52 protein-coding genes and 1 tRNA gene (1 of these 53 running past the window's edge) are annotated in these 57671 nt (G+C 46.3%); 28 read left to right on the plus strand and 25 right to left on the minus strand.

What is annotated here, in order from left to right:
* The first annotated feature begins 104 nt into the window (after positions 1-104).
* A tRNA-Arg gene (locus AZI86_RS01645) sits at positions 105-181 on the plus strand.
* Between the two features lie 64 nt (positions 182-245).
* Here AZI86_RS01645 and AZI86_RS01650 read toward each other — a convergent pair.
* From AZI86_RS01650 to AZI86_RS01675, 6 genes are all read right to left on the minus strand, one after another.
* The gene (locus AZI86_RS01650) at positions 246-917 is read right to left on the minus strand and encodes a DUF4304 domain-containing protein (RefSeq protein ID WP_061833346.1); all 672 of its coding nucleotides are present in this window, start codon (positions 915-917) and stop codon (positions 246-248) included.
* A 176-nt stretch (positions 918-1093) separates the two neighbouring features.
* Positions 1094-1603 (minus strand): hypothetical protein, encoded by a 510-nt coding sequence (locus AZI86_RS01655; protein WP_061833347.1) that lies wholly within the window; start codon positions 1601-1603, stop codon positions 1094-1096.
* 217 nt (positions 1604-1820) lie between these two features.
* Positions 1821-3092, minus strand: coding sequence for a hypothetical protein (locus AZI86_RS01660; protein WP_061833348.1), 1272 nt, complete (start codon positions 3090-3092; stop codon positions 1821-1823).
* 84 nt (positions 3093-3176) lie between these two features.
* Positions 3177-3590 carry a hypothetical protein gene (locus AZI86_RS01665; RefSeq protein ID WP_061833349.1) on the minus strand — a complete coding sequence of 138 codons (414 nt, stop codon included), beginning with the start codon at positions 3588-3590 and terminating at the stop codon, positions 3177-3179.
* Between the two features lie 109 nt (positions 3591-3699).
* A complete protein-coding gene (locus tag AZI86_RS01670; protein WP_061833350.1) occupies positions 3700-4059 on the minus strand; it encodes a hypothetical protein in 360 nt (119 codons plus the stop codon).
* Positions 4060-4184: 125 nt separating this feature from the next.
* Positions 4185-4604, minus strand: coding sequence for a DM13 domain-containing protein (locus AZI86_RS01675; RefSeq protein ID WP_061833351.1), 420 nt, complete (start codon positions 4602-4604; stop codon positions 4185-4187).
* A gap of 236 nt (positions 4605-4840) precedes the next feature.
* Here AZI86_RS01675 and AZI86_RS01680 point away from each other — a divergent pair, with 236 nt between their 5' ends.
* From AZI86_RS01680 to AZI86_RS01700, 5 genes are all read left to right on the plus strand, one after another.
* Positions 4841-5749, plus strand: a complete 909-nt coding sequence (locus AZI86_RS01680; protein ID WP_172797990.1) for a LysR family transcriptional regulator — start codon at positions 4841-4843, stop codon at positions 5747-5749.
* A gap of 123 nt (positions 5750-5872) precedes the next feature.
* Positions 5873-6652: a TIGR02147 family protein gene (locus AZI86_RS01685; protein ID WP_061833353.1), complete on the plus strand. Its 780-nt coding sequence runs from the start codon at positions 5873-5875 to the stop codon at positions 6650-6652.
* A complete protein-coding gene (locus AZI86_RS01690) occupies positions 6652-7323 on the plus strand; it encodes a hypothetical protein (RefSeq protein ID WP_061833354.1) in 672 nt (223 codons plus the stop codon). Before AZI86_RS01685 ends, AZI86_RS01690 begins: the two co-directional genes overlap by 1 nt.
* A gap of 3 nt (positions 7324-7326) precedes the next feature.
* The gene (locus AZI86_RS01695) at positions 7327-7797 is read left to right on the plus strand and encodes a hypothetical protein (RefSeq protein ID WP_061833355.1); all 471 of its coding nucleotides are present in this window, start codon (positions 7327-7329) and stop codon (positions 7795-7797) included.
* A 202-nt stretch (positions 7798-7999) separates the two neighbouring features.
* Positions 8000-8608, plus strand: a complete 609-nt coding sequence (locus AZI86_RS01700; RefSeq protein WP_157684600.1) for a winged helix-turn-helix domain-containing protein — start codon at positions 8000-8002, stop codon at positions 8606-8608.
* A gap of 9 nt (positions 8609-8617) precedes the next feature.
* On the opposite strand, the gene AZI86_RS01705 is transcribed toward AZI86_RS01700, so the two are convergent.
* From AZI86_RS01705 to AZI86_RS01735, 7 genes are all read right to left on the minus strand, one after another.
* A complete protein-coding gene (locus AZI86_RS01705; RefSeq protein WP_061833357.1) occupies positions 8618-8941 on the minus strand; it encodes a KH domain-containing protein in 324 nt (107 codons plus the stop codon).
* Between the two features lie 116 nt (positions 8942-9057).
* The gene (locus AZI86_RS01710) at positions 9058-9492 is read right to left on the minus strand and encodes a hypothetical protein (protein ID WP_061833358.1); all 435 of its coding nucleotides are present in this window, start codon (positions 9490-9492) and stop codon (positions 9058-9060) included.
* Complete coding sequence (locus tag AZI86_RS01715) at positions 9482-10090, minus strand: hypothetical protein (RefSeq protein ID WP_061833359.1); 609 nt, start codon at positions 10088-10090, stop codon at positions 9482-9484. The genes AZI86_RS01710 and AZI86_RS01715 overlap by 11 nt, the downstream gene beginning before the upstream one ends.
* Positions 10087-11817, minus strand: coding sequence for a hypothetical protein (locus AZI86_RS01720; protein WP_061833360.1), 1731 nt, complete (start codon positions 11815-11817; stop codon positions 10087-10089). The genes AZI86_RS01715 and AZI86_RS01720 overlap by 4 nt, the downstream gene beginning before the upstream one ends.
* Complete coding sequence (locus tag AZI86_RS01725; RefSeq protein ID WP_081111747.1) at positions 11814-12413, minus strand: PEGA domain-containing protein; 600 nt, start codon at positions 12411-12413, stop codon at positions 11814-11816. The genes AZI86_RS01720 and AZI86_RS01725 overlap by 4 nt, the downstream gene beginning before the upstream one ends.
* Positions 12414-12416: 3 nt before the next feature.
* Complete coding sequence (locus tag AZI86_RS01730; RefSeq protein ID WP_061833362.1) at positions 12417-13154, minus strand: OmpA/MotB family protein; 738 nt, start codon at positions 13152-13154, stop codon at positions 12417-12419.
* 2 nt (positions 13155-13156) lie between these two features.
* Positions 13157-13942, minus strand: coding sequence for a motility protein A (locus tag AZI86_RS01735; protein ID WP_061833363.1), 786 nt, complete (start codon positions 13940-13942; stop codon positions 13157-13159).
* A gap of 193 nt (positions 13943-14135) precedes the next feature.
* Here AZI86_RS01735 and AZI86_RS01740 point away from each other — a divergent pair, with 193 nt between their 5' ends.
* The 6 genes from AZI86_RS01740 (at position 14136) to AZI86_RS01765 (ending at position 26808) form a co-directional block, all read left to right on the plus strand.
* On the plus strand, positions 14136-18446 hold the full coding sequence (locus AZI86_RS01740) for a fibronectin type III domain-containing protein (protein WP_157684601.1): 4311 nt from the start codon (positions 14136-14138) through the stop codon (positions 18444-18446).
* Positions 18447-18468: 22 nt separating this feature from the next.
* Positions 18469-20271: a DUF1592 domain-containing protein gene (locus AZI86_RS01745; protein ID WP_061833365.1), complete on the plus strand. Its 1803-nt coding sequence runs from the start codon at positions 18469-18471 to the stop codon at positions 20269-20271.
* 9 nt (positions 20272-20280) lie between these two features.
* Positions 20281-21801, plus strand: a complete 1521-nt coding sequence (locus AZI86_RS01750) for a DUF1552 domain-containing protein (protein WP_061833366.1) — start codon at positions 20281-20283, stop codon at positions 21799-21801.
* Between the two features lie 46 nt (positions 21802-21847).
* Positions 21848-22834 carry a hypothetical protein gene (locus AZI86_RS01755; protein WP_157684602.1) on the plus strand — a complete coding sequence of 329 codons (987 nt, stop codon included), beginning with the start codon at positions 21848-21850 and terminating at the stop codon, positions 22832-22834.
* A gap of 643 nt (positions 22835-23477) precedes the next feature.
* Complete coding sequence (locus tag AZI86_RS01760; RefSeq protein ID WP_061833368.1) at positions 23478-25415, plus strand: tail fiber domain-containing protein; 1938 nt, start codon at positions 23478-23480, stop codon at positions 25413-25415.
* Between the two features lies 1 nt (position 25416).
* The gene (locus AZI86_RS01765; RefSeq protein ID WP_061833369.1) at positions 25417-26808 is read left to right on the plus strand and encodes an LCCL domain-containing protein; all 1392 of its coding nucleotides are present in this window, start codon (positions 25417-25419) and stop codon (positions 26806-26808) included.
* Here the strand turns inward: AZI86_RS01765 and AZI86_RS01770 are convergent.
* Positions 26805-27137, minus strand: coding sequence for a KH domain-containing protein (locus AZI86_RS01770; protein WP_061833370.1), 333 nt, complete (start codon positions 27135-27137; stop codon positions 26805-26807). The two genes, AZI86_RS01765 and AZI86_RS01770, sit on opposite strands and share 4 nt — an antisense overlap.
* A gap of 217 nt (positions 27138-27354) precedes the next feature.
* On the opposite strand from AZI86_RS01770, the gene AZI86_RS01775 reads away from it, so the two are divergent.
* The 4 genes from AZI86_RS01775 (at position 27355) to AZI86_RS01790 (ending at position 31945) form a co-directional block, all read left to right on the plus strand.
* Positions 27355-27696 (plus strand): hypothetical protein, encoded by a 342-nt coding sequence (locus AZI86_RS01775; protein WP_061833371.1) that lies wholly within the window; start codon positions 27355-27357, stop codon positions 27694-27696.
* A 136-nt stretch (positions 27697-27832) separates the two neighbouring features.
* On the plus strand, positions 27833-29566 hold the full coding sequence (locus AZI86_RS01780; protein ID WP_061833372.1) for a hypothetical protein: 1734 nt from the start codon (positions 27833-27835) through the stop codon (positions 29564-29566).
* Positions 29567-29631: 65 nt separating this feature from the next.
* A complete protein-coding gene (locus AZI86_RS01785) occupies positions 29632-30909 on the plus strand; it encodes a C1 family peptidase (RefSeq protein WP_157684603.1) in 1278 nt (425 codons plus the stop codon).
* Positions 30910-31045: 136 nt separating this feature from the next.
* Positions 31046-31945: a murein L,D-transpeptidase catalytic domain family protein gene (locus AZI86_RS01790; protein WP_081111750.1), complete on the plus strand. Its 900-nt coding sequence runs from the start codon at positions 31046-31048 to the stop codon at positions 31943-31945.
* 5 nt (positions 31946-31950) lie between these two features.
* Here AZI86_RS01790 and AZI86_RS01795 read toward each other — a convergent pair whose 3' ends face one another.
* Positions 31951-32145: a hypothetical protein gene (locus AZI86_RS01795; protein WP_061833374.1), complete on the minus strand. Its 195-nt coding sequence runs from the start codon at positions 32143-32145 to the stop codon at positions 31951-31953.
* 191 nt (positions 32146-32336) lie between these two features.
* On the opposite strand from AZI86_RS01795, the gene AZI86_RS01800 reads away from it, so the two are divergent.
* Positions 32337-32864 carry a hypothetical protein gene (locus tag AZI86_RS01800; protein WP_061833375.1) on the plus strand — a complete coding sequence of 176 codons (528 nt, stop codon included), beginning with the start codon at positions 32337-32339 and terminating at the stop codon, positions 32862-32864.
* A gap of 4 nt (positions 32865-32868) precedes the next feature.
* Here the strand turns inward: AZI86_RS01800 and AZI86_RS01805 are convergent, their stop codons facing one another.
* From AZI86_RS01805 to AZI86_RS01815, 3 genes are all read right to left on the minus strand, one after another.
* Positions 32869-34881 carry a hybrid sensor histidine kinase/response regulator gene (locus tag AZI86_RS01805; protein ID WP_061833376.1) on the minus strand — a complete coding sequence of 671 codons (2013 nt, stop codon included), beginning with the start codon at positions 34879-34881 and terminating at the stop codon, positions 32869-32871.
* A gap of 72 nt (positions 34882-34953) precedes the next feature.
* Entirely contained in the window at positions 34954-35781 is an 828-nt protein-coding gene (locus AZI86_RS01810) for a PLP-dependent lyase/thiolase (protein WP_061833377.1), read from the minus strand.
* A complete protein-coding gene (locus AZI86_RS01815; protein ID WP_061833378.1) occupies positions 35781-36623 on the minus strand; it encodes a ThiF family adenylyltransferase in 843 nt (280 codons plus the stop codon). Before AZI86_RS01815 ends, AZI86_RS01810 begins: the two co-directional genes overlap by 1 nt.
* A gap of 91 nt (positions 36624-36714) precedes the next feature.
* Here AZI86_RS01815 and AZI86_RS01820 point away from each other — a divergent pair, with 91 nt between their 5' ends.
* On the plus strand, positions 36715-37464 hold the full coding sequence (locus tag AZI86_RS01820; RefSeq protein WP_061833379.1) for a hypothetical protein: 750 nt from the start codon (positions 36715-36717) through the stop codon (positions 37462-37464).
* Here AZI86_RS01820 and AZI86_RS01825 read toward each other — a convergent pair.
* The 3 genes from AZI86_RS01825 to AZI86_RS19150 all read right to left on the minus strand — a co-directional run bounded on the left by AZI86_RS01825 (position 37437) and on the right by AZI86_RS19150 (position 41869).
* A complete protein-coding gene (locus AZI86_RS01825) occupies positions 37437-38306 on the minus strand; it encodes a hypothetical protein (protein WP_061833380.1) in 870 nt (289 codons plus the stop codon). The two genes, AZI86_RS01820 and AZI86_RS01825, sit on opposite strands and share 28 nt — an antisense overlap.
* Before the next feature lie 130 nt (positions 38307-38436).
* On the minus strand, positions 38437-41556 hold the full coding sequence (locus AZI86_RS01830; protein ID WP_061833381.1) for an efflux RND transporter permease subunit: 3120 nt from the start codon (positions 41554-41556) through the stop codon (positions 38437-38439).
* Between the two features lie 142 nt (positions 41557-41698).
* The gene (locus tag AZI86_RS19150; protein WP_157684604.1) at positions 41699-41869 is read right to left on the minus strand and encodes a hypothetical protein; all 171 of its coding nucleotides are present in this window, start codon (positions 41867-41869) and stop codon (positions 41699-41701) included.
* Between the two features lie 177 nt (positions 41870-42046).
* On the opposite strand from AZI86_RS19150, the gene AZI86_RS01835 reads away from it, so the two are divergent.
* Both AZI86_RS01835 and AZI86_RS01840 read left to right on the plus strand, forming a co-directional pair.
* Positions 42047-42457: a hypothetical protein gene (locus AZI86_RS01835; protein ID WP_061833382.1), complete on the plus strand. Its 411-nt coding sequence runs from the start codon at positions 42047-42049 to the stop codon at positions 42455-42457.
* 50 nt (positions 42458-42507) lie between these two features.
* Complete coding sequence (locus tag AZI86_RS01840) at positions 42508-43038, plus strand: DUF4383 domain-containing protein (RefSeq protein ID WP_061833383.1); 531 nt, start codon at positions 42508-42510, stop codon at positions 43036-43038.
* Here the strand turns inward: AZI86_RS01840 and AZI86_RS01845 are convergent.
* Positions 43035-43928, minus strand: a complete 894-nt coding sequence (locus AZI86_RS01845; protein WP_253715575.1) for a S1 family peptidase — start codon at positions 43926-43928, stop codon at positions 43035-43037. The genes AZI86_RS01840 and AZI86_RS01845 overlap by 4 nt on opposite strands.
* Positions 43929-44052: 124 nt before the next feature.
* On the opposite strand from AZI86_RS01845, the gene AZI86_RS01850 reads away from it, so the two are divergent.
* From AZI86_RS01850 to AZI86_RS01860, 3 genes are all read left to right on the plus strand, one after another.
* Positions 44053-45600, plus strand: coding sequence for an acyl-CoA dehydrogenase family protein (locus tag AZI86_RS01850; protein ID WP_061833385.1), 1548 nt, complete (start codon positions 44053-44055; stop codon positions 45598-45600).
* A gap of 108 nt (positions 45601-45708) precedes the next feature.
* The gene (locus AZI86_RS01855; RefSeq protein WP_061835014.1) at positions 45709-45996 is read left to right on the plus strand and encodes a hypothetical protein; all 288 of its coding nucleotides are present in this window, start codon (positions 45709-45711) and stop codon (positions 45994-45996) included.
* Positions 45993-46388 (plus strand): hypothetical protein, encoded by a 396-nt coding sequence (locus AZI86_RS01860; protein ID WP_061833386.1) that lies wholly within the window; start codon positions 45993-45995, stop codon positions 46386-46388. The genes AZI86_RS01855 and AZI86_RS01860 overlap by 4 nt, the downstream gene beginning before the upstream one ends.
* Here AZI86_RS01860 and AZI86_RS01865 read toward each other — a convergent pair.
* Positions 46376-47755 carry a mannose-1-phosphate guanylyltransferase/mannose-6-phosphate isomerase gene (locus AZI86_RS01865; RefSeq protein WP_061833387.1) on the minus strand — a complete coding sequence of 460 codons (1380 nt, stop codon included), beginning with the start codon at positions 47753-47755 and terminating at the stop codon, positions 46376-46378. The two genes, AZI86_RS01860 and AZI86_RS01865, sit on opposite strands and share 13 nt — an antisense overlap.
* Positions 47756-47996: 241 nt before the next feature.
* On the opposite strand from AZI86_RS01865, the gene AZI86_RS01870 reads away from it, so the two are divergent.
* From AZI86_RS01870 to AZI86_RS01880, 3 genes are read left to right on the plus strand one after another with little or no spacing between them, the layout of a single operon-like run.
* Complete coding sequence (locus tag AZI86_RS01870; protein WP_061833388.1) at positions 47997-49106, plus strand: DegT/DnrJ/EryC1/StrS family aminotransferase; 1110 nt, start codon at positions 47997-47999, stop codon at positions 49104-49106.
* Positions 49107-49117: 11 nt separating this feature from the next.
* Positions 49118-49969, plus strand: coding sequence for a 3-deoxy-8-phosphooctulonate synthase (gene kdsA, locus AZI86_RS01875; protein ID WP_081111752.1), 852 nt, complete (start codon positions 49118-49120; stop codon positions 49967-49969).
* Positions 49969-50967 (plus strand): lysylphosphatidylglycerol synthase transmembrane domain-containing protein, encoded by a 999-nt coding sequence (locus AZI86_RS01880; RefSeq protein WP_061833389.1) that lies wholly within the window; start codon positions 49969-49971, stop codon positions 50965-50967. The genes kdsA and AZI86_RS01880 overlap by 1 nt, the downstream gene beginning before the upstream one ends.
* A 16-nt stretch (positions 50968-50983) precedes the next feature.
* Here the strand turns inward: AZI86_RS01880 and AZI86_RS01885 are convergent, their stop codons facing one another.
* Together AZI86_RS01885 and AZI86_RS01890 are read right to left on the minus strand one after the other, a co-directional pair.
* The gene (locus tag AZI86_RS01885; RefSeq protein WP_061833390.1) at positions 50984-54922 is read right to left on the minus strand and encodes a Fic family protein; all 3939 of its coding nucleotides are present in this window, start codon (positions 54920-54922) and stop codon (positions 50984-50986) included.
* Between the two features lie 152 nt (positions 54923-55074).
* Positions 55075-56016, minus strand: a complete 942-nt coding sequence (locus AZI86_RS01890; protein ID WP_061833391.1) for a D-glycero-alpha-D-manno-heptose-1,7-bisphosphate 7-phosphatase — start codon at positions 56014-56016, stop codon at positions 55075-55077.
* Positions 56017-56147: 131 nt separating this feature from the next.
* Between AZI86_RS01890 and AZI86_RS01895 the strand changes: the two genes are divergently transcribed.
* Positions 56148-56672 (plus strand): TIGR03546 family protein, encoded by a 525-nt coding sequence (locus AZI86_RS01895; protein WP_061833392.1) that lies wholly within the window; start codon positions 56148-56150, stop codon positions 56670-56672.
* Positions 56673-56684: 12 nt separating this feature from the next.
* Positions 56685-57671 carry the 5' portion of a TIGR03545 family protein gene (locus AZI86_RS01900; protein ID WP_061833393.1) on the plus strand. Its footprint extends 963 nt past the window's final position, so 987 of the gene's 1950 nt are visible here — the first part of the coding sequence; it begins with the start codon at positions 56685-56687; its stop codon lies off the right edge, out of view.

A 57671-nucleotide genomic window follows, 5' to 3' on the forward strand; every position in this document is an offset into this window, starting at 1 on the left:
TTAAGCCTTTTCAAGTCCCCCGACCTAGGCAAATCTCTTTGGATTTGCTAGTTTGTGCCTCCTTAGATATTTTATCTAAAGCTGCAATTCATTTTGCCGCACGTGGTTCCGTAGCTCAGCTGGATAGAGCATCTCCCTTCTAAGGAGAGGGTCGTACGTTCGAGTCGTACCGGAATCACCATTTTTCCAAATGTGTCAGAGATGAATATTAAGACGCTCTATCATTGGGCGAACTCAAATTAGAATCACATCTGCCTAATCTTTTCAATTTCAGAAATCGCCGACTGCAACTTGTCGATCGACTCTTTAAATCGCCAAGCGTTTGGCTCTTTTTGAAAATACTCGATCCCGCCTCGCAGGAACTTCACCGCAAGATCTAGATTGCCTAAGTGAAAATGAACCTGTGCCATGAGCGGAGGTATATTGGTATTGAAAATTCCGAAGTCTTCTATCTTGCTGTATGCATTGATAGCTGTTTCAAAATAGCAATTGCTTAACTTCGAGAGACTATCCGCGCGTTGGAATATAGGCTCACCGTTCTCAGAGTATGCTTGGACAAGACGCTTTACGGATTCTTTGGCCTGGCTATCATCACCTTTCCCATAGCTCCAGCTATCTGATCCTGATTTACTTTTTAATCTGAAATGAATCGGGCAATCAGCAAAGGTGATCTTTTTAGCGTCCGAGATTTTCTTGTCCTCCCAGGGCGTATCGAGAAACATAAGGGGAAATATCCCCATTTCGACGTAGCACACGCCGTCCCATTTCGAACCCTCAATCTCTAGAAACTCAACGACTTCTTCCTTTATTCTTTTATATTTTTGCCCCTTCCCCTCAAAGCCAAGACGCTTAAGAATGGGGTGAAAGTCGTTCGAAAGTATTTCTAGGAATAGAGTTCGCGGATTAACTTCAGCCATCTAATAACTTTCCCTTATAATTCAGTCTCCGGTCACCGAAGGAATCCTTCCGGAGCACCGCGGGATCAGCCCACTTGAGCCTTCCTGATCTGAAAGATGAAGAAACTGAAGATCGAAACGCGGACAAACCTGTTAGCGATCCACCGCTTCGTTAGGATGCGATAAGAAACCAAGTGCTATTGTTCGATAGTAAGAATATTGCCGAAAGCTATATCAAGTGATTCTCTGCTAAAAATAGTTCCAACTTGGTTAAAGCAATTAAACTGTCGATCCTGATGCTCTCTACCAACATGAAAATTGTCATGGTGAACAGTAAAATTGAGTTGGAGCAACTTGAGGGAGGGCATAGATGCGGCGTCTACTTTTACGACTTCGAGCCTACTCTCGGCAGAAAACGGGAAATAACCATTTTGATAGACCTTGATGCCCGTGAAAGAGCAAATAACCGCTGTCCCACTAGCTTCAGCCACTTTTAGTGCCTGTATTTTGCCATCTGCCAAAACAAGCTGCTCATCTGCAGGCGGTGATTGTTTCTCTTCGAAAAGTTTGTTTGCTTCAACAATACTCAAGATTTTGATTTGTTTTCCTTGTAAAGAGTTGTAATCGATCGGAGCAGAAGCATCTGCGTGAGCTATGCAAATGGACGTTAGAAACAAGCTGAGTGCAGTTAGTACAGTTTTCTTCATGATGCCTCCAAGTATATCACTTGATTGTTAACCCGCCCAACTCCAATCAGCAAGCTGCGTTTTCAAAAACTGAATCCATTTGGAACAGGTAGCCGTCAGCCCCGGTAAGCTTTGTTGACTATACAGCGCCCTAAAAACCATGAAGTCGGTAAGAACGTAAATCTTCCCTTCAAATAATTTTTTCGAAGATTTTTTAGCTTTTTCTGTTGAGCTTAAGTCAGAGCCTCTTCACCGTAAAATTCGACGTTCCTTTGATCAACTTCCAACCGGGAGCGAGTTTGAGCTCCCAACCAATGCCCTGAGCGGCATTTTCGCTAAAAGCAGACGGAGGGCTGACAGCGATGGACGCTCGATTGTCGTGAAACTTAAAGAGAGTTCCCTCTTTAACTATCAAAGAGCCCCATTCGTCTCTAACTTCGTAAGTCTCATAGATGACGGTGTTCGCATCAATCGACAAAATGCCATACGGATTAAACACTGCTTGCGGACTATTCAAAACAATTTCCAATTTTCCTGGCTTTTCGATCTGTGATAGATATCTGGCGATTTTATCTTTAGTTTCCTGCGCTCTCTGAGTTTCAAACTTAACGATTTCTACGCGGCCGTAGTTTTTTAAAACTGCAATCGAAACCGGGCCTGGTTCTATTTTAAAAACCTGTTCCGTGATTTTTCCGAAACTTCTCATCTTGAGTGCCATGAATTTCCATTGTGGCCCCTTCGTGTCTAATAAAAGTCCGTAAAGCGGCCCCGAATAATAGGCTGAAGAACGAGTAAGGCTGGAAATTTCAGGAACGGCCTCAATCTTTTTGCGTAGCGCTTCGACAGTTTGCTCTGGTGTCGAACCGCAAAGTTTCATGCCCGTGTATTCAGCGACACCTTCACTCATCTCCATGGATTCTTCATTCTTCTCTGCTTCTGGATACTTCTTGAAGCGAAGTTTTCGCATTTGTAGGGCGACGCCAACATGATCCCTACGATGGGCAGAATCCTCAAGAGCTTTCAAAAGAGCATTCCATTCGAGGCGAAGCAATATACGGGCTTCTTCTTGATCGAGATGGGTGTTAAGGGCGTTGTTCATTGGAAATCCAACATCTTCTTGAATCGAATGGAAGGCCTCATGGAACATTAAGCCTGTTCTTCGAATCTGATCTTCGGGTAAGGGCCAAACAACCATCGACCAGTTGCGACCGCCCCATTTTACGGAGGTGTTCGCATAATGGGGCCCGCCACTATAAGTTCCCCGATAGACATTCGAGAACTTTTCAAAACGACCTTCTGGATCGGGCTCCGTCGATACGGCTTTTAGATTGTTCGGGTCAACAATAACCATCGGCACACAAAGACTGTGCTTCCACGTGACTCCGTCTTCTTTGATACAGGCATCTTTGTATTGTCGTAGGTATTCGGCAGCTTGCATTTCAAAATCAGAAGCTTTTGGGATAGAGGCGCAACCAGCAATGACGATGAGAAACGGTATCAATTTTTTCATACGAGGAGATTCTTTTAATAAATCAAGATAGTCCAGGAGAAATCCATCAACGGCTCCCTACTCTGCGATCAATAAGGGAATGTTTTAATTAACTGCGCCCGATGACTTAACACCTGAAGCCTTCGTGACACACGAATTCTTGCCATCATCCAAGCCACGGAAGTAAGCACGGGATAATTCGGCGCTCTTCATCGCGGCAGCTCCACAAGAGAATCGACAATCAACATCGCTTTTAGATTTATGTCCCAATCTCTCAGAACATAACGATGAGCATTTTTCTAGGAACGAATCACGCCACTGTTTATGCCCATCCCTGCTATCAACGACAGCATCGCAATTTGCGATTTCTTTTACGGCTTTGCGTATCGATTGTGACGCAGGCCCAGAATAACTAAGTTCATTTGCTGGATCGAAATCACAGGCCACCGAACCCGCCAAAGAAGGAAGGCAAGAGAACAAGCTGTAACCTAGGACAGCTGCGACGATAAAGTTTTTCATTTCTTAATGATAAAATTCAAGGAGTGCGAATACAAACCTCCAGATAACAACTGGACGGAAATCCAATCCTTGCCTTGCCCTGCACCGCAAAATCACGCTTGCTGAGGGGCTATTGGCATGTCACCTCGCCGGGATACCAAGTGCAACCTAGGCTTTGATACTTCAGACAGCGGTGTGCCCCGATGGTGCCTGCGATATTGCAGACATTATCAAAGGAAGCATTTCCGCCTTCATTCACACAGCGACCTGGATGCTGAATCGCCGTGCTTTGAATCCAATTGCAACCCAGTGAATAATACCGACTGCAGCCTTGGGCGCCTGCAAGTTCACCCGCAACCTGGCAGGCGCGGTCATTCATTCGGTCACCGCTGTCATTGCGGCAAACTGAAATACACTGATTCTGAGCGAATGCCGTGAAGCCCGTGAGCGAAGCGGTTACAAAAAGCACTGACATTAAAAGAAATTTCATACTGGTCTCCTGAAAAAATGATCCGTTGAAGCCCTAGCAAGCGGCGTGCCGACTAGCTTGGGCCCATAATGGCTCCATCTAACGACTTCGGATCAGTATTTATTTACTTCTAAACTTTTTTGCGATCATTTGATTTTAGCAATACCGAAATCGACGTGGAATTGAGCGCAGTAAATAACCACCTGGTCGAATTTCGTAAGCTCCTCAGCCGATACAGGAAGCATGTACTCTTGCTCTCCCTTAAATGCTTTTAAAGTTTCAACTACAATCATCGGTGTCACTCCGCTAGAATCCCGCAGAACTACGCGAAGGTCAGGTCCGTGTTGAGTTTCAAAATTTCTCGCGAATTTTAGATTAATTTTTCCCATCTTCTGGTCGATGGATAAATCACCGGTCGTGCGTTTTGCCCCGACGGGCATGAACGAGCCGACATAGTTTTCATCGGAGATAGGACAGTTTTCCAGCCAGTCCTGATCGCAGGCCGGAGCCGCATAGGCCCCATTGCTTAGACAAACCCCTAAAATCAAAATTCCAAGTCGATTCATTCCATCCTCCTTTTTGCGCTTAAATACGCAAGTTGTTTATGGCTCGAAGATATTCTTGCTGAAAGCCTTCGTCTTCATTAAATATGCTTACTTATCCGTTAAGATTTTCTAAATTATGTAAGCTTAACCGTTGGATAAGAGAGCCTTGACTGGAAAACTGTCCTAAAGGCGTTCATGCTTACGCGATGGAAACTTTAGTTTGTTGCGCAAGAGTAGGGCCCGTGCTAGTTGAAGGTATGAAAAATGATCTTAACGTCGACCAGATAAAAAAGCTTTGGATCTTAGATTTGATTATACAATCAGGAAGCCTGAAAGGGGCGGCGGCGAGAGCCAAAGTCTCACCATCAGCTATTTCACAGTCGCTCACGGCACTTGAAAAGAACGTGGGTAAATCTTTAATAATCAGAGACCGCGGCTCGATCCAGCCCACTCAAGATGCGCTGACAATATTGGAAGTGGTAAGGCCAGCCTTTGAGGTGTTCGAACGCTTAAGCGATTTAGGTAGTCAGCCCATTCCCCAAATGACATGGCTTAATTTTGGCACGTATGAAAGTATCGCAGTCGAAATTCTTCCTAGCCTTATTCACCGCTTGCGGGAGCGCATGCCGCAATTGAAACTGGGCTTGAGAATCAGTCGCACAGATCAGCTCCTCACGATGGTCCGAAAGGGCGAACTTTGCTCAGCGCTGGTTACCGAGGTCGATGGACTGGAGAAATTCTATAGCGTCCCGATTTGCGAGGATCGTTTAGGCGTTTATGTTTCAAAGCACCATCCGATTGCACAGCATGGATGGAAGGCGGTCGCGCAATTCGGCCTGGGATCACTAGCCCCGGGCAAGGACGGACTTCCCCGTTACTACCAAAAATTCATGAGAAAAATTGATGCCGCAAAGCCAACGGTGTTAAGTGAAAGTTTTGAAACGCTTCGGGCTGCCACGATAAGTGGCGCTATCGCGTCGGTTCTTCCAACCGGAGTTGCCCAAAGAACGGACGAGCTTCTTGAGATTACGCCTGAATCCGTAGATCCAAAACTTGGGAGGCACAAGATTTTCGTCGTCAGCCAGACAAACTGCGACAAAGAAGAGGCGGACTTTCTTGCTGCCGAATCAAAGCGGCTTTTAAAAAATAGAATATTGATATCCTAAACTTGAAAACCGAAAACCGCGTTGTTTTTGTGTCTCGCTATTGAATCCTCCGGACACACTGTTGGAGATCTATTTGTTAAGTTCTCTTGTTTTATGTGAATTGAGCGGGTAAAAATCCGGTCCATGCAGAATCCTTTTCTTCAAGAGCTTAAAGACGCGCTGATACGAAAGAAAGAACAGAACCACAGGTACTCTCTGCGCGCTTTTGCTCGGGATACAGGGTTGTCCGCTTCCATCTTAAGTAAAGTCTTATCTGGCAAAGCGCCTCTCACCCGCAGAGTGATCGAACTTATTTGCGAGCGTTTGGGCTATGAAGAACGCGAAACGCGACGTTGGGTGCAAAAGTGTCTTTTCCACGAAGATTTACGTCGCGGTTACGAAACTTTTGCCAGTGCTCATTTCACTCCCCTGCAGCACGACGAATATAAACTTGTCACCAACGTCGTGCACTTTGCCATCCTCGAGTGCATTAAACTTCCTATCTTCGATCATTCCCTCCAGTTTTTATCAGAGTATCTGGGCCTCTCGACAAATGAGGTTTCTGAAGCCGTCGAGCGTTTAAAAAAATTTAAATTTTTAGAAGTGGACCGCCATGGAGAGTTTCATGTCTTGAAAGGTGAGACCTCGGCCTTTTCAATCCCTCCGACGGACATCGGTGTCGCGCAAACCATGCAAAAAGATATTTTGATGCGCGCTTATCACGCCGTGGATGACATCCCGATGGAAGAAAGATGCCAGTACTCCCTCATATGTTCGTTTGAATCTTCAAGAATTGATTATGTGCGGGAAAAATTACGCAAAGTCCTTATGGAGATTAACGAGGAAAGCGCGCGATTACAGAGCGAATCAGACGATGTGTATTGCTTAAGCCTTTCTGCCTTTTCTTTACTTAAGAGGGATTAATGAAAAATAAAGTGAGGGCCGGATTTTTCTTTTTAATTTTGCTGACGGGACAAGGAGCTTTCGCGCAGGCCCCAGAATGGGGGGACCGTTCTTACGCCGTGGTGGAGCATTTTAAATATATTGCAGATAACTTGGCCCAAGCCGTAGAGCGCGCCGATTCTAAGTCCCTTCCCTTTGAAAATTTCAAAACTAAATTTGCCTCGGTACTCGCCAGTTACGAAGTCACGGCATCTCCCCTGGTGTTCTTGCCAATACCTGGACGCCCTGACACACGACGGATCGTCGATGCACTTAATTATACCGACGAAAATGGAGTTCACCGAATCGAAGTTTCTTTGCAACGATGGCGTTCCATGAGCAACCAGCAAAAGGTTGGCTTGGTTCTTCATGAGATGTTGCCCGGCCTGGGCATTAAAGACCGCGATTATTCTAATACCGTCCTTTTGCTCAATCTTCTTCAACCTTGGTTTCCCGAAGAAGAACTGAGGCTAAAGACGATCGGTGCGCTGATGCGTGACTGCGATGAGGACTCGCAAACACTGCTGGATGTGTTGTACAGCGGTGACGAAGAAAATCGGCAACAATACCTAAATTATGCAGTTTCATTAGAATGTGAGCGGGCCGCATCGCAAGTGACGATGATGCCCCTTCGGTACACGGCGAAGGAATAAAAAGTGAGCAAATTTTTATTGATGTTGATTTTAATATTAGGATTCAGTGCTCAGACCTATGGCGTGACCGTAGAAGGACATGTGGCCTACGGAGGCGATGTGGAAGACCTGGAGTTGTCCTTAAGTTTTCATGACCTGTTAAATACTTTAAAAAAATCCTCCGAAGCGATGGCATTAGCCCCGCAGATTTCAAGAGCCGATACCAAAAAGTTGATCGTGGTTTTTAATGGACGTCCCAACGGTCTTGAAAGATATCGTTTTAAAAAAAGAGTTTGGGTGGACTATGATATGTGGTCCCAGAGCGCTTCCCTTTCCAGACTTCATATTGTGATTATGAGCCTGCTGGATGCCTTGACGTTTGATGGACCCAAGAGTGAGGTCGCCTGTAAGTTGTTAGGCATTTTCTTAAGAGAACACTCGTCTCGTGAAGCCAATACATTGGGTGCCATATACGTCCCCGCATGCGAGTGTTGACGAAAAATCGATCGGCGCTCAACGGATCTTCGCTTGATGAGTGATTCATGACGTTCCTTTTTATGATCCGCTGTTAATATTTCTTTAAGGAATTAAATTTTCTTGAAGGAATGTTTCGGTGCCAAAGTTTAGTTCTCCTGCGGAATCAAAATCGGAAAAAATATATTTGGTCGAAGCAGACGGTTCGGCTACAAACTCATTAGTGCATTCAGTTGCAGGATACCCCATCATCCCGATCGTCAAAGACCATTTTTCTTTCAATGCCTACGATACTTTTCATTTAACCTTGGTCCCTTACACTAGCGAAAAAGATTTCTTAGAATTTTTAAACGGCTTTTCAAAAGAATACTTTCTGCCCATTTTTCCCATACTCGCTATTTTACCTCTCGGAAAAAATATTAGAGCTGATTTTTTAGATAAAATTATAAATGTCATAAATCTGTCTGATGATGCCGACACCCTAGAACTGGAAGTCCGCCGGGCTTTAAAAATAGTCCACATCTTAAGAAGTGTCCCGCAAATCCTGCGCTTAGGGAATTTATCAGTGAATACCGAAAGCAAACGGGTTTTCATCAAAGATACCGAACTCAAGCTATTCAAAAAAGAATATCAACTGCTTTTAGAGTTGGCTCGAAGAAAAAATCAGGTGGTTCCTGTGGAAGAGTTGACATCCCTATTGTGGCCGAAGACCAGCGTTTCAGCGGGAAATCTGCCAACCCAGGTCTATAATCTAAAACAGAAGCTTAAAGATTTTTCCGGATGCCTGCAGACCATTCCCGGAGAGGGCGTGGTTCTTAAAACCGACAGCTGATGAGATTTGTTAAAAAAATCTTTCCTCGTCTTTAACCTTCACGATCGCCCTAAAACCCTTCGCCGCGCACATGCCACTGACTAAGATGCGCAGGGCATTGATTGTCTGCCCGCGGGCCCCGAGCAGGCGGCCAAAATCGTTTTGCTGAAGATCGACTTCAAAAACAGTTGTCTGCTCGCCTTGAGAAATTTCCACCGTCGCGGACTCTGGACATTTTAATAGGTGTTTAAAAATGATCTGCATCGCGGTTAAAACATCGGACTTCACCTGCGTTTCGTCAGGTGTTTTATCTGCTCTTCGCTTACGTATGACAATCGCGGGTCCGGCGCTCACCTTCACTCCTATTCACCAGATCTATCGGAAATGGTTCAATAAGAAAATTCTAAACTTACTACGGATAGATGTCTCGTCCGACAAAATATTTCTTTCACTATGTGTTTCCCAGAACTCTATTCTAGATGAACATCATCAAGAAACTTTTTGATTAATATTCCGTGCATGGAGGATTCAGAGGAGTTTTTATGGGGCGCACTCTCTTTTAAATAAAACCACTTGAACATGTCTTTTTTAAACTGGCCGACATAATTTCTAATTGAATCCCAATTTTTTTGAGTTTCTCGAAGCTGAACCGAAAGCGAGTGAACGACTTTATAAAGATCATTTTTTTCTTTTCGTAATTCAGACATCTCTTTGCGCAACTCAAGATTTTCTTGAACTAGACGAAATACATAGGCTTCAATTTTTTTCTGACGTTCAAAATTCATCGCTACCTGGGCATTTCTAAGTGCTGGAAGGTTCACTCCCCGCAACAAGCGGTTTTCCTCTTCAAGGACCATCACCGAAGCTTCAAGATCAACGACTTTAAATCTTAAATCAGAAGACATAACCCAATCCCATCCACAAAAATGTTTCCGAAATTCGCACGCGAGAATCGGTGCTAGAAAGTGCAAAAAGGCTCGTGCAAAGCTCTGCATTGATTTCAAAATTGCGATTTAAACGGTGATCCCAACCAAGTCCAGCATTGATCACTCCATATTCGCCCGTAAACTTTTTACTTTCATCGATGGTGAGGGGATCATCACCCAAATAAAACTGTCTTTTGCCGTAATGGGAGGTGAAATAAAAAGAGTTTTTCTGATAAAGGTCCAATTCGCCCCAAGACATCTTTTCTTTGACCTGGGTTCCTTCTCCCCACCAGTAGATGCGGCCCGCGATCTCATATCCCGAAACGGGCACCGTCCCAATATTCAAATCAAATTGTGCCTGATAGCCAAAGCCCACCGCTAAATAAGAGTTAAGAAAATGGAAAAACTGCAGATTAAATCCGCCGACAGACGGAGATCCCCCGCCTTGGTCCCCCTGATTTGCGAGCTGCCCAACCCCTGTTCTTAGAACAAGCTTGTTGGCATACTCAAACTCGCCCCTAGCAAAGGACAAAATAGGAACTGCTATCAACAGGAAGGATAATGCTATCAACTTCATGCCGCCGCCATGGAAGAAGTAGAATCTTTTTTCTTTCCTTTAAGTTGGACCAAGGCTCCATCAAGCGATTGACGCGCGAGCTTGAGTGCTTGAACCCTTTCGTCGGCGTCGTTTTTTTCCAGACCTTTTCGCAAAAGATCTAAAACCACCTCTTTTTTCATACCTGGCGGCAGAATTGCTTGGAAGTTATTACGATCTTCTTCTGAAGCCACAAACAAAAGTGAATAAAGGGACTCATTGCTAAGACTCGCCAAATAAGGCCCTAATTTTTTTTCATCCACCGTTCGTAAATCACCAAAAGTCCAAACTTTCGCCGCAACAACGGCCGCGATATCCGGCTGTTTTTGACGAAGCTTATCAATAAACTCTTCATCGTCGCCGATCCCCAGCTCTTTGATAGATTCAATCAAAGGATCAATAATTTTCGCGCCAATATTATTGCCGTCATCAATGCGAATATTTTTAACATCGCCGATCAGATCTTTCAGCAAGCCTATAGATTGGCTGACTTCTTCCGAACCCACGTTTCGGGCGCTCAGAATGATCATCCAATCATTCTGGGTCAGGCCCGACTTGTACTGCTCAAACGCTTCGGTCGACAAAACCTCTAAAACCAATCGCCACAACGAAGCATGAGCCGCCTTCTGGGCCGACTCGAAAAGAATCCGCTTATCGACATTAAATAGAAAAACAATGTCGTCATTTTTAAGTGATTTTTCCAAAAAGCTCGGTCCTGAGAGCATTCGCAGACTGACGTCTTCTACAAGGCCTTGAGCCCACAGTCTTAAAGAAAATCCAGGGGGCGTCTCGATGTCTTTGCTTAAGGCACTGACTCTTTCAGGTCCCAAAAAATTTTTCATCAGGGCTCGGGAAGATTCATCCAATTGGCTCAATAACCAGCGTAAACCAATTTGATCTGCAGGCGTAAAAGCCAGGGCCAAAAAAACTTTGTAAGGATTTTCCGCACACATGTGTCTCAGTTGTTCTAGTGAACTATCCAAAGACCCGGCAAAAAGATCCGGCACTTGATCCACTGCCGCTGACGGCGCGTCTGGTTCCTCATTTGCGGTCTCGGCCGACGGAGGTTTATCCCCGGCCTGTTTCAGGGTCAAGAGGCCGCTCAAGGCTTCAGCACCTGACTTGATCGCTCCGGCGACAAATCGCATTCCCAAAAACAAAAGAGCACCCAATATCACCAAGCCTAAGAAGAAGCTGGCGACATTTAAAAAATCTTTAGGCAAGATCTTTCCGTCTTCTGACGACGGCGATGATGGGGGGCTTTCCTTTTTCGCCGCCTCTGAGGCCACGTCCCGTTTTTTAGGCTCAGTCAATTCCACAGATCGCAATTGGACCACGACTTTATAAGACGGATACATTTTTCGGATGTTTTCTTTAAATACATTCAGCGCTTTGGATTCAATGTTTGCCGAGGCCACAATTGAAACCGCCAAATTATCGTAATCTTCATCGATTTTGCTCTCATTCCAATAAGGCAGCGGTAAATATCCTATGTCTTGCCCGGCGTTGCCCGGTTCATCCGGTGCGGCCTTGGCTTTTTTAGATGAAGTCGCTTTCACTACCACCGCGACAGAGTCCCGTGTTCCAAATTGAACTTGCGCTAAATTTTGAATATTTTCTTCAATATTTCGTTCAAAAGTTCTCACGTCCGCCAGCGCTGCGGTGGTCACGCATAAAAAAACAAATAAACGTCCTAAAGTTTTTTTCATCTAGGCACCGACCTTCTGAAACTTTCTAACATCCGCTTTACAACGGTGTCTTCGGGATCAATGGAGCTTGCCCGCTCAAGGTTCTTGATGGCTTGATCCAGATTGTTTTTTGAAGATTCGATATTGGCTTGCAGGACATAGGCCGCCGCAATATTCGGGTATATTTCGATAAACTTTTTTAGTCGCTCTTCGGCTTGATCGTATTTCTTACTCATAACCATGGCCTGCAAAGTCAAAATTTCTTTTGTCATTTTGTTAGCGCCATCTTGAAAATTGGGTAAAACCATTTTTTCATAATAATCCGTCGAATAAGGATCCAAACTGATTAAAAAATCTTGGGACACGCGGGTGGAGGCTAAGACCGATCGACTTTGGTGACCCGCTTTTTCGACCCGGATGTCCAAGTACTCTTTTGAAAACGGGTCGGCGTACTTGTCCGAAGCCAGCTCTAAAGGCGTCGCTCCGATATTTTTTGAGTCTAAGAAAACATTGGCTCCGCTGGGATTGCTTTCAATTTTAACCACCTTACCAGCGCATCCCGTCAATATCATTGACGGCAGAAGTAATATTGTAATGGCAAAATATATTAGCTTCACTTTTTACTCCCCGTATTCTTTCAAGATCTTGACGATGACCCGACGATTTTGAGCCATATTATCGATAAGCTCATTCCCCTTTTCATCTTTTTCGGGAAATAACGGATGAGAGTCCGCCAAACCCAGGGCCTTAATACGTTTTGGAGAAAATCCTTGTTCTAAAAACATTCTGACCACCGCCGATGCTCTGACGCCCGAAAGTTCCCAATTTGAAAACAAGGGCCCTCGCACGTTGGAAAGAGGCCGTGAGTCGGTGTGTCCCTCGACGACGATTCCGAAATCTTTCGCTTTTTCGGAGATGACCGGCACTAGTTTTAATAAAAGGTCCACGGCTTCTTGGCGCATCACATACGAACCCGAATCAAAAAACAGAGCGCCCTTAAAAGTGATCTCAACACCTTTTTCGGTGCGATGGAAAATCACCTGATCGGAAAGATTTTGTTCTTTAATGACCTCTTCAAGACTTTTACTAAGATCTTCATACGGGAGTTTATACTCGCCCCCGAACAGCTGCGTGGTTTCTTTTTTTATTTCTTCCAGTTTAGAGGCATCCACGGTCGAAAAGCTCTGCAAGACGACAAAGAATCCCATCAGCAGTGTCATTAAATCGGCATAGGAAATCAGCCAATTGCCCTCACCATCATCAGTATGCTCTCCCTCGGACGGTCCGAAAATATCGTCATCGAGGTCGATGTGATTTTCCCCTGAATGTTCGGGCTCGATCTTCTTTGCCGCGCCCATCACTAACCTGCCTTAGCCAAGGTTTTTCTAGCTGTCGGAGTCAAATAACTTTTTAAATCTTCTTCGACAATCAAAGGATGTTCACGGTCGCGCAAAAGCTTAATACCGTCGGTGATAATCCGGCGCAAAACTTGATCTTCCTCGTTAAGCTTAGTTAGATTTTCCCCAATCGGAATCAAAACGAAGTTGGCTAAGGTCAAACCATAAAGTGTCGCGACCAGACCAATCGCCATGGCCGGCCCTAAGCGTTTGAATGCATCGGCCGAGCCCAAAGAATTCAGTAAGGCAATCATACCGACGGTCGTTCCCATCAAACCAAATGCGGGAGGAAACTTAGCGATAGTCTTAAAAGTCATCGCTTCTCGTTGATGGCGATGGTGGATCACGGCGGCGCGTTTCTTTAAAATTGCATCCATTTTTTGTGGTGAAAGCCCCCCATCCACAATGAGCTGAACACCTTCTTTAAGAAATTCGTTCTTAATGGTATCAACCTTGTCGCGCAATGCCTGCGCATTTTCTTGTTGGGCTTTTGCCAGATCTACTATTTCAAGAACAACGATTTCATGCTGATGACCATATTTAGATAGAAACTTTCGCCCCATGACTTTAAATAAAGCCGGGATTGTCTTTAAAGGAAAGCACAGCATGGTGGCGGCCAGGGTTCCACCGAAGACCACTAAAATCCCGTGAGGATCAAGGAAAACACTGCGGGCGGATGTCGCTGTCAGAATCGTGGTAAAGAAAACAGCCAGGGCCGCGATGATTCCTACGAGTGCAGAAAAGTTCATGATAGATCTCCATTTGCTCATCATATCGGCGTGGACTTTGTCAGACACAGTCCAGATCAACGGACACCTTATCAAAAAAAATTTGATGTGCATCCGAGACATGTTTCCTAAAAATAAAAATCATTCAACGCATTCTAACTTTGAGAACTCAAGCTTCCTTAAGAATCCTCTCTATCTCCCCGATCTTTTAGTCATGAGAAAAATTTTAGTTATAACACCGATGTTTATTTTTTTGGCCGGATGCCTTGATACATCCTCATTGTCTGGCACCGCAACGACCCAGAATAATTTCACCGGCTGCATCTCCGGCACCGGGCTGACTAATAATAGTATCTCCTTAACCTTTTCTTTTCCTTCGAACCTGGATCAAGTCGTCATTTATCGCGACGGGATCGAGGTCGGACGTTCCAAATCAAGTAGCACGTCCTCTATTATTGATGCGGGCCTCACCGAAGGAGTCACCTACCATTACACTTGTGATGGATACGTGGGTGCCAAAAAGTTTGTCGGTTCAAACTCTGTTGATATTGCGCCGGTCAACACCAACGCCCCTTCTTTTGCGGGGATCACGGCGGCTGTTCCGACCACGGCACTGACGGTGCAGGCTTCTTGGAACCCCGAAAATTCCTCTGCGGCCAGAGCCTCGTACTATCAAATTTACGGTAATATCGGGAGCGTTGTTCAATGGAACTCACCGCCGATTAAAATCGTCGCAGCCAATGCGGGTTTATTCAAAACCACAATTTCACCTTTAGGCGATGAGCTTACCTATTCTTTTGGCGTGCGCGCCTGCACCAAAGACAATATTTGCGACGGCAATACCAGAAGTATTTCTTTGGTCGTGCCCGATAATGGCGCCCCATTGACTGTGGGTGCAGAGTCCGTTTCGGCAGGAAACTTTGTGGCCTCGATCATCGCACCGTGGAAGCCAACAGACGGTGCTATCGCTCAACGCCAGGTTTTTATGTGTGAAGGTGCCAATTGCACATTTGGGACAACACCCGCAACCATTACGGTGGTCAGTGATCCCACCAGTCCTCCGACCACGCTGACGCTCACGGACTCTATTAATGAATACTCGACCTATTCATTTAAAGTTGTGGATCTAGATCCCTCGGGCAATAGCAATCATAGCAGCAAAGTTGTGCGGCTCACGACCGGGGACCTTTCGTCACCTCTCTTTAACGGAATCACCAGTGCTTCTCGCGGAAGTCCGACAGACTCTAAAGTCCTTCTTAATTTTATCGCCATCGCTCGAGAAGGAACCTCCGACACGAATGCCATCGTGGGGGCAAGCAAGTATTTACTTTATCAAACCAAAGCTCTTTATCCTGGAACAGCGTCCAATGCGTGTAACTCCTTGGTACCCTCGGACATATTGGCCGCTAGTGCCTTTGCTCCGGGTTTTGCGACCCATACGGTCACGGGACTGGATGCGCGCACGAATTACAGCTTCTGTCTTCGCGCCCAAGATGCGGCCGGGAACATTTCGACAAATTCTTTACCAACCGCCGTACTTACTTCCGACGTCACGCCCCCTGATTTTTTAGGAATCCAATCAGTGACTTATAGGACTTCCTCTCGCACCATTCAGCTGGGTTGGAATCCCTCTACGGCAGCAGATTTAAGAAAATACATCCTGCAGCTTTGGAAAAACACTGCGACGCCCACCGCCGCGCAAATTTCCACATTTAATATCGACAAATCAAATTCCAATGGCACAAGCATCACACTGGCGCAATTTCCCTTAAACGACCATGACCTGGTTTATGCCACAGTGAACGCGTGTGATAATACTCAAGACCTGGGAATCGGAGCGCCAGACAACTGCACGACCTTGACCATTCCTAAAACCACGGTCATTCCCGACATCAATCCACCACCAGGCTTTTCGGGCATCGCCGTCTCGACAGAGCTTTCCTCCCCCACTCAAGGAAAAGCGATAATCAAATGGCAAATTCCTACTTGGACCGGGGATTACAGTGGTTTCCGTGTTTATTCTGTGAACCCAGATCTTTCGATCAATTTATTATCAAGCTGTCCTTGTGCCACCCCGGGTTCTTGTAACAACGGCGATAACTCATGCCAAATCACTGCACTAGATCCGGGAAGAACTTATCGTTTCCATGTGCGAGCTTATGACTCTGTAGGAAACGAAACGGACTACCTTAGCCCGGCCACAAGTTATTCCGATTTAAAAATTAAAGACACAACACCGCCAGCATTTAACTCCGGATTGGCCTTTGATGGTTTAACTTTGAAATGGTCAGCCGCTTCGGACAATCAGTACGCCACGGGAAATTCTATTAACTACTTGGTTTACCGCAAATCCACGTCCACATTTGCTTCAGCCACATCGCCGCAAAGCGACGGCACATTAATCTCTACGACCTTGGATACTAGTTATTATGAAAATTCCCTGACTTCCGGGGGCACTTATTTTTACACCGTGTGCGCGAAGGACTCTCAAGACAATAAAAATTGTGACGGGGTCGTCCGCAGCTTTGTGGCAACGGACGTCGTGCCACCGACGATCATCGCCTTGAATCACACTAAAACCACCACCAATTTAAAAAAATGGAACCTGACTTGGGACCTTTACGACGCCGGTACGGTGAATAATCTTTTGCGAGTCCGCGTGTATCGAAAATATGGTGATGCTGCCGTTGTGGCGACAACCAGTGATTCAATAATTTTTGATGGCTATGGTTCAACCCTGGCGTTATCGGATTTAACGGGTCCTATTAACACCAACACGTACATTTCCTATCTTCTTTGGGTGCAGGACGGTGCGGGAAATGTATCCACCACCAATGTTCGCCTTTACTCACAAAACCAAATCGTCATCACCTCGACGTCAGGAAAAAACTCTTTATCCACCGGCGGGCGCCTGATGGTCATTAAAGGCACGGGATTTTCAAATGCCAATTCCAATGGCTACACCACGAACACTGTAGTCAAAGTCGGAGGAGTGGCCTGTGACACGACAACTTATATCACCTCCGAATACCTTACCTGTCTCACACCAGCAAACGGCCTTGGCTATAAAGATGTCGAAGTCTTAAACCCCGATGGTTCTTACGCACGATTGACCAATGAACATCAGTATGTCAACACTGCCCCGGTCGCGGATCCTTGCTTAAGCACCGCTGCTCAATCGGCAAGTCCCTTTGCTTCTGGCGCGGGCACGGTCGCCAATCCTTATTTGATTTGTACAAGCACGCAATTAAATCAAGTCACCTCCAACACCTATTGGGTGGGGGGACGGTCTTTTAAATTGGGAAATAATATCGATCTTAACAGTTCTACCTGGAGAAATTACAGCAGCGGTTTTGTGGGAGTTTTTGACGGTGATAACTATTCGATTTTAAGAAACTATATTGGTGACATGTCTGGGAACACTATTCCGGGAATCTTTTTTAAGGTCGCACCCACCGATACCGCGACATTTAAAAATGTTCGTTTCTTAAATTGGGTGATGACGACAAATACAACCTATATATATCAAATCAACGAAGCACTTTTTTCAGGGCCCGGCAGCGGCGGTCAACTTAATTTAGAGAACTTTACATTTTTAGGTTCTTTCAGTGTGCGCGCCGCCAGTGTCGACTTCGCGCCTCATCGAGTGGCGCTGGTGCGTGATATGGGTTCATCGGCAACTCTTAATATTTCGAACTCGGATATTTCCGCGACCGTGGACTGCTGCTATAATTTTTCGGGCGATGCCAACCCTGGCGGGGCGATATTAACTTCTCAGCCCACAAATTCCACGGTGAATATTCAGGGCTCGAAGATCAAAATTAACTCGTTATACAGAACCGATCTTGGCGCGGGAATTCTTGGTTCCATGTCTAGTGGGTCCAGCCTTTCAGTCATTAACTCTGAAGTGAACTATGTAAACCGTTACACGGGCAGTACCTGTAATTACGCGTCGGCCATCGTTCGCAATTATGCCGGTGCGGCAAACCTTATCATCAAAGGTGTGAGGGCTTCATTCAGCGATCTTTACTCCGTGGGATGTTCTGAAGCCGTTGGTGGATTTGTGGGACCTACGACTCAGACTTACAGTGGCGCGCAGAAAGTTGAAATCTCGGACTCAATCATCACTGGGTCTATTTCTCAAAACGTGCCGCGGGGAATATTCGGAACTGTTTATCAAGGAACTGCAGGTTCAGGGAATAGCTTTACGATGAAAAATATCATCGCCAATATTACCTATGGTGTTAGCGCCGGAACTCGCTATGGCACCCCGGCCGTCAGTGGCTTTGACACTCTTTCTGGGACGGGACTGATTTACAATAACAGCACAGAAAACAATGTTTCGATATCCACGGGAGGAAGCTTTATCACCAACGCCGTTCCCGCCACGCAAAGTGAAATGCAAAATTCAGCTGCCGGAAATATTTATTTAACTAACGGGTTTGATTTCACCAGCGGCACAGGAAAATGGAAATGGTGTGGCGCTTTAGATTATCCTCGACTGATGTGGGAAGTTTGTCCTTAATTAAGAACCGCGGGGGGCCGCTTTGAAAAAAATCTTAGAACGTGGGGCATTCATCTTCATGACCGCAGGTTTTTGTTTTACCTGCGTTGGCTGTAATGCCATTACCGAATTCATTTCTCCAGAGATTGAAAATCCATCCATCACCGAGGGAGAAACGACATCACCGTCGCTCACCAAAGAAGAACCGAAATCCAGTGTTTCTCAAGTTTCGGTGTTGCTTGATAAGCAGTGCAAAAAACCCGCGGCCATGGCCGTTCGCGATTCCGTGCGGCTTAATAAACTGCAACTGGGAAATGCCATTCGCGACACGTTTGGAGAAGCGACTTTAAATGCCGAAGCCGTCCAAGCCGCCTTTGCAAAATACCCCAATGACGTCGATTTTGAAACCGCCTCACAGTTCAAGATCATGTTTGATCAGACAAAACTTGACGCCGTTAATGCCATCGCTCACGCCGTGGGTGAATTTGTTGCGTCGAATCCTTTAACCTTGGCCTCCGTGGGTGGCGGGTGTTTTTCGGGAATCACTAATGCCACCGCCGAAGCTTGTTACCACGAATTTATTCTGAAATTAGGCCGACTGGTTTTAAGACGTCCACTGCATGTGCCAGAAATACTAAATCTTAAAAAAGTGGTCTCGGCGGGACTGACACAAAAAGAAAAAGTGATGGGCATTACGGAAGCTCTTTTACAGTCAGCTCCTTTTTTATTTCAGTTTGAAATGGGAACGTCTTTAAAATCTGAAATTCTGACTTTAAACGCCTTTGATGTCGCCTCAAGATTGTCATTTTTAATTTTAGACTCGGTTCCCGATGCAACGCTGTCGCAACTGGCGGACTCTGGAGAAATTTTAAAGCCCGCAGTGCAACGCCAACAGGTGGATAGACTCTTTTTAGATCCTCGGGCCAAAACTAAAATACGACGGTTTGCTCTTTATTGGCTGGGACAAACCTCAAATCACGCGATGCCATCTTTGCCGACATCCCCGCCCTCTTTAGTTGCGGGCTTAGATCCAGTGGCTTTACGCACCGAAATTCTGCGCGAAGTTCAAGAGTATGTGGAATATGAAATCTTTAATGGCGCCACCTTTAAAGATCTACTGCTCTCCACCCGTTCATTTGCACGCACGGATGATCTGGCGTCAATTTATGGTCACAGCAAAGTGACCTCGTCGGCACCGGCACAGATGGGAGCCGGTCGATTTGGAGTTTTGTTGAGACCGATTTTAACGGCCTCCACGACGAGCACCCCTTCGTCCATTATTCGCGGGGTTCGTCTTTACTCGCGTCTTTTTTGCGGCAGCTTAGGATCACCGCCTGCAGGCGCGGAAGGTGCCGGGATTGATATTACGGAACCGGAAATTATAAAAAAATACAGCAACCGCACATTGATTGAAATGAAAACCGGAAGTGGGACGTGTTTTAATTGTCATTCTTTAGCCAACCCTTTGGGGTTTGCTTTCGGGACGATGGATTCTTTTGGCCGCTTTCGTACCACCGAAAAGATCTATAAATTTGGCGGCGCAGACAGTGATCTTATCGCGACTCACCCGATTGATTCTTCAGCGGTGATATTAACCGGACATAATGAGAAATTTTTGGTCAACGGCCCACAAGATTTCGCCCAGCAATTAGCCAACAGCCAGATTGGCCCGGCTTGTTTCAGTCGGCACATGTATGAATTCTTGCAGGTTCAAGAAGAGTCTATGTCGGACAGCTGTTTGATGAATGAAGTGATTAAAACCGTTCAAGACTCTAACAAAGGAGTTCTTGAAGCCTTCAAAGAAATTATCTTGAGCTCGTACTTAACTCAGAAGCGTATAAATTGAGGTGATGCCATGACAAAACTTTTAAGACGTGATTTCTTGAAACTGGGTTCAAGTTCTCTCTTATTACCTGCTTTGCCTTCGATCGCGCCACTTATGGCGCAAGCGGAAACCTTGGCCCCTAAAAAAAGACTGGTGTTCATCGTCAGCTGGAACGGAGTTCAAGAGGCCGCTTATTGGCCGAACGATCCCACACAAGTGGTCGCGGCGAATAACATTCGCAGCACAAAGCTGAACTCCATCAGTGGACCTTTATCGGGAGTTTTGAATTCCGATCTGGACACTCTTCGGAATAAATTTTCTATCATCCGTGGCTTGAGATATCCCATTTCATCCGCCCCCTTACATTGGGGTGGCCATATTCTCACTTGTCAAATTCCTCACCGGGTTGAATTTGATAACGAAAATTCTCCGCTGAAAGGAAGCTCGATAGATGCGGTGATGGCCAATAGTGCGGCTCTTAAAGGAAAAACAAAACTCGGGACCATGCGCATTTATGCGCAGAATGCTATAAATCCCGGCTTTATAAGCGCTCGTCCTATCTGTTTTTGGAATGCGACCGGCGGAGCCAACGCCGCCAATGGGGCCCAGGTGGGCATGTTCCCGGCAAGCCCTCGGGATGCCGTCACCGAACAAAGTCTATTTAACAAATATCTATCAAGTGTGGTCGGTTCAGGTTCCTCCTCCCCGGTTGCGGCACCGGCTAAAAATCGTCGTGAAGCTTTCGAATTTGCATTATCGACATTTTCCTCCATTTCAAATTCACGATCTCTTTCAAATTTTGATCGTCAAAGAATCAAAGATCACATCGACATGCTGAATGATCTTAAGAAGGCGTCTTTATCTGGAGAAGGGACGGTAAATACTGAGCCCACTTTGATTTGTCAGCCAGGCACGGTCACAAGTTATGCGGGTAAGAACATGAAAAGCAAAGTCGATAATGTCTTTAACGTGATTGCCGGGGCTTTTTCTTGTGATCTTTCACGATTAGCCGTGGTTTCCCTCGATGCCTATGGAGATTCAGATACTGAGGCAACACCAAGTTCCTATCACTCCAACTCTCATCGTCTTTTATCGGGTGTTGACACCTTGGCTTTGTGTCGAACATGGATGGGCTGGCAAACTTCGCGGGTCGCTGCATTTATGAAGCGCCTTGATTCAATTATTGAAACCGATGGTTCGACCCTTTTAGACAACACGCTGGTGGTGTGGGTGAACGGAATGGGCACGGACTATATTAAAAGTCCCAATGGTTCATACACGGGACCGCATTCATTAGTGGATATTCCGGTTCTTTTGGGCGGTGGCGCGGGAAATTTCCGCATGGGCGAGTTTATTGACTTGCGTTCGTCGCCGCCTCACGGAGGCCGGGTCTATATGAATCCATTTTATAACAGTCTCTTCAAAGTGATGGGTGTCACTCAAGCGGAATATTCCATTCACGGTGATGATGGTGGATTTGGATTGCGCCCCTCGGGCCAAGATATCGAAAAGCACGCCGGCACAATCCCTTATGTATACACCGGGACTTAGAATCATGCGCGCGTTTGGAAGAAAGATCTTCGTACTGACTTGCTCTATGCTCCTCATGGTCTGCTTTCAAAACTGTGGCGATTTTTCTTTGCAAGAAGAAATCATGAGGGAGCTGGCACTGAAGAATGCCGCTGAGGAAATGGATGCAAAACTCTTACCCCCGCTTTTGGCCGCTGATACTTTGCGGGTATGGAGTAAAAATGAAGATCCCAGTTACATCCTTCGCAGCATCGCCGGCGACCAGTGGTCTTTTGTGGTGGTCGTGGATGGCGGTGTTTCCGGAAAAATTATTTCACTGGATTCAGGCACCGATATTGAAGAAGGAAAAGTTTTAATCGAAAATGGCTTGGTGCAAGTCATCCGTCGCCAAGATTCAATTTTACAATATGAAGAAAAGCTTCAGGGTATTTTACCCGCAGATGGAACTCCAACAGTTATCGCGGTTTCATTTGGTTCAAGTGCAGGCGACATGCTTTTGCAGATTAATGGTCGCATCGAAAAGGCGGAGGTCCAATCAACCGGCGTGCCCGCCGACTTTTCCAATTTGTCTAAAAATACATACATAGATTCTCGAGTTTCAAATTATATTATTTACGCCGGTAACAGTTCAAGCGCGACTTCGGGAGCCGCCGGGGGTAAGCTTTTACACGAAGAGCTTAATGTGATGTCTCGCTATGTGGCGCGAAGCTTGGGTTTAAGCGGCGTCATATTTGATCCGTCATTTCTTGATAAGGATGCTCCGACAACCAAAGAGAGTCTGGAATTTAAAGCCGCGAAAGCCGTCTTCGAAAGCCGTTGCTTAAGTTGCCACAACGGCTTGACCAGTATTAACTTGTCGAATTTAACCGAAGCCAAGGCCTTAAAAAATTCTTGGGTTGTTAAGGGAAGTCCCACCGAATCGTTGTTGTATTATCGTCTAAAAGGCTCCAGTGGATCGCATGGACCGAAGACGATGCCTTTAAGCAATGAATCGCTTTCTAATGAAGAGCTCCAAAAAATTGAATCCTGGATTAATTCAATAAACATCAATTAACGATGATAGGAGGACACCAGCTTTTGATACGCACTTTTCACGGATGAAAAGTCTTTAGAAGGCGCTGGGATCACCGCCGACGTCTTCATCCCCAACCTTTCGGCTGACTCAGAAATATTAAATATGCTCAGGAAAATAAGCAGTCTCGATAATACTGGGATAATTATTAATAGAGGCAATTCCACGCTGAGCTCGAGAGCTTGTCACACTCGTGCAGGACATTTGCGAGGTACACATGATACTTAAAACAGCAAAAAGGACTTTCCTTGTCATTCTTGATCTAGCTTCCTTCTAAAGTTCTGCTTTCATTTTGCGATAGAAGCGAAACTACCGCAATTCGATACGTCGCCCGCAAGACCTAAATTCCCATTCTGGGCCCATCATTAAAACCAGACGTTCCAAATCTAATGAACATTAAAAATAGGTTAAAAATCCAATCTGGTCGCCTATTGGAGAACACTTTTTCGGCTCATATTCTCCTCTAAACCTGTGGAACTACCGATCTATTATTGTCTTCGCAGAGTGTTCTAAACTGAGCACCGCAAACGCGAGTGAACTTATTCTTTTTTGCACGTTTGTTTACTATCGGGAACTTGTAAAAATTCCGACAAGAAATACAACGGCACGTTTTTGGAGGAATAAAATGATGTATAAGCCTACGCAAATAGGAATTGCGTTTCTACTGACACTCAGTCAGTGGGCCCTGGCATCACCGCCCAGCTTTACCTACCAAGGTCGTATTATCAATTCTAACGGGGTTCCCTTAGAAAGCAGCAACGTTTCTTTTGAGTTTATTATCGCCAATCCGGCGGGCACCTGCGTTCTTTATCGAGAGCAAAAAAATGGCTTAGACATGCGCAACTCCAAGGGTGTCTTTGATACACCTATCGGCACGGGCGCAAAGTATTTCCCAACAGTTTCCACCGTGGGTCTTTTAGATGTTTTTAGCAACGCAGGTCCTTTGGATTGTGAAGGCGGCAGTACTTACACTCCGGTCGCCGATGATGGTCGTTTATTACGTGTGCAATTTTATGACGGCACCGCCTGGAGATTGATCACGCCTGACAACGTCATTCGTTCCGTTCCCTTTGCCTCGTTTGCCAAAAGTGCGACGAGTGCAGCAACGGCAGCCAGACTAGGAACTAATGTGGCGGCGGATTTCGTTTTAAAATCAGCCGTCCCCGTTTGTGCTACGGGTTATGTTTTAACTTCGACCGCATTAGGAACCCTGACTTGTACTGCCGATACCGGCGGTGCTTCAGGTGTCGTGAACTCTGTTGTTGGATCGGGCGCTATCACTTCGACCGAGACTGCTCCCAACAGCGGGATTTATACGATTGCCGCGACAACCGGAACGGCTGCGGGAACTTTAGCTGCGGGTAATGACTCTCGCTTTACCGATGCGCGCACTCCAACGGGAGGCGCATCGGGTGATCTTACGGGCACGTATCCTGCGCCAACAATTGCCAATAGCTCGGTGACGTCCGCGAAAATTTTAGATGGCACAATTGGCTTAGCCGATCTTTCTGGCGCCTCCGGCACCGGACAAACATTTCGATACAGCGGCACCGCATGGACCTATTCAAAGTTGTTATATACAGATTTAGTAAATAACGTAAATGCGTCTCCCTGGCCGATCACATCCTGTTCCGCCGGGCAGTTCTTAACCTGGGTTTCAACATCGGATTCATTTGCTTGTACGGCGCTGACAAGTTCAATGATCACCACGGCCTTGTCTTACACGCCAGTGAATTCCTCCAATGTGGGTAACGGAGCCAATCAAATTCCACAATTGGATAGTTCCGGTAAATTAGACGCCTCGGTCCTTCCGACCGGAGCTTCTGCTTGGACCGTGTCAGGATCCGATGTGTATCGCTCTGGGGGGCGCGTGGGCATCGGGACTTCGTCGCCCGGTACTTTGCTCCACCTGAAGCAAACCTCATCCACCACGGGTTTGAGAATCGAAGAAACAGGCGCCGGTACTGTCCTTGCCGATCTCTTCATGGACATCAATGCAAATCTGGTCATCAATCGAGGAAATGCCCAATTGAAACTTCGCTCGGGCTCTGCAGGTTTATTTTCTGTCCAAACGGACAATCTTGTTCGCATGACCGTCGATCCCACCGGTAAGGTCGGTATCGGAACGACGGCACCCAGTGAAATGCTCGAAGTGAATGGCTCAGTAAAAGCGGTCAGCTTTATTTCAACATCTGATCGTCGCTTGAAAAAAGATATTGAACCAGCCCCTGGATATTCAGCGATTAAACAGCTTGAAGGAGTTCAGTATAACTGGATTTCGAATGGCCAACATGAGATGGGCTTAATTGCCCAAGAGGTTGAAAAAATCTTCCCTTTTGCCGTCGCCACCGACAAGGTCACGGGTTACAAGGGTGTTAAATACCAAGCATTGATTTCGCCTCTTATTCAAGCTGTCAAAGAAACGCACCTGATGTGTGAAGACAATACTAAGAACTTACAGGCCCAAGTAGATGAACTAAAGAAAGACCGCGAAGAAATGAAAAACGAAATTGCCGAGCTTAAAAAACTTGTCAGAGAACTGGCTTCGGAGAAAAATAAATAGCATGCGCTTTTTCATTCTGCTTATTTCTTTTTTAAGTATTCAATCAGTGCAGGCAGATTGCACGACCACTCCTCCGTTGACGGATTTACCGACCACCGGCAAGGCAGGCGAAATTCGCATGTCGAATTATTCCAATGCCACCACCGCGATTCAAAAAATGATGTATTGCGATGGCACCAATTGGCAGGAACTCCCCGGCAGCATCGGAGGTGCCTGCACCAGCACCGGAGGAATGAAGCTCATTTCCGGCGAAATGTATTCTTGCCGCGCAGGCTACTACTGGCGCTTCGATTCCACTGGTACCACCAATGGGCCTTGCACCAAAGCCGGTGAAGTTAAGTGGAACACCGCGACCAGCCGGATCGAATTCTGTAATGGTACGGATTGGCGAGTTGTTGATCCAGTCGATAACACTGCTGATACTTTTAACTTTAATCAAACGACGGGAAATAGCTGGGACTCAAGCACCACCCAAACTGAACAAGTCACGGGATTTTCTGGCGGCATGGCCACGTTCACGTTCAACACCCCCTCTTGTGGCAGCCCGTATGCTCGCGTCTGTGCGACGAGTGCGTGTACGACATATAGTTCTTCGACCACATCCGATGGCTCTGCCTGGGTCCCCAACATGGCCTTCATCCGTATCGCGTTTACCACCCAAGGGGCCCCAAATGCCGCCTGTTCAGTGACTGTTTCAGTAGGAGGTGTCACCACGACCGCTTCCGCGACCACCGGGGCCACCGACACCACGGTCACTTATAATGGCAACTTCACCGAAGTTCGCAGTGCCACCCAATCCACTTTATATACAAGTAATATTGTTCGGACCTCCGGCCACAGTGGTGTCAGCATTTCGCTTTCTGATTCAAGCCTAGGTGGAAATCCAGAATATCGTATTTGCAGTGATAGCGCCTGTGCGACGGTGCTGACTGATTGGACGAACTCCGCAGGAACACTACCGATCGCATCATTTATACAGCTGCGCGCGACTTCAGGCGCTAATAACGTGAGCTTGCGAAGAATCCAAGTTCTCGCCGGAACCGGCGCAGCGGCGACCTGGAATTTAATGACTAGTACATGCCCTTCGACAACGACATTGGCTTCAGGTGCGACCCTGACCTGTACTTGTCCCGCGAACTATGTGTCGTACGGGGGATCTATCTATGGAGTGGGAAACTATAGACAAAATAGTAACGTGTGCACGGCAGCTCTTCACGCTGGGGTCATCGATAATGCCACTGGTGGTTCGCTCACCATTAAGGGAAACACCTCAGGTACTCCTCCGGGGACATGTGCTTCCTTTGCAGCCAGCACCGCGAATGGCGTCACATCATCGACGGCGGCCTCCGGCGCTTCGATTATCTTTAACTCGATGCCGGATGTATGTAACTAATAAAATCTCTCTTCATCTTTGATTCGGACGATGGCGCGAAACCCTTGTGTCGCGCTGATCGTCAAGACGATAACACGAAGAGCGCTGATATGTTTTCCCTTAGACCCTACAAGTCGTCCAAAATCAGAAGGATCGAAGTCCACGTCGTAAACGACGGTATCCGGGCCTTCTTCAATGATCACATTGAGCTTATCGGGGTGCTGAAGAATTTTTTTAAGAATCAAAGATATCAAATCCCGAATCTCTAAAGAGACCTCCGCCTTTCTTTGCTTGCTACAATTTCTTGGAGGTGATTTTTTACGAATGACTTCAACTTTGCGATCTTCCACTTGTAACTCCAATAGAAATTTTTATTTCCTCTAAATGTTAGAGCACATAAGTAAATAAAATCTATTTTTATTATATTTTGTGTTCGCTACTAACGAACTGTCGAACGAGCTCGCGCTGTAATGGGCCCAAAGTTTCGTAAGAATTACTGTATAAAATACTGACACTGGAAATTGGTTTTAAGTTCCTGCACTATGCCGTTTTTGCAAAGGAACAATCATGAACGTAAAACAAATTCTCGTGTCTGTATTCGTAATGACTTCAAGTATCGCCGCATACGCTGGCGACTTCAGCAATAGCAATGAGTGCGTTAATTATATGAACTCGGCCCGTCCTGAAGTGAGCGAAAGCGCACGTCTGGAAAAAGCTTTGCTTGCTTTGAATCTGGCTTTTGACCTGAAGCTCAGCGAAAAAGACTACATTAAAATTGAAACTTTGGTAGCAAACAAGTCCGTATCCCAAGATCGTTTGGAAAAGATCGCCTTTATGGGTTGCACTTACGAAGTCACTGCTTCTGATCAAAAATTGGCGCAAGAAGAGTTTAAAACCCTTCTGCAATAATTTCAGGAACGTCTGCCTGATGGCCACCCCTCCCTGCTTGCGATCAATGAGGGAGTGTTTATGGAGTGGCCCGGTTCTTGTAGAAGCGCTTCCCGTACATTTTTAATATGCCTCTTAACTATTAAGGACGTGTGTGATGAAAAAAACCAGTTCACGTATTGCCGGTGCCTTCGTCTTAGGAATGATGATGACTATCCCTGCTACTTCTCAAGCGGGCTTGTTTGATATCTTTAAGCCTAAGCAAAAAGAATACTTCCCGCCAGTTCCAACGCAAACTCAAACCTCGCCGACCCAAAGCGGACCGATGAAGGGGTGGAGCCAAGACGTTTTAGTTAAAGGCGGAAAACCCTGGATTATTAAACAAGACGCGTGGACAGACGCCGACGAAGCGCGTTTTTCTCAATTCGTAGAGAGCATCTATGAATCCGGTTGCAACACTGTTCCAAAATGTATGAGCGGTAAAGGAAACTGGTATCGTGATAAAGATCCCGCAGGAATGGTTTGGTATGCGGACTGCGGTCGCTTTCCTTACCTATTACGCTCTTATTTCGCTTTCCATAACGGACTTCCGTTTCAGGCTGCGGTCACCGCACAAAAACGTGATCCTTCCGATAAAGGCGAAATCAAATACGCGGCTAAAGGGACTTACATCGCCCAACGTCGCGCCGTTAAATCTGGAACAAACGGTTACCAATTCGTCCGTTCAACGGTTGAAAGTGTTTACTCTGCCGTGTTCCGTGTTGATTCACGCTTAGATGTTGATTCAGGGGTATTCTCTGACTTCTATCACGTGGCTATTAATCGTAAAAACATCCGTCCAGGGACGGTGGTTTATGATCCAAATGGTCACATCGCGACCGTCGCGAAAATTCAAGATTCAGGAAAAATCATTCTTTTAGATTCTCATCCAGACAACTCTGTTTCTCGCGTTGTTTACACGGGGGCATTCCAAGCTCGTTCCATGGCGCAAGGTGGTGGCTTTAAAAATTGGAGACCGGTGAGAATTTCTGGCGGTAAAACTGTCACGGCGTCTAACGCCAATTCTCCTGGATTTTCTTTAGAGCAATTCGTGGGTGACCAACCAAACTCAGGGGGTTTCTCAACAGCTAAATGGAGCACATCTGAAGGCATCTTACCTTCTTCACGTTACCTTGACGTCGTTCGGGCACGCATGAGCTTGGGCGCTGTGAAATATCGTCCTATTCAAGAGATTCAGTCCGAAGTCGCAAATATCTGTTTGATGATGCAAGACCGCATTGATTCCGTCCAAGCGGCGATCAACAAAGGTATCGACAGCAAATCGATGCCAAACGGTCGTTTGCCCGACAATATCTATGGAACATCTGGCGAATGGGAAGAGTACTCAACTCCATCCCGCGATGCGCGCTTAAAAACCGCCGTGGCAGAAATGTACAGCGACGTCGTTCGTATGTACAAACTGTACCAAGCTCGTGATGCAAAAGTGATCTATGACGGTAACGATATCGTAGGTGACATGCTAAATGCTTACGATCGCGCCGCGAATGAGTGCCAGTTGTCTTACAAAAAATCGGATGGCCGTACACAATACTTAACTTATCAAGATTTTGTAGAACGCCTGTACGCGATGTCTTTCGACCCGTATCACTGCGTGGAACAACGTATGGGTGCGACTTCGGGAGCTGAGCTTGCGAGCTGCAACCAATCATCATCTAAAGATGAGTGGTATAAAGCCGAACAAAGCATCCGCAATTCTTTAAACCGCCCGTATGAAACAAAAATGGGTTGGTCCGTAGATCAACTTAAAGCCGGTGCTGCCATCTCTGCAGGTGTTGGCGTGAAAGAACAAACTCCACTGAATGTCAGAGCTTTCTTAAGATCTGTTCGCTAGGACAAATCTAGACTCAAAATGAGATCCCGGACCTCCGAAAGGTATTCAAACCTCGGAGGTTCCCGGTGAGACTCATAACCACTTTGTGTCTTTTGCTTTTTGTTGCACCTTTCTCTTGGGCCGAAGTCGACTCTATCAAAGTTCTAAATAAAAAAATCCAAGACTCCCAAGGCCAATGGGTGGCCGGACGAACGTCCGTCAGTGATCTGTCATGGGCTGAAAAGCGCGCCATGATGGATTCGTCTTTATTGCCTCATCCTGAAGTGCAATTTGAAATTCCCGACGAAGGCATCAAAGCCTTTGCCACTCCGATATCTATTGACTGGAGAAACAAAGACGGCAAAAGCTGGCTCACCCCTATTCGCCATCAAGGTTCCTGTGGCAGCTGCCTGGCATTTGCCGCCACCGCGACCCTAGAAGCTCAATATAAAATCACGCAAAACAAGTCCTATAAACTTTCACCTCAGTTCCTATTTTCATGCGGGGGTGGCGTTTGCAAAAAGGGCTGGTATCCAAATCAAGCCGCTAAGTTTTTGCTAAATACCGGCGTCACGGATGAATCCTGTTTGCCTTACATGTCCAGCGGAGGCTCGGATATTTCGTGCTCACGCGCGTGCGGTGACTCCAGCAAGCGTGCGGTGAAGATTTCGTCTTTCAGTCTGCCTACGGACAATGCTCGCAATCTTAGCGCCATTCGCGAGGCCTTACAGCGGGGTCCGTTAGTGACGACCATGGCCGCTTACAATGATTTTATGAATTATCGCGGCGGGATTTATAAACGCGTTTCAAACAGCTTAGTCGGTGGCCACGCCATCGTCATCATTGGGTATAACGACAAGGACCGCTATTTAATCATCCGCAACAGCTGGGGCACAAGCTGGGGTGAACGTGGTTATGGGCGTATTTCCTATGACGATACTTCAGGCATTGGCGCCACCACCTGGAAATACGAAGTGCCTAAAGCCAAGGTCTTTGACTTGCCAATACTAAATGCGAGCCTTGATTTCCAGGTAGAAAAAGAAGCCCTCAGCGGGCGCCAACCGGCCGGAAATCTGGCCGAGCCAGACTTTATGCTCACCGCACCCGTTCCCTCAAAAAATGCCACGGATTCCTTTGAGCTGACCTTAAAAAACCTTTCCGGCTTTAACGGAGAGATCACCTTCCATCAGCGCCATGAAGGGATTGAAAAAACCATTCAGCTAAACTCTCCCGCCACCGAGTTAAAAATACGTCTGAATTCAAATCTCTTAGCCGCAGGTGATTGGGAATTTTACGTCAGCGCTAAAGACTCTGCTGGCCGAGTTATCACCTCTGAAAAACATGTGCTCACAATGGAGCCCTAAAAGGTCCTATTGCCAAGTTTTTAGACGAAGTGCCCTTGAAGGTTACCTCAAGGGCATTTTATTCTTGTCGAAAATCCTGACAGTTTAAATAGTCTGGTGTTCAGTGTATAAATTCCCCTATCACGAGGAGAATCGTATGCGCGTTCTTGGTCTTTTGGCTTCTTTAAGTCTGTCTGTTTTCGCGACTTCCGCGCAGGCCGCAGCACTGAACGAACAAGTCGTTCAAAAAATCGTCGCCCAAGGGGTCCCCGCTGATGCCGTTGATAGACTTTCAAAATTCTTAGGTGAAAACGAGGGGCGTAGCTTTTCTCAGTCTGTTTACACTTGCGCCGGTAAAGATCCCAACAGCATCCGTCCTTGCGAAGAAAACAAACGCACCTTGACCACTCGTGATGTGAAGTTGGAAAATCCTTCTTTTGTCGCCATCGTTGATTTTTCCATGCCTTCCACGGAAAGAAGATTTTTTCTTATCAACACCCAGACTGGTGAAGTGAATAAGTACTTAAGCTCTCACGGCGTGGGCACCAGCCGTTCGAATTACGCTTCCCGCTTTAGCAACACCAAAGATTCACGCCAAACTTCGTTGGGTATTTATCTTGGAGGAGGAATTTACCAAGGTCATTACGGCAACACCCTGCGGATGTATGGTCTGCAAACTTCCAATGATCAAGGTTATAACCGGGACATCGTTTTACATGGCGCTTGGTACGTTGGTGAAGACTTTATCAAATCTATCAATCCAAATACCAAACAGCCTTTCGGTCGTATCGGTCACAGCTGGGGGTGCCCCGCTGTCGGCTTGGGCGTGATTGAAAAACTGGCCAACGCTCTTAAAGATGGTGGCGTGATCATGCACTACCACCCCCGCTTGATGGAAGAAGCTTTAAAAGGCCGCGAAGTGATCGATCCCGAACAACCGTTTATGGGCAATATTCCCGTGCCGACACCACGCCCAGATCAACCAGATCAAACGGATCGCGTGCAACCCCCCGTTTCAGAAACAAACGAAGCTGCGGTCGCGGCGGCGCAACCGTAATCTTCCTAATGATGATATCCCGCTGGCGAAAAATTCGGCGGGTCACTCGCCGGAAAAGATTCATCCAAAGTTTCGTCGACCTGGTTGTCGGTGGACTCGCGTAATTCACGCATTTTTTTTGAGTATTTTTGCGACTCTAATCGCTTTTCCATTCTATGCGCCACATACAGACCTGCGGCTAGAAACATGAGAAATTTCATAGCTAACCTCCAGTTAGTCACCCGTCTTATTATCCCATTGTTCAAACCCTCCACAAGGGTCTGAACAAAAAAGCAAAACGCCCCCGTTGCTGTCTGACAATCCCTTTCAAAATACATGTGAATAGGGCCTTTCAGCCGGTGGAGTTTATTTTTATAATGATTGTGGACCTAACACATTCTAGGAGGATGTTATGGCTGCAGATAAAGAACGGGTCGAAGTTCCAGAATTCACTCAGACTAAATGGGGAGAAGCATCCGAGGACAGCATGGATGAAAAAGACATTCTGCATGATCAAGATGTGACTGCTCGCGGACTTTCCGCTGAAGACGACGAGAACATGGGAGCTCACACTCGTTCCCTTGAAGCCCTTGAAGACGAACCAGATGAATTCATGCAAGGTGATATCGACGTCAAAGAACAAATGGATCGCACCGCAGATGCCATGGACACTTCCTTACGGGGCCTGCAAAGCCAAGCCACCGAAGACAGTCCACGCACCGAATTAGGGGCCTCGTTTAAGTATACTCCGGGCGGGATCGAAGAGGTTGAACAGAAAACCGATGAGTATTTAGCGACTCACGCGAAACCTTCTAAGAAAAAAGCGGACAAAAAACCCGAACCACCGAAACCTTCCACCGAAGTTTCAATGGAAGAAGATCCAGAAGATTTAAGCGATTTTGATGAACCAAAAATGAACGGTCACGATCGCATTCACTGAGATTTTAAGTTGTTTGGGGGGCCGTCAATCGGCCCAGTTGTTGAATCAAATCACGACGGCGCATGGGTTTACTCATGTGCACGTCAAATCCCGAAGACAAACAACGCGTTTGCTCCTCTAACATGGCATTGGCCGTTAAAGCGATCACCAGGCCCTTATATCCCAACGCGCGCAGCTCTTGCACCGCTTGACACCCGTCTTTTATCGGCATTTGGACATCCATCAAGATCACATCAAATGAATCAGTTAAAGCGGCCTGAACGCCTTCTTCACCATTGCTGGCTAAAATCGTGACGGCCCCGGCGTCTTCTAAAGTTCTTTTTAAAAGAGCTTGAATGTCACTAGAATCCTCAACCACCAAAATTTTTCGTCCTCGTAAGACCTGACTTAAATCTTCTTCCTGAGCTTCGGGAGATAAAGTCGATGAATCGATCGTTTTAAATTCGGCTTCTTCAATAGGTTCGGCGGTGATGGTCAACACAAAGGTGCTGCCCGCATTGACATCTGATTCTTTCAAAACCAGATCTCCGCCTAAGTGACGCGCGAGGCCCCGGGACAATGCTAAACCCAAGCCCGTTCCGCCGAATTGACGTGTGCGTGACATGTCAACCTGACTGAAGGGTTGAAAAAGTAAGGACGTCTGATCCGCCGCAATGCCCACGCCCGAATCTTGGATTTCAAAAATAATTCTGTTTTCACGCGGAAATTGCCGCGCCATTTTCATGCGCACAAAACCCGAAGGTGTGAATTTTACGGCATTGCCTAAGACATTGATAAGCACCTGGGAAAGCCTTGTTTCATCCGTGGCGATATAACGAGGCAGCGAACCTTCGATCACAAGTTCAAGGCAAAGTCCTTTGCTTTGGGCCTTATCACAAATTGAAGCATGCACATTGTGCAAAAGATTTTGCAAATCGACTTTTTCTATTTTGATATCTAGATGCCCCACTTCGACTTTCGATAGATCTAAAATATCGTCAATCAAACGCAAGAGGTGCCCACCGTTGGTACGAATACGATCCGCCCAATCTGTGCGATCTAATTGCGCCGAGGGGGCGGCGATCAATAAATCCGCAAAACCTAAAACGGCGCCCAGAGGTGTGCGGATTTCATGGCTCACGTTGGCTAAGAAATGGGTCTTAGCGCGATTGGCGGCTTCGGCTTCATTTTTAAGTTCTTCAAGGCGTTTATATAAAAGAGCTTTCTCTAAATTAATTCCCACTTTATTGGAATACTCTTCTGCCATTAAAAGATCCATAGAATCAAACGGTGTTCGTTTTCCGGAACGTACCAAAGTCAAACTGCCAATCGTGGTTAGTCCCCGACGGATAGGCACGCAGATGTACGATGCAAAACCCAAATGTTGCAACAGGTGAAGGGCTCGATGGGATGAAATCGAAGACTTTAAAGTTTCCACGTCCACCAGGCCTCGGAAAACCGCAAACCCAGACCGAATGACTCGCAATGGATTTAACATGGCATCAGGATTTTCAGGTTTAATAGAAACATACTCTTGCAATAAGTACGTCATCACAGGATCCATGTGTGCACTTACACCCGGCCCCACATTCAACTCAGGAATAAGATCGATACGGCACCAATCACAGATGTCTCTGACGGCGACTTGGGCGGCCTCTTTTAAAGACTCTTCCGCTTTTAAGGCGATATCTGGAGGACCATCCAGCGACTTCAGCGTATTGGCAAAAAACGAAAGCACTCTTTGCAGATACAGCTCTTCGCGGGAATCACGTAAAGAAATAAGGACCACATCGTCAACTTCAAGACGGGTTTTATGAAATCTTAGAAGTTGCGAAATTCCATAAGGAAGAAGTTGTACAACATCATTCCAATATTTTCCGATAACACGGTTTTTGGGTAAGTTTAAAAGTCTCGAGGCTGCTTCATTAATATTGATAACGCGTTCATCCGAGCGCGCAAAAACCAACGGGTGAGGAATAGCCTCAAACGTCTTTCCCCATAATTCACTCGATATTTCATCTGTTAGCGAACCGCGCATTTAATCACCCTGATTTTTTTAGGGTATAAGCGACAAATTCAGATAAAACAATGTTTTGATTAGCAGGAAAGATTACAACTTCACGGACTTATTTGCCGCACCGACGGTAAAGATTTTTTGTTCAGTCTTATCGACTAGATACGTTTTAAGAGCCGCGAGCACCAAAGAAAACGAAAGACCCACTTCAATCTCTCCTTTGTCTGTACGCAATGACTTAAATTCACTCAAACTTTGCTTTGCCACCGTGATTCTCTGTAAAAAATAGGCGGCCGACAGGGTGTCTTGATCCCCGTATCTGTTTAAAAGGATATTACGAACCCCGGGGATTTTATGGGACTCATCCGGCTCCGCCGTAATCGTTTTAAGATTTTTATCTATTCCCTCACCGATCCCCCGCAGGGAATGCCCCGTGCCCACGGCACCGATCACCGCATCCATAGGTCCTAAAGTGTTTTTCACGGCATGACCGAAAGCATGATAATGCCGACGCTTGCCTTCATCATAAAGCTGATTAAAACGAAAGAGTTCAGGCCGCATCGCCATCACCTGATCATATTTTTCATAGATCACAGACAAATCTTCCTGATGAACTTCGGCCCCATGCGCCTGCAATCGCGCCACGATATCTGCTGAAGCGGTCATGGGAACAAATAGCACGCAAGGCATACCTAACTGTCGACTGTAATAAGCCAGGGACAGGGCCGTGCTTCCAGCGCTGACCTCCGAAACACCTTTAAAACCCGCGCTTTTTAGTTTTTGCAACTGCTGAAGTTCGCCTAAGACCATGTGGTCCTTAATAGAGCCCCCCGGATTTTCGCCTTCAAGCGAGGTGAAAATCCGATGGCCTTTTTCTAACCCCAAAGAACTCTCTAAAATTTCTACGAAGCGCGGCTTTAACATTAAGCGACCTTTTTTGTTTTCAAGTCACTTGGGATGTTTAAGAGGCGTACCTTATAGGAGGCTTCAAAAACGGTGGTTGAGGCATTGGCTAAATCCACAAAAATTCCTTGTGGCGACACCACGGCTTTGCCCAAGCCCACGATGTTTTTTGCAATCTCCGAAGCCGCCACCGCCGCCGAGGCCTCCCCTCCGGGAGTCACAAACGGAATATACCCAGAACGATCCATCGCATGGATCAGCTGCCCCCACATATAAGGAGGAACTTCAGGACAAATGAATCTTAAGTATCGAGACAAATTTTCTTCATACGGCAAATCCGGAGAAATCCCCGTCTGTTCGGCAAATGACGGAGTGCCTTTTTTAAAAACCACACAGCACCCCGTAAACCCTAAGGTCGCGGAAGTCACTACCGGGATTCCACGTTTGTGAGCCTCCATGTTTAAGGCAAGCTTATCATTCATGGCAAAAAGATCCACCACATCCACGACCCAGTCGACACCTTCAAGAAATTCGCTTAAGTTTTCTTTTTTTACTCCGTCTTTAAAAACTTTGATCTTCACTTCGGGATTGATCGCCAGGGCTTCCTCCACCGAGCATTCGTCTTTACGCATGCCAATGGTTGTTTCTTTGGCCATACGCTGACGATTGATATTTGTACGTTCAAAAGTATCTGGATCCGCGATATGAAAATTTTCAAATCCCATTCTTACTAAATTGATGAAAATAGATCCACCAAGTCCCAAGCCCCCGATAGCGACTTTGGTTTTTTTAAATTTATAAACTTGCTCTTTGGTAAAGATTCCGATGCTGCGCAAAATTCTTTCGTCATATTTATTGTTCATAAAATCTCCCTATTTTTTTATCAAACTCTTTATTATTTACGGAAGATGTCCGATAAAATTAAAGACTAGAAAAAATCCAGGAGAAACCTTAATGAGTGAAGCGTTTAAAAAATTTCAGCTGGTCGTCTTAGAGTCCCCGATCGAAAACTGGAGTGATCCAGCCGTGCAAAAATTATTTAACAAAATGGTGACCCTAAAAAAGAACGGTTATGAAAGCCGGTACTCCCAAGGCGTTTTACCTGTGGACACTTCGGACTTTTTTGCCACGCACGTTTTACTGTGCGAAAAGAAAATCAATAACGATTTAAATCCTATCATGGGATATAAAACGGTGAGCTTAAGCAAGTGCTTGCAGTACAATCAAAACTTTCCGGGGCTGGGACTAGTTCAAAGTGCGAACGCCACCGAACATATTAGCGTCGTGAAAGACATCGTTCAGCGCTGCAGCCAAAACAATACGGGTCTTTCTTACCTCGGGTCTTGGACCATAGATCCTGAGTTCAAAAATCGATGTCCACAGGACGTTCACCTAAAAAGCGCATTTATCACCTTTTACCATCAGCTTTATCAAGAGCAGGGTATTAAGGAAGTACTTATCGGGGGAACTCTTCGCTTTAAGACCGAAAAGCTTTTTGCAGAACTGGGCCACAGGCCTTTAAGCAAGGATGGCAAAGATCTATCGAATATTTTTGTGACTCATTTAGTGAAAGAGCCCGTCCTTGTAATGCACGCCACTCAGTTCCTGACGCCACCCACTTTGCAAACTAAAATTTGGCAGCAGATTTGGGATGAGCGACGGGTCCTAGGCTCGTCCTATGCAAAATTGAGATTGGCTGCGTGATATAAAACACCTTTAGCAAAAGTAATTTCAAACACGCATGCCGGGGCCCCATGATGAACGCAGCAACGCTCTATCACTTTGGCGGGCGCTTCCCCACGATACATCGGGGCTGAAGCCATCATCCCCGCCTTTAAAGAACAGATGTATTCATTGCCTAGATGGGTCGTTTCCATTTCCTGGGCCACATGCGGGTCCGAAGAGACTTCCAGTAAAGCTCCCTCTTCGTTCAATTTTAAAAAACGATAGCGACAGTTCTTTTCATAAAAGTTAAGACAGTCGCCCCACATGTGTTCGATCACCTCTTTGGAGGTTTCTAACTCGGAATAAAATCTTCCTAAAAGAGTGTTCACGTTACCAGAATAGGAATACATCCCCATCGCAAAAAAATCCTTCGCGGTGAAATGGCGATGCCCCAAGTACGCCAACGCGTCGGTGATCACTTGCATGCTGATCGGAGCAAAAGGATCCGTCAGGATAGATTCACTTAAACCTAAGTGTTTCAGAACTTCGTAACGCAAGCGCCATCCGTGATTTCTTTCAATATATTCAAATGTAGTGATCGTGGTGCGACGGCGCCCGTAATTAGCCACGGCGTAGGCGTCGGGCATTTCCCACCGGCTTTTTTCTGATTGAATTTGTATAGAATGAAAATCGACTTTCCCCGTAATCACGGCGCGAGGATCAGAGTCAAAATATTCAGAAAGGCGCAGCAAGGCCTGTTCAGACAGCTGTTTTTTACCCGAGCGGACCATGACATAATCCCACCAAGTCAGCTGTAGCAAATCCTGCCACTGAGAATCATCAATATCGGTCACGACGCGGAGACGTTCAAGTGTGTCCATATTTCTTTCTTTAAAGTTTGAGGACACCTTATATGGCAATTTAGAAATTAAAGAGAGTTTTATTTAATGAACAGGGGGATGATTATGGAAAAATAATGAAATTCTTCCAAATTTCCTCCCCCCAACTCCGCTAAACCACTGTTTCGTCGTGGCCAAAGATGCGGCGGTAATGCTTCATAAACCAGTTTTGAAAGCGGTCGACGTAAATGTGCAACGCGGGGATTACATATAACGTCAATAAGGTCGAACTGATGGTCCCCCCGATCACCACGATACCTAAGCTGGTACGTGACTTTGAGGCCTCATTTAAACCAATCGCCACGGGAACCATCCCGGCAATCAAAGCAAGACTTGTCATAATAATCGGTCTTAAACGAGTTTCCCCGGCTTTCACCAGGGCTTCCTTCACATCAGCGCCATGACGTTGTTGTTCCGCCGCCGAGTCAATCAAAAGGATCGAGTTCTTGGTCGCGAGTCCCATCAACATCACACAACCAATCATCGAAAATAAGTCAAAGCTTGAGCGAGTCACAAATAATGAAATAAAGGCCCCGCAAGCGGCCAGCGGAATCACCGACATAATTGTAAATGGCGTAATAAATGACCCATACAAGCTTGCCAAAACCAAGAAGATAAACATCACACCCAATCCTAAAGAGACCAGGATGTTTGTCATAAGTTCCGCAAAACGTTCGGCTTCCCCCACGAAGCTAAAGCTCACCCCCGCCGGAGGCTTAAGTTCCCCTTGGCTTAAAGTTTTAAGCTCACTAATCACGCCCCCAAGTCCTTTCCCACCAGGAGTGATATCGGCGGACAATTGAACGTAACGATTTCGATTTTCACGCAAGATCACCGAAGGACCTTGAGCTTCTTTTAAATTTGCCACATTGGCCAAAGGAACTAAGCGTTGGCTTAAGTTTGGAACCTTCAGAGTCGAAAACTGATTACGCAAATCACGCTCTTCTGGACGAAGGCGGACACGCACGTCATAGTTCACTCCGTTTTCACGATAAATCGCTGGCGTTTGACCTTCGATCAAAGTACGAAGCTCCATCCCGATGCTGGTCAAGGTCACGCCTGAGGCTTGCGCGATATCACGTTTTAGCTGCACTTGGAATTCGGGCTTACCCGCACGATAACTGCTGTCGGGCTGAGATAAGCTGGGATTGCTTTTTAAGTACGCCAACACTTTTTCCGAGTACTCAATCAGCTCCGTCATATTTTGCCCCACGATATTCACGTTGAACTGACGGCTGTTCTGCTGACCTGGATTGTCGGTGACAATCACGTTGTATTTTTCTAAACCTTTAAAGGCTTCACGAAGTTCGGCCTTCATCGCGGTGGTGTTCTTTGTCCGTTTTTTAGAGGGCACCAAACGCACAAACAGGCTGCCCTTATGGCTTTCTTGGTTGCCCGACCCAATCGTGGTTAAGATGTCTTCAACTTCAGGGAATTTGCGAGCCCGCTCTTCAAGCTGATGACCGACGTAGTCTGTCCCATCAAGACTGGCGCCCGGAGCTAACTCAAATTGCACATAGAACTCACCATTGTCTTGGGCCGGCAAGAAGGTAAACGGAACACGAGACGCAATAAAGATCGAGAAAATGAAAATTCCAATCGCGCCCACGATAGTTTTAATCGGATGACCCAAGGCCCACCGCAAGGTCGTCACATAGCCTTTTTCCAACCACACTTGGAAGCGGTCAAAAGCCTTAAGCATATTATGATTCCAGCGCGCAAAACGATTCGTTGGTGGATGATGAGAATGCGTCCCCGCCACATAAGCTGACAAAGCCGGAGCCACGAATAGACCGTCAAATAAGCTCACGATCATGGCAAAGCAGATGGTTAAACCAAACTGCTTAAAGAACTGACCCACGATGCCTTGAAGATTTCCGATCGGGCCAAAAACCGCCAAGATCGTCAGTGTTGTCGCCACAACCGCCAGGGTCACTTCATTGGTACCCACGACCGCCGCTTTTTTCGGTGACAACCCGGCCTCTAACTTACGGAAAATATTTTCCCTCACCACGATAGCATCGTCGACTAAAAGACCGACCACCAAGCTCATGGCCAACAAGCTCATGATATTGATCGAAAAGCCAAAGATCCCCATCACGATACAGGCCCCCAATAAAGAGTTCGGTAACGCAAAGCCCGTGATCAGGGTCGACTTCATACTTCCTAAGAAGAAATAAACCACGATGACTGTTAAAATGACCCCGAATAAAATCGACTCATAAACATCGTAAACGTTATCGCGGATTCTTTTACTGGTGTCTTGAATGACCTTCATCTCGGCTGGGATGTTTTTGCTTTTTAAGTCTTCATTGATTTTTAAGACTTTCGCGCGCACATCATCAGCCACTTTAACAGAGTTGGCGCCGGATTGACGAAAGACGCTAAATACCAATGATTTTTTGCCGTTCAAACGGCTGCGCGTTTTTTCATCCTCTAGCGTGTCTTGAATTTTCCCGACCGTCCCGATTGTGATCGGATGATACACGTCCGCCAGACGTAAAACCGTTCCGCCGATTTCGTCAATGGATTGATATTGTCCTAAGGTTCTAAATGAAAACTGCGTATTACCAACATCAATTTTACCCGCCGGAATGTTGCGTCCACCACTGCGTAAGGCTTCCGCGATACTTGTCGCCGATACGTCCGTACCATTTAAGCGGTCGCGGCTGAGACTGACATGGATTTCACGCTTACGTCCCCCGATAATATCAACCTGACCTACTTGATAGACCTGTTCGAATTGCGGTGAAATAGTTTCTTTGGCCAAATCATAAAGCTGGCCATCAGGAATATCTGACTGCAAAGCAATCGACATGATCGGCGCATCGGAAGGACTGACCTTACGAATCACCGGCATATCCACATCATCCGGCAGATCCCGCAAAGCATTTTGAACTTTGGCGCGCACTTCTTGTTCGGCAAAGTTCAAATTGGTTTTAAGCGAGAACTCGATGATCAACATCGAAACGCTTTCCATGTTTTGCGAAGAAACTTTTTGCACCCCACTGATAGTGGCAACTTGATCTTCTAAAACTCGGGTGATTTCCGTTTCGATCTCTTGGGGACCAGCTCCCGAGTAGGTCGTGTAAACAACCACGGTCGGAAGACTCACGTCTGGATAAAGATCAATTGGGAGACTCTTTAATGACATCGTTCCCAGCGTAAGCATGAGAATCACTAAAGACATAATAAAAATAGGATGGCGTACGGATAATAAAGCTGGTGACATGGGCGGCAAACTAGCAGTTCGCACCAGTCCCGACAACAGAAGATAATTTCTGGCCCCGAATCAACCTGGCCAAAAGAAAACGGGAAAGGCCTCGCCCTTCCCGTTTTTGACCAGATAAGTAATAGCGTTTCAAGCTAAGGGCTTATCTAAGTCCCGTTCTAGAGGAAGTTTTATTTAAATCGCTTTTAGACTGACTGCTGTTATTTTTATTAACCTCAGCGCCTTTTTCAAAACGACTTGAACTTTCTCTAGATGGTGTCTGTTGCGATGACTTATTTTCAAAGTCTTTGTTGGGGATATTTTGATTTTTCATACTATCCTCCTTAATCTCAACTAGCTTCATTTTACGCCGTTTTCACACCCGCAACAGCTTTTTTGGCCACCTTTGTTAAAAACCTGCATGCAACAATGTGCCACGACAACAAAAGCGATTTTTCGTGAGTTCCATTTAAGCTTAGGCAGAATTTTTAAAAGAATATTTGGGGGGAATATGAAAACACTTTTATTAGCTATGACCATGATCTGGGCGTCGTCGGCCCTGGCAACCGAAATCACGCCTGGCAATTTGATTGGAACCTATAAAGTTTCCGCCAGTGCATTGTTTAAACAGTTTTATGGAAATATTTATGTTCAATCCACAAGCGACTTTGAATTCGAAAGGACCTATCCCGACGGTCGCAAAGAAGCCCGCTGCCAAGGGACTTACACCCTCACGGGCCCCGTAAATGCCCGAGTTCTGCAAGGTTACGGCACCTGTCCTGAGGACCGCCAAAAAAAGTTAGATTTTCGCATCGAGTTTAATAATAAAACCATGGAGGACCTTGAACGCGGAACCACCGTCCAAGTGCGATCCTCGCTTTCTGGCGGCGTCCGCGTAAATGCAACTGTGAAAAAGCAATAAGACAGCAACGGACAGAGCGATCATAATCAAAGGATGACAAAGGAGATTCCATGGAACTTGAAAGAGAACCCCAGCGAAAAACAACACCTCATTTACGCCCCAGCACCAAACCATCCATCGCCGAAGAACGCACTTTAACGGCAAAATTTGATCGCGTCAGTTACGCCCGTGAGGCGACTTATGCCTTGGGAGCCATTTTTATCACCATCGGATTGGTGGGTTTTGTCGTCGATAACTTATTGGCGGCGCATTTAAGTTATGCGCACAACTGGATCCATCTTATTTCTGGGATTGTCGCGATCACTTGTGCTTACTTGGGGCGTGCAGCGGCCCAGCGTTTCGCTTTAGGATTTGGAGCCTTTTATGGTCTGCTTGGAATTTTAGGGTTTGTCTTAGGAACTTCGGCCGAAGCTACGGTGGGTCACACCGGTCGAGATGCTTCCCTGTGGATCCTTTCCCCAGGGGTCCTAGAGCTAGGTACGTCTGATCATCTCTTGCATATAGGGTTTGCCGCCATCTTGCTCGCTTCAGCGCTGGTTCATCGCCAGCGCCGCAAAGATGAAGGCCTTATTTATCACTAAAGTTTCTTAAGATTAAAGCTGATCCAGTCACGGTAATAAGGAACATTTGTGTAAACGCCTACTTTATTGCACAACATGCTGCCGCGGCTGGTAACGCCGATAATAAAATACTGACCATTTTGTTCTAAGAAAATCGGCCCGCCAGAATCCCCACTGCAAGTCGCGCGGCCTTCAGACTCATCCAAACGAATTTCGCTGCGTACCACGTGCGCGATAGTCGCGTAAGTCTCTTGAAGCTCGCCGTCGCCAGACATGCTGAGCTCTTCACAGTCTTTGTAACCGTCATCACAAATCACATCCCCATTGGCGATGGCTTCTTTGAGATTCTTCACCTTGCGCGCTTCAACAGGATAAGTCTTGACCGAAGTCACTCCGTAACCGGCCATGACGGCTTTCATTCCGGGGCGAACCGCTTTTGGATCTTGCAACATGACCGCCGGTTTGTAACCCGCTGGAGTTGTGCCTTTGAACTTGATCAATGCGATATCAGACCAATCAAACTCGTTTTCTTCTTGTTCGTCAGGATTGTATTTTTCGTGGTATTTGAAATCCACCACGTCACGCATAAGCTCTGCTTTAATGTCAGGCTCTGAAGTTCCCATCACGGCCATGACGTCGGTTGCAAAGATGACTTGTAATTTATTGGGCTCAGAATCAAATACACAGTGTGCCGCAGTTAAAACGATGCCATCGGCAATCAAAGAACCCGTACAGATAGCCTCATTCTTGGCGTCATAGATTCCCACGATGCTCTGAGCGATCGTCGTGCCTTCCGCGACCAAAGTCCCACCAATAATCCCTGTCGTTGGCTGAGATTCAACCTGATTGTTCACCGAGCGCCCGCAAGCCGCCAATACCAAAGCCGCAACTGCAGCCAATAGAAAACGCATGTACTCCCCCATAGAGGAGGCTCTTATAGAAAAGACCTTACACCCGGGCAATATTTTTTTAAAAAATCAGGGGGTCGGATGACATATTCTTGTCTTCTCCCTCTGAAAGCCTAAACTATCAGGTATGAAAAACTTTTATCAAGAGGGTCCCCGACTCTCAAACACCTATCGCTCTGACAGTCTTTTGCAAAACTACCTCAAAAAACTTCTGCCGCCAGAGGCTCAGAAAAAAGCTCTTTCCCACTTAGACCATTTAGGCGAAAGGGCGGTCACGGACATGCTCAGCTGGGCCGAAGAAGCGGAAAGCTTCCCGCCACAACATGTCCCCTTTGACCCTTGGGGCCGTCGTATTGACGACATCAAAACCTCGAATGGTTGGAAGGAGCTTGAAAAAGTCGCCGCCGAAGAGGGCATTGTCGCCACGGCCTATGACCGCGAGTTCGGATCCTTTTCCCGCGTCTATCAGATGGCCTTGCTTTACCTTTATTCACCGAGCTCTGCGATATTTTCGTGCCCGCTGGCAATGACTGACGGCGCTGCCCGGGCCATTGAGCTTTACGGCCCACCGGACTTAAAAGAACGAGCCCTTCCCCATTTGCTTTCTCGCGATCCTAAAAAGTTTTGGACGGCAGGACAGTGGATGACCGAACGAACCGGCGGGTCGGATGTCAGTGGCACGTCCACCGATGCTCTGCCGTATTCCGAACCCAGTTTGTTTGGCGCGACCCATGCTTTGCACGGTACTAAATGGTTCACCTCGGCCACGACTTCACAAATGGCTTTGACCTTAGCGCGACCTGAAGGGGCCGTCGCCGGATCTAGGGGTTTAAGTCTGTTCTATCTTGAGCTACGTGATGCTTCAGAGCGTTTGAACAATATCCAGATTCACCGCCTGAAAGACAAATTAGGAACAAAGGCACTGCCAACGGCAGAGCTCAGCTTGCAAGGAACCCCGGCCCGCATTATTGGCGGCGAGGGTGAGGGCGTAAAACGCATCGCCAGTGTTCTGAATATCACACGTATTTACAATTCGATCTGCGCCTTGGGACACATGCGCCGCGCTTTAGATTTGGCCACGGACTACTCTTATAAACGCAAAGCCTTCGGTAAAATCCTAATGGATCACCCGCTTCACAAAGTGACGCTGCAAAATCTCGAAACAGAATTCCGTCGTTGTTTTGCGTTGTGCTTTCACGTGGCTCATTTATTGGGTCAAGAAGAGGTCGGTGAAATCTCCGCCGCCAATAAAGTTTTATTGCGCGCCCTCACCCCGGTTTTAAAACTTTATACGGCGAAAAAAGCGATTTTGATTTCAAGCGAAGTGGTTGAAATGTTTGGCGGAGCCGGGTATGTCGAAGACACCGGATTGCCTCGTCTATTGCGTGACGCTCAAGTTTTTGCCATCTGGGAAGGTACGACCAATGTGCTTTCATTAGACATGCTCAGAGCTTTCGAGCGCGATCAAGCTTTGCCGATTTTGATGGATTACTTTAAGAACTGCCAAGGCGCTAAAGAAGGCCATCCCGGATTTATGGCGCAGTGGAATTCCTTACAAAAGCTGTTGGGCTCGCTTTCCAAAGCCGCCCCGGAAGAATGGGAAACCCATGCTCGCAGCCTGGCTTTCGCGGTGGCTGACACCCTCAGCGAAAACTTGATCGCATCCAACTTCTAATTGTCCATGAAGCAAGGATATGCACAACGCCTTGAGCTCTGGTGCTTGAAATTTATTTGTTTTTTGAGTGGTTGTTGGTTTTGCTTTTCGTTGCAAAACCATTTTCAAATGTCGGCCGTCTTGGCCGCCGCGATCACCGGTTTTTTGGGAAGTTTTTTACCCGACACCAAACGGATTGACGGCACTCACATTCACGCCACCATTTATATTGGAGCGTTCGTGGCCATGGGGTCGCAAGTCGTTAGCGCCGGGCCGTTGCAGATTTTCCTCGTCTCTTTCATCGGCACCACCATTTATTTTTTGATCACGCCTTATTTAAAAGGTTTAGGGGGCCGCCTAGGTCTCATCGCGTTCATTTCATCCCTACTTGGGGTCGCGATGAGGTTTTGGCTATGACATTATTAGCGGTTCTTTTGGTTTCAATTTTCGGGGCTGAAATCACGTTTTGGCTGATTCACAAAAAACGACTTTCCACCGTGCGAGCTTCTAGCTTGGCCACTTTGGTTTTTTGTTTGCTCACGATGAGCCTGGCATCTCCGCTCATTTTAACTTTGCAGGCCGGTTTTTTTGGCGCCACGTTTGTGGGGATGACGGACAAGTCACGCATGGGCTGGAAACGAGTTTTCATTGCCAGCCTTGTCTTTGGATTGATTTTTTATTTTCTGATTCCATTAGCTAATGGCATTGGCGGAGGCCTCGGTGCCGCCGCCTTTGTCGCCTGCAGTATCATTCATCTTTTAGGCCAATACTTGCCATGGCAAAAAATCACGCATCACTACTTACGTTGATAGTCATCCTGATAGCGAACGATATCATCTTCGCCGAAGTAAGTTCCTAATTGAACTTCCACGAACTCTAAAGGCTGATCCGTGTTATTGCGAATACGGTGTTTTGCCCCCAATGGAATATGAATATGCGTGCCCGCTTTCACCGGAATGATTTCATCATTGAGCACCACTTCGCCAGAGCCTTTGGTGATCGTCCAATGCTCTTCACGCTGAGCGTGAGATTGATAAGAGATCTGGGCGTGCGGATGAACACGAATCACCTTGGACTTAAAGTTTTCCGTGTCTTTTAAAATCTCGAAATAACCCCAGGGTCGGTGTTCAAAGATATGGTCTTTCGTCAGCGGCGATTTTTCTTTATTCAAAGCTTCCACCACGTGACGAACATCTTGAGACATGCCTTTTTTTACCAGCATCAACGCATCTGCCGTGTCGACCACGATGACATCATTCAGACCGATCACGGAATAGTTCTTTTCTTTATTACCGAAGACAAAATTGCCCGACGCCTGAACCTCAATGGCTTTTTCGCCCTTTTCTAGGCTGGCCACCGCATCCCAAGAACCCACGTCACTCCAGCCGAATTCTGCCGGAATACACGCAAGTTCGTCCCCACCCAGTTTTTCCATGATGGCATAGTCAATAGAGATGTTTTGCACTTTTGCGTAGATCTCTTCCAAGTTTGAAAGATCTTTTTTTAAAGTCGAAACCAAGCCCCACATTTCGGGCTGATGTTTTTTAAAAAGTCCCACCATATGCGAAACTTTAAAAACAAAAATCCCCGCATTCCAGCTAAAGTTTCCTTGCGCGATAAAGCCTTCGGCTTTTTCTTGATTGGGTTTTTCATGGAACTTAATAACCGGAAAAGCTTCCCAAGAGTCTTGTTTGCGGAAGCCTTGCGGTTGAGTTTGAATATAGCCGTACCCCGTTTCGGGATAAGACGGCTTAATACCCAAGGTCACCACGCGATTATTAGCGGCCACTTCAGAGGCAAATTTCACCACTTTTAAGAAATTACTTTCTTGCGTGATTAAGTGGTCTGACGGGAAGACGCCCGCGATCTCATCACCCTTTCCTTGCGCTAGTAAAACTTGGCAAAGGACAGCAATGGCCGGTGCGGTGTTTTTTCCGAAAGGTTCATACACGACCTGCACGTCGTTCATATTGTTTTGACGCAAATTCAGTTCCGTCAGAGTTTTCAAAGTTTGGGAAGTGACGATCCAAGGAGCTGATCCCATTTTCTGGCAGCGCTCTAAAGTCAGTGTTTGCAAAGCTTTGCCGAAAATATTGCAGAATTGTTTAGGCATGTGTTGGCGGGAAACGGGCCACAAACGAGTTCCACTTCCTCCAGACAATACAACAGGTATCAAAATTAACCTCCGGTTCAGAGGTCTACCTATATCATCATCCCGCAAAACTGCGTAATTATAGTCACACCTTGGCTCGATTTGTCATAAAAACTGAGGCCTTTTGTAAACAGCCATAGTTGCGCTTTTACCACAGAATTAAAAAAGCCCTCGACCCGAGGCCTTAAAGTTTGTCCCGCATAGACAATTCCCTGGGGAAAGAGGATACTCAAAGCTCATAAAAAAACGAACCCGGAGGCAACTTATGTCTATCCCTTTTATCGACTTAAAAGCGCAATACAACGCACTTAAAACATCCATTGATTCTCGCATCCACAAAGTTCTTGATCACGGCGCTTACGTGAATGGACCTGAAGTTGTTGAACTTGAACAAACCCTTGCAAAATATGTTGGTACAAAACATTGCTTAACGATCGCTAACGGCACGGACGCTTTGTGGGTTCCTCTGATGGCTTTGGGAATTGGCCAAGGTGATGAAGTTATCACGACCGCATTTTCTTTTATCGCGACAGCCGAAACTATCGTGCTTGCCGGCGCAAAACCAATCTATGTCGACATTGATCCAAAAACTTTCAATATTGATCCAGCAAAAATTGAGGCGGCGATCACTCCGCGCACCAAAGCCATCATGCCGGTTTCTTTGTATGGACAGATCGCCGATATGGATAAAATCAATGCAATCGCTAAAAAGCACAACTTGCATGTGATCGAGGATGCGGCCCAAAGCTTTGGGGCACGATACAATGACAAACGCAGCGGCAGCATGTCGATCGCAACTGGCACAAGCTTCTTCCCGGCAAAACCCCTTGGTTGCTACGGTGATGGGGGCGCCATCTTCACTAACGATGACTCTTTAGCAAAAATCATCAAAGAAATTCGCGAGCACGGTTCTGAATCTCGCTATTACCACACGCGTTTGGGTATCAATGGTCGTTTGGATACCATTCAATGTGCGGTTCTTTTAGCTAAGATGGAACGTTATGACTGGGAATTGGAACAACGCCAACGCGTCGCAGATCGTTATAACAATGCCTTTTCTTCGATCAAAGCCGATGGATTCTCAACTCCGTTTGTGGCTTCCAACTGCAAATCTGCGTGGGCTCAGTACACATTGACGGTGAAAGACCGTGCGGGCTTCCAAAAGAAGATGCAAGACGCGGGCGTACCGACCTCTGTCCACTACCCACGCATTATGCCTGACCAACCGTGGTATAAAGAACACACGGCCGATCCAAAACAAGAACTTCCTGTTGCAAGATGGGCTGCGGAGCATGTAATCAGTATTCCTATTTACCCAGACATGAACGACGCGACCCAAGATAAAGTGATCGCGGCGATCAAAGCTGCATTTTAGGAGCATCTCACATGAACACTGGCTTCGGTCCCTTAGCTAAACCTGTTACCATGAAAACTCCGCACGGAGACATCACCTGGGGTGATGGCAAAAACTTCGTGCTTTTCGCCGGCCCCGATATCATCGAAGACGAAGGCATGGTGATGGAGACAGGAAAGGAAATCCAACGCGTGACCAAAGCTTTGGGCATTCCTTGGATCTTGAAATGTTCTTTTGACAAAGCCAATCGCCAAAGTGCTTCTAGCTTCCGTGGCCCGGGTGTCAACTCGGCGCTGAAGTCTTTAGAAAAAATCAAAGGTGAATTGAATTGCGCACTGTTGACCGATGTTCACGAAACTATTCAAGTCAAAGAAACCGCGGAAGTGGCCGACGTTCTGCAAATCCCGGCGTTTTTGTCTCGTCAAACAGACTTGCTTGTTGAAACGGCAAAAACGGGCAAAATCATTCACATCAAAAAAGGTCAGTTCTTAGCCCCTTGGGATATGAAAGCAATTGCTGCTAAAGCCGTGAATGCAGGCAATGATAAAATTCTTCTTTGCGAAAGAGGAACAACTTTCGGTTACAACCGCTTGATCAACGATATGACAGGCCTTGTGGAAATGCGCCGCTTGGGCTTTCCGGTTGTTATGGATTGCACTCACTCGACTCAACTTCCAGGTGCTACCGGCGAAAGCTCTGGCGGCCGTGGAGACATGGTATGGCCTTTGGGTCGTGCCGCGATGGCGGTGGGCGTGGATGGTATTTTCTTAGAAACTCATCCAAATCCTGAAAAAGCTCTTTGCGATGGCCCTACTTCACTGCGTTTAAGAGACCTTGAAGGTGTGTTGACGAACTTGAAAAAGATTTTCACAACTCATTTCTAATGGTTAAAAAGCACGCCAAGAACATCCTGATTCAATCTGCAAAGGTTGTGTTTTCAGCCGGTATCATTTACTGGCTGGTGCAATCAGGAAAGCTTAACTTTTCTGCGCTAAAAAATTTCTTAAGCCCTGGTGTTGCGGCACTGGGTTTAGGACTTATTTTAACGAACTTGTTTTTTGTAAGTGAGCGCTGGCGTATTTTGATTCGCTCCCAAGGGCTTCCTGCTCACGTCTTCCCTGTTTTCAAATTAAGCCTGATTGGTTCCTTCTTTAATTTTGCCATGCCTGGCGGCGTGGGTGGTGACGTTATTAAGGCGTTTTATTTCACTCGCGACAACCCCGGCAGCAAAGTCGTGGCGGTGACCAGCGTGCTTATGGATCGCATCTTGGGCCTATTTGCCATGATCATCATGGCGCTCACCGTGATGCTTTGGGATATCCAGCACATCGTAAAAACACCTGCTCTTTTGACCTTGTTCTGGTTTATTCTGTCTTTGTTCATTGTTTTCTGTGTGGCTTTAGCTCTGATTTTTTCGCCTTATCTTTATAAGCGCGAAATTTTAAAAAGAGTTATCTTAAAACTGCCTTTGTCTGAAAAGTTTATGAAGCTGTATGAAAGTGTTCACCTTTACGGAAAAGACGGAAAACGTTTTTTTGCGGTCATCATCATCAGCCTTATCGCCCAGGTTGGAACGATCTTGTTTTTATATTTAGCCGGAAATTTGGCGGGCTTTTCTGAAGTTCCTTTAAACACCTACTTCTTAGTAGCCCCCTTAGGCTTTATGGCGACGGCCATTCCCATTTCACCTGCGGGTGTGGGCGTGGGACAAGCGGCCTTTTATTTCTTGTTTAATATTTATCTGGGTGAACAGACCGAAATCGGTCCGACCATTATCACAGCCCTGCAAGTCGGCATGTTTCTGATCAGCTTGTCCGGTGCCTTCTTTTACTTGCGCCGTGGTGATCGCACCAAAGCCAGCGACATTGAACAGCTGGCTTAGCGAGCCTTCTCCAAGCTTAGATGGCAAAAACATTCCTACACATGGCGCCAGCGCCTCGGGCCGTTTTCTTTTGCGGCAACACGGAAAGATCGCCCGCCTTCAAAGACTGAAGCATCTTTATCAATTCGAACGTCTGGGCACCGGCCATATCCGACGTCGACATAATGCCTGACGGCCCAAGCTTAGTTATTAATAAATTCAACATATGCGTTTGTTCGTTAGGACGAAGAAACAGATAGAATTCAGCCAGCATATCTTTCGTATCAGAAAGCGTCTTTCCTCGCAGGACCATATCTCTTAACCGGTAGGCCAAAGACTCTGAGGTCCTCGCTGAAGCTCCGTCATCAAGTAGCGTCCTGTCTGCATCCAGGGCGCCCCGCAAAACTTGGGCAAAATCACTTTTAAAATCCACCGTGCGGAATTGCCGCTCAACGGTTAACTTTTCTTTTGTTAACGTTTCCAACAATTTCGCCCTCACCGATTTATCTAATTTTGCTTCGCCTAGAACTTGAATAAAATACTTATTGCTCAAAACCTCCACGAACTCCGAACGCTGGTTTGGCGTCCTGAGATCTAAGGCAACACGATCTGCGAATTTTTGGCTGACAGCCTTTCTGTCCGAAGGTGAGTTCTCAGAAAATTGCCAAAGTTCATACATGTCCCCTGCGCTGTTCGACGTCAGAGACAACAAGATCTGGAACTTCCATCTTTGCATGACGTGCTTATCGCCGTGCAAAGAAGCAATCAGTTTACTGGCGACTTTTTCCTCAATGCCCAGCATTCCAGCGCGGCGGCCTTCCTGCAAAAGAAGATTCAATTTTGATTCATTATCTACAAAAGCCTGGTTTTCTAAAAGAGCCTGTAAATATGTACCTTCCTTAAGAAACTGACTTAGCATTTTATCGTTCATCAATTCCCAAACGCCCGCATCTTGCTTAAGCAGCTTTGCCAAAAACGGAGACAACTCAGACACGGTCTTACCGGCATTGAACTGAACCGCAACAAAGTTAAGCGCAAAAGTTCTTAGATCTTTAGCCACGCCCTGCGAATGAATCTGTAGAGAACGCAGCATGTAGAACGCCAACTCGGTGCGCTCGTTTAAATTAAAATGCATCGGAGCTTCTTGCCACAGACGGCGCAACCAAGCTTCGGCATTTGGCATTTTATTGATCTCCGGAATCCAGGCCGACCACAATGAAAATAAATTCATCTTAAAAGTTAACTTTTCAGCATCCGTCTTGGCGACTTCCTTGGCTATGCTGATCGCTGCCTCGTACAGAGGTTGCTTAAAATGTCTCACCGGCATACTTTTCTGAATTTGCGCTAAGATATGTGGCTGAAAACTTTTTAAAAGTATTTTGATCTGTTCCTGAGTTCCGGGAATCTGTAAGTCAGAATTCCAAACTAAATACTGCAGCGCACGCGCGGATCTAGAATCCGGTGAAGACTTAGTTAATTCAGATTTTAAAATTTCAAGAAGTTCGTATTGGGCCCAGCTTTGGTGTGCTTCGACGGTCAAAGAAGCATAGACATCCAAAAGTCCATAACGAGCGCTCGCATCCACCGCCAAGGCAAGTTTAAATATTTTCTTTTGCTCTTCCGCGGAAGGCAAGTCCGTGAGGGATTCCGCTTCCGTCATTGACGTGAGCAAAGCCACCGAGATATTTTTTCTAAATTCTGTACTGCCTTTACCTGGACTGCTCACCAAAGTGTTCGCAATATTATGAAGTAATTTTTTGCCTTCAGTATTTGTAGGCCAAGTATCCAGATTCAATTTAGACAGTAACAAATCTTGAGATTCCAAATTCATTTTCGCAATAATGGAAATCAATCCCGGAGCATTAATATGGGCCAGGGATAATTTCTGAGTCGTAGGAACTTCAAGATGCCGCAAACGATGCTGCAGAACTTCGACTTTCAATTTTCCTGAAGCAGAGGCTTTAATCAGACTCTGGATCTCTGTTCTAATCGAAATACTTTGCCAAAAACGTTTCGCTTGCTCTGTCAGTACAGGCGATTGCATCACTTGCTGCAAAGTCGATCGCTGCAATGAAGGCGGCACCTTCAAAAGATATTCTTGAATTTTAGCCGCCCCCTCACCGGTGGAAGCATCAAACTTAAGAACTGTCTGGAGTAGGCGAGATTCCAGATTTAAAAGTGTTTTAGAAAGCTCTGGATCTTGAATGAGGTATTTTTTGTACTCACGCAGCTCAGCCATCGTGGTTTCAAAACTCGCATCGGCTTTTAAAGACTTCATCAGGAATTCAATCTTTTCGGCGATGGCCCCGGCGTATTTATTAAGACCGTGTTGACGAGCCAAGGCCAATCCTTTTAATAGACTTGCATCCATGACCATATTCCAAGTCGCGCCGGATTTTTCAGAAAAGATCTCATTGAACTGACGACGACGTATGTTTTCGTCCTGTTGAGGGCCCGGCAAGTCTTTAGCGCTTAAACCAAAAACTTTTAAAGATTCCATTAAGCCTGCAAACTCTGAAAGCTTGAAATAGTCCGGAATTTTCGAAGTCATAAACTCTGAAGCCAAAGCTTTGTTCAAAGCTCCGTAAGCGTTTGTCGTATCTGCCAGAATTCTTCTTAAGACATCTGGCTTCACCAAAACATCTAAATCTGAAATAAACATGGGCGGCAGGGTCTGACGTGTCGGCAAAAGAATTTTTTGAGTGTAAAGACGTGCCAAGCGCCCATTGCCATCCGAATAAGGATGAATCGAAATGAATTTGGCCAAAAAGGAGGCGGCATCAATAGGAGTTTGATGTAACGAGCTAAATAGCTGCGTCAACAAATCACGAATCAATTTTTGATTCCATTGGATGCGAGAAGTTCCGTCGGACAGAATATTCTGAAGTCCTTTTTTTTCAATGACGGCCACAAATTCAGAACTCAACAAGGGCTTTAACTTTTCGAATTTTTCAATATCCGGATAATCATAAGAGACATAAAAACTTTTGCCGTCTTCGGCCGCTTTATAATGCACTGACAGATACGGATTTTCCAATAACACGACCAACTCTTGGGGGGACACTTTGAAAGTCCCGCCTTGTCCCTCGCCACCGGCTCGAATGCCGTGCCCACGGAAATCAATGTTTTGTGCCTGGAAAAGTTCTTTCATCAGGCCTGGCAATTCAGAAAAAACTTGGTCTTTCACCCAACGGGCTTTGTCGGTTTGATCCGCCCCCCAGTTGTAAGCCACCATCGATGTTTTTTCGGAGAGAATTTCCTTATTCAGTTTTTTAAAGCTTTCAAAATGTTCTGGCTCGAACTGAGACCACGGATCGTTCGGGGCAACCCGCAAAGCACGAATCAAAGAAATCCCATCCACGTAATAAGTCAGATGAAATAAGCTTTCCAAGTATTGCGCATTCACATTCCCGGGACGAGCATCAATGAATTCCTGCATGTTACGAGGATTCGCTAACGCTCGAATTTCTTTGGTATGCGCGCCATACCTGCCCGCATATTCGACGTGATTCAGAACTTGGTGAGAGTTCGTCAACCACCAATCACCAGTGACCGCACGAATAAAAGGAAGCTTTTGGGCAATTTGAATTTTTTCTTCAAAACTTAATTGACGACCAAAGACTTCGGCTTCGACTTTTTCATCATAAATGGCCGTGCCCTTGGGTATAATAAAAACGACCGGATACTCACCAAAGTTTTCAGAGCTTGTCGTCGATTCCGCCATATAAACGCCCGGCCCATAGGCTTGACGATCACCGGTGGGTTTATTGTAAAAATCGACTTCCCCTTGATCTATATATCCCTGCTGGGCCCAACGACCGCCGACTTCCGGCTTTGTCCAATGAAAAAATATGCGGTCTTGAGTAGTGGTTTTGAAAGAACGACGCAAGCTTTCAATCTGATCAGACGAAAAATCAGCCGCCTGGGCAGAAAAACTCATTAAGAAAATAATGAATGTTATTAAATGCGTGCTCATGGGAAAACTCCTCAAGCTTCAACAGTGCAAGCCTAAGGCCCCTAAGGAGTATTTAAACGCTTCTAGAGAGTATCAACCTGAGACAGGTCCCCTGGAAATACAGAGAACGCTATTCACCTGCCAAAAAGATGAACAGCTAGAAAGTCACAAGCCTAAAGCGCGTGTTCTAATTTTTCTAAAAACTTAAAAGAGATTCCGGGCAATAAATTGGATACTTTCTGAAGTTTTTCTGACTCTAGAGCAGACCTTTCGGTCCGCAATAGATAAACGTTTCCGACACCGGCATGATAAGCCGCAATCACATCACTGGCACTGTCCCCAATCATGACCGACCGGGCACGATCGACTTTTAATTTTTCATCCACTTGCTGAAACATCCCCGGACGTGGTTTGCGAAGACCCGCAAAGAAATCCCCCGCCGCGTGCGGCGCATCTTCAATGTGACTGGCCCAAACACATTCATCGATCCAAGCCTCTTGGGCCGCTAAAAGCTTGAGCATTTGCTGATGAACCCTCTGATATTCTTCCCACGTGATTTTCGCCCGACCCAATCCGGACTGATTGGTGACTAAAGCCACCCACCAGCCTTTCGCATGGGCCTTATTTATAAGCTCAGCCACTCCAGGGGTCAGAACCACTTTTTGGGGATCATTGTTATAAGGCACATTTTTAACGACCACATCATCGCGATCCAAAAAAAGACAAGGCTGCCCGGTTGAAGACCTAAAATCAGAAAGAGATTTTTGGGGTGATTTCGCCGCTTGATCATAAGCTTCTTGCCATTGTGATGAAGTCAGTTCTGGAATGGTAACATCCACCCAACCAGCTTCAATCCAATGCGGGGTTTTCACACCAATAAGGACTCTTTGTCCCTGCAAGATGGCGTCGACAGACTTTAAAGAATTCAATTGCGATTCAAATACAAAGACCATGTCCTGAGGGAGCGTACTGCACTGACCACTAACAAGATCCTTACAAGAAAGTCGCTTGGTTCCGGAAAACTGTGCCGCATGATCAGGAAGGCCCTCAGCCAAAAATATGAAGCGGCCACCTCGCTGCAATGTTTCTATCATCCATCGTTCCCAGTGCATCATTTTTATTACTCCTAATGGGGCAAATTTTACGACAAAGCGGCTTTCGTCACTAGATGTTTCTTGTGCCGCTTTGCATTTGTTGATGGCAATTTCTAAGGGCAAAGTCAGAATAAAATCACTAGGAGGAATGCGTGACCCTGTTACTCAAACAGATCTTCAATTTTTTTAAATTGCTAAATTCTGACACCGGAACAAAGCAACTCGCGGCAGGACTGTCATTGGGATTGATTTTGGGATTTGCCCCCTTTCTTTCAATCCAAACTTTGATCGTTATCGCGATTATTTTTGTATTTCGTGTGCAAATTGGGGCGGCTTTCTTGTCGGCCTTTTTCTTTAAATTTGTGGCCTTCCTTTTTGACCAGCCGGCTCACTATCTGGGTAAAGCCGTTTTAGAAATGGAATCCCTTCGTCCTCTTTTCACGACGATGTACAACATCCCATTTGTGCCGATGACACGTTTTAATAACACGATTGTTATGGGCTCGATGATTGTATCCATTTTGCTTTTGCCTTTTGCCTATTTTGGCTTCCAAGCGTTGATCATAAAATATCGCGCCACTGTGGTTGCAAGATTCAAAGGAACTAAGGCTTGGAAGGCCTTTGCCGCGACCAAGGTTTACAACTGGTACACCACTTACGACAAACTTTACGGCTAGGACGAAAGCTATATGACAACTCCAGAACAAACTATTAAGCCCGTTAAGAAAAAAGGTATTATCCGCTGGGAAGCCATCATTCCCTTTGCGGTGATCTGTGCGTTGATCGGCATCTACTTTCATTTCTTTTTTGATACTCATCTACGCAAAGCCATGGAATGGGCCGGATACAAAGGGGTCGGCGCTGAAGTGAACATCGCTGACGTTGACACCAGCTTCTTTAATGCCAGCCTGCGCATTCAAGGAATCGAAGTCACCGACGCCGAAAAACCTACGCACAACTCAATTAAAATTGGCGACATCCGCTTTTCCATGTCATGGGATGCTTTATTGCGCGCCAAAGTCTTGGTGAATGAAGCCGCTGTCGAACAAATCGAATTCGGCGTAAAAAGAAAATCTCCAGGTAAAGTAAAACCACCTGAGCCCGCCGATGACGGTCCGGGCCTCTCTGAAAAACTGCGCGAACAAGCTTTGAAAGAAGCCCAAGAACAATCTGGCGAAAATGTTTTGGGTGATGTGATTGCGATGCTTGGGGGCAGCGATGCCCAAGGACAGCTTGATAAGCTGCAAGCCAACCTGCCATCTAAAGCGATGATCGAAAAGTTTGATAAAGATCTTAAAGCAAAACAACAGCTTTGGGATCAAAAACTAAAAGCTTTACCGCAAGGAAAAGACATCCAAGCCCTGGGCGATCGCTTAAACAAAGTGAAATATCAAAACTTTAAAGATGCCCAAGAGCTTCAGTCCTCTTTACAAGAGATCGACAAACTTTATAAAGAAGGCGATGCTATGTACAAACAAGTACAAAGCACTGGTGACGAGCTCAGCAAAGAACTTAAAAATCTTGAGGCCGAATACAAAACTATCGACGCTCAAGTTAAGACCGACATCAAAACTTTAGAGCAGCACTTCCGTATTCCGAAGTTAGACGCTAAAGCAATGACGATGGCGGTATTTAATAAATACCTAGCTCCTTACAAAGCTAAGTTTTATCGCTAC

The sequence above is a fragment of the Bdellovibrio bacteriovorus genome, from assembly GCF_001592735.1.
Taxonomy (GTDB): domain Bacteria; phylum Bdellovibrionota; class Bdellovibrionia; order Bdellovibrionales; family Bdellovibrionaceae; genus Bdellovibrio; species Bdellovibrio bacteriovorus_D.

Excerpts from the sequence above, each read along its gene's own strand:
- AZI86_RS01885 (WP_061833390.1), bottom strand. The coding sequence starts at position 54,922 with ATGAGCACGCATTTAATAACATTCATTATTTTCTTAATGAGTTTTTCT.
- AZI86_RS01890 (WP_061833391.1), bottom strand. The coding sequence starts at position 56,016 with ATGATGCACTGGGAACGATGGATGATAGAAACATTGCAGCGAGGTGGC.
- AZI86_RS01790 (WP_081111750.1), top strand. The coding sequence starts at position 31,046 with ATGCGCGTTCTTGGTCTTTTGGCTTCTTTAAGTCTGTCTGTTTTCGCG.
- AZI86_RS01880 (WP_061833389.1), top strand. The coding sequence starts at position 49,969 with ATGGTTAAAAAGCACGCCAAGAACATCCTGATTCAATCTGCAAAGGTT.
- AZI86_RS01655 (WP_061833347.1), bottom strand. The coding sequence starts at position 1,603 with ATGAAGAAAACTGTACTAACTGCACTCAGCTTGTTTCTAACGTCCATT.
- AZI86_RS01735 (WP_061833363.1), bottom strand. The coding sequence starts at position 13,942 with ATGAACTTTTCTGCACTCGTAGGAATCATCGCGGCCCTGGCTGTTTTC.
- AZI86_RS01665 (WP_061833349.1), bottom strand. The coding sequence starts at position 3,590 with ATGAAAAACTTTATCGTCGCAGCTGTCCTAGGTTACAGCTTGTTCTCT.
- AZI86_RS01860 (WP_061833386.1), top strand. The coding sequence starts at position 45,993 with ATGACATTATTAGCGGTTCTTTTGGTTTCAATTTTCGGGGCTGAAATC.
- AZI86_RS01680 (WP_172797990.1), top strand. The coding sequence starts at position 4,841 with ATGAAAAATGATCTTAACGTCGACCAGATAAAAAAGCTTTGGATCTTA.
- AZI86_RS01740 (WP_157684601.1), top strand. The coding sequence starts at position 14,136 with ATGAGAAAAATTTTAGTTATAACACCGATGTTTATTTTTTTGGCCGGA.
- AZI86_RS01850 (WP_061833385.1), top strand. The coding sequence starts at position 44,053 with ATGAAAAACTTTTATCAAGAGGGTCCCCGACTCTCAAACACCTATCGC.
- AZI86_RS01660 (WP_061833348.1), bottom strand. The coding sequence starts at position 3,092 with ATGAAAAAATTGATACCGTTTCTCATCGTCATTGCTGGTTGCGCCTCT.
- AZI86_RS01730 (WP_061833362.1), bottom strand. The coding sequence starts at position 13,154 with ATGGGCGCGGCAAAGAAGATCGAGCCCGAACATTCAGGGGAAAATCAC.
- AZI86_RS01830 (WP_061833381.1), bottom strand. The coding sequence starts at position 41,556 with ATGTCACCAGCTTTATTATCCGTACGCCATCCTATTTTTATTATGTCT.
- AZI86_RS01870 (WP_061833388.1), top strand. The coding sequence starts at position 47,997 with ATGTCTATCCCTTTTATCGACTTAAAAGCGCAATACAACGCACTTAAA.
- AZI86_RS01855 (WP_061835014.1), top strand. The coding sequence starts at position 45,709 with ATGTCGGCCGTCTTGGCCGCCGCGATCACCGGTTTTTTGGGAAGTTTT.
- AZI86_RS01750 (WP_061833366.1), top strand. The coding sequence starts at position 20,281 with ATGACAAAACTTTTAAGACGTGATTTCTTGAAACTGGGTTCAAGTTCT.
- AZI86_RS01795 (WP_061833374.1), bottom strand. The coding sequence starts at position 32,145 with ATGAAATTTCTCATGTTTCTAGCCGCAGGTCTGTATGTGGCGCATAGA.
- AZI86_RS01810 (WP_061833377.1), bottom strand. The coding sequence starts at position 35,781 with ATGTTAAAGCCGCGCTTCGTAGAAATTTTAGAGAGTTCTTTGGGGTTA.
- AZI86_RS01805 (WP_061833376.1), bottom strand. The coding sequence starts at position 34,881 with ATGCGCGGTTCGCTAACAGATGAAATATCGAGTGAATTATGGGGAAAG.
- AZI86_RS01825 (WP_061833380.1), bottom strand. The coding sequence starts at position 38,306 with ATGGACACACTTGAACGTCTCCGCGTCGTGACCGATATTGATGATTCT.
- AZI86_RS01815 (WP_061833378.1), bottom strand. The coding sequence starts at position 36,623 with ATGAACAATAAATATGACGAAAGAATTTTGCGCAGCATCGGAATCTTT.
- AZI86_RS01675 (WP_061833351.1), bottom strand. The coding sequence starts at position 4,604 with ATGAATCGACTTGGAATTTTGATTTTAGGGGTTTGTCTAAGCAATGGG.
- AZI86_RS01800 (WP_061833375.1), top strand. The coding sequence starts at position 32,337 with ATGGCTGCAGATAAAGAACGGGTCGAAGTTCCAGAATTCACTCAGACT.
- AZI86_RS01670 (WP_061833350.1), bottom strand. The coding sequence starts at position 4,059 with ATGAAATTTCTTTTAATGTCAGTGCTTTTTGTAACCGCTTCGCTCACG.
- AZI86_RS01690 (WP_061833354.1), top strand. The coding sequence starts at position 6,652 with ATGAAAAATAAAGTGAGGGCCGGATTTTTCTTTTTAATTTTGCTGACG.
- AZI86_RS01845 (WP_253715575.1), bottom strand. The coding sequence starts at position 43,928 with ATGCGTTTTCTATTGGCTGCAGTTGCGGCTTTGGTATTGGCGGCTTGC.
- AZI86_RS01650 (WP_061833346.1), bottom strand. The coding sequence starts at position 917 with ATGGCTGAAGTTAATCCGCGAACTCTATTCCTAGAAATACTTTCGAAC.
- AZI86_RS01720 (WP_061833360.1), bottom strand. The coding sequence starts at position 11,817 with ATGAAAAAAACTTTAGGACGTTTATTTGTTTTTTTATGCGTGACCACC.
- AZI86_RS01765 (WP_061833369.1), top strand. The coding sequence starts at position 25,417 with ATGCGCTTTTTCATTCTGCTTATTTCTTTTTTAAGTATTCAATCAGTG.
- AZI86_RS01685 (WP_061833353.1), top strand. The coding sequence starts at position 5,873 with ATGCAGAATCCTTTTCTTCAAGAGCTTAAAGACGCGCTGATACGAAAG.
- AZI86_RS01760 (WP_061833368.1), top strand. The coding sequence starts at position 23,478 with ATGATGTATAAGCCTACGCAAATAGGAATTGCGTTTCTACTGACACTC.
- AZI86_RS01840 (WP_061833383.1), top strand. The coding sequence starts at position 42,508 with ATGGAACTTGAAAGAGAACCCCAGCGAAAAACAACACCTCATTTACGC.
- kdsA (WP_081111752.1), top strand. The coding sequence starts at position 49,118 with ATGAACACTGGCTTCGGTCCCTTAGCTAAACCTGTTACCATGAAAACT.
- AZI86_RS01715 (WP_061833359.1), bottom strand. The coding sequence starts at position 10,090 with ATGAAGTTGATAGCATTATCCTTCCTGTTGATAGCAGTTCCTATTTTG.
- AZI86_RS19150 (WP_157684604.1), bottom strand. The coding sequence starts at position 41,869 with ATGAAAAATCAAAATATCCCCAACAAAGACTTTGAAAATAAGTCATCG.
- AZI86_RS01780 (WP_061833372.1), top strand. The coding sequence starts at position 27,833 with ATGAAAAAAACCAGTTCACGTATTGCCGGTGCCTTCGTCTTAGGAATG.
- AZI86_RS01835 (WP_061833382.1), top strand. The coding sequence starts at position 42,047 with ATGAAAACACTTTTATTAGCTATGACCATGATCTGGGCGTCGTCGGCC.
- AZI86_RS01775 (WP_061833371.1), top strand. The coding sequence starts at position 27,355 with ATGAACGTAAAACAAATTCTCGTGTCTGTATTCGTAATGACTTCAAGT.
- AZI86_RS01820 (WP_061833379.1), top strand. The coding sequence starts at position 36,715 with ATGAGTGAAGCGTTTAAAAAATTTCAGCTGGTCGTCTTAGAGTCCCCG.
- AZI86_RS01710 (WP_061833358.1), bottom strand. The coding sequence starts at position 9,492 with ATGTCTTCTGATTTAAGATTTAAAGTCGTTGATCTTGAAGCTTCGGTG.
- AZI86_RS01755 (WP_157684602.1), top strand. The coding sequence starts at position 21,848 with ATGCTCCTCATGGTCTGCTTTCAAAACTGTGGCGATTTTTCTTTGCAA.